General features: G+C 44.6%; 36 protein-coding genes. 16 read left to right on the top strand and 20 right to left on the bottom strand.

What is annotated here, in order from left to right; all coding sequences use genetic code 11:
* A partial coding sequence (locus DN068_RS08080) for a SpvB/TcaC N-terminal domain-containing protein (RefSeq protein WP_207798874.1) occupies positions 1-4095 on the bottom strand: 4095 nt, incomplete at its 3' end.
* 721 nt (positions 4096-4816) lie between these two features.
* Here DN068_RS08080 and DN068_RS08075 point away from each other — a divergent pair.
* Positions 4817-5314, top strand: a complete 498-nt coding sequence (locus DN068_RS08075; protein WP_110998402.1) for a hypothetical protein — start codon at positions 4817-4819, stop codon at positions 5312-5314.
* 491 nt (positions 5315-5805) lie between these two features.
* Here DN068_RS08075 and DN068_RS08065 read toward each other — a convergent pair whose 3' ends face one another.
* The gene (locus DN068_RS08065; protein ID WP_110998400.1) at positions 5806-7992 is read right to left on the bottom strand and encodes a sodium-translocating pyrophosphatase; all 2187 of its coding nucleotides are present in this window, start codon (positions 7990-7992) and stop codon (positions 5806-5808) included.
* Positions 7993-8149: 157 nt separating this feature from the next.
* Here DN068_RS08065 and DN068_RS08060 point away from each other — a divergent pair, with 157 nt between their 5' ends.
* From DN068_RS08060 to DN068_RS08045, 4 genes are all read left to right on the top strand, one after another.
* Entirely contained in the window at positions 8150-8731 is a 582-nt protein-coding gene (locus DN068_RS08060; RefSeq protein WP_110998399.1) for an RNA polymerase sigma factor, read from the top strand.
* Positions 8728-9786, top strand: coding sequence for a tetratricopeptide repeat protein (locus DN068_RS08055; RefSeq protein WP_110998398.1), 1059 nt, complete (start codon positions 8728-8730; stop codon positions 9784-9786). Before DN068_RS08060 ends, DN068_RS08055 begins: the two co-directional genes overlap by 4 nt.
* 15 nt (positions 9787-9801) lie before the next feature.
* A complete protein-coding gene (locus DN068_RS08050; RefSeq protein WP_110998397.1) occupies positions 9802-10491 on the top strand; it encodes a SanA/YdcF family protein in 690 nt (229 codons plus the stop codon).
* Positions 10492-10587: 96 nt separating this feature from the next.
* Positions 10588-11142, top strand: coding sequence for a hypothetical protein (locus tag DN068_RS08045; protein ID WP_110998396.1), 555 nt, complete (start codon positions 10588-10590; stop codon positions 11140-11142).
* Positions 11143-11256: 114 nt separating this feature from the next.
* Here the strand turns inward: DN068_RS08045 and DN068_RS08040 are convergent, their stop codons facing one another.
* From DN068_RS08040 to DN068_RS08030, 3 genes are all read right to left on the bottom strand, one after another.
* On the bottom strand, positions 11257-12009 hold the full coding sequence (locus DN068_RS08040) for a glycosyltransferase family 2 protein (protein ID WP_110998395.1): 753 nt from the start codon (positions 12007-12009) through the stop codon (positions 11257-11259).
* A gap of 116 nt (positions 12010-12125) precedes the next feature.
* Complete coding sequence (locus DN068_RS08035) at positions 12126-12593, bottom strand: PaaI family thioesterase (RefSeq protein WP_110998394.1); 468 nt, start codon at positions 12591-12593, stop codon at positions 12126-12128.
* A gap of 4 nt (positions 12594-12597) precedes the next feature.
* Positions 12598-13245 (bottom strand): YdeI/OmpD-associated family protein, encoded by a 648-nt coding sequence (locus tag DN068_RS08030; RefSeq protein WP_110998393.1) that lies wholly within the window; start codon positions 13243-13245, stop codon positions 12598-12600.
* Positions 13246-13398: 153 nt separating this feature from the next.
* Here DN068_RS08030 and DN068_RS08025 point away from each other — a divergent pair, with 153 nt between their 5' ends.
* Positions 13399-14355, top strand: coding sequence for a hydrogen peroxide-inducible genes activator (locus tag DN068_RS08025; protein WP_110998392.1), 957 nt, complete (start codon positions 13399-13401; stop codon positions 14353-14355).
* A gap of 6 nt (positions 14356-14361) precedes the next feature.
* On the opposite strand, the gene DN068_RS08020 is transcribed toward DN068_RS08025, so the two are convergent.
* The 8 genes from DN068_RS08020 to DN068_RS07985 form a co-directional block, all read right to left on the bottom strand.
* On the bottom strand, positions 14362-15000 hold the full coding sequence (locus DN068_RS08020; RefSeq protein WP_165836320.1) for a spermidine synthase: 639 nt from the start codon (positions 14998-15000) through the stop codon (positions 14362-14364).
* Between the two features lie 24 nt (positions 15001-15024).
* On the bottom strand, positions 15025-15843 hold the full coding sequence (locus tag DN068_RS08015) for a M48 family metallopeptidase (RefSeq protein ID WP_110998390.1): 819 nt from the start codon (positions 15841-15843) through the stop codon (positions 15025-15027).
* A 382-nt stretch (positions 15844-16225) separates the two neighbouring features.
* Complete coding sequence (gene plsY / locus DN068_RS08010; protein WP_110998389.1) at positions 16226-16882, bottom strand: glycerol-3-phosphate 1-O-acyltransferase PlsY; 657 nt, start codon at positions 16880-16882, stop codon at positions 16226-16228.
* A gap of 114 nt (positions 16883-16996) precedes the next feature.
* A complete protein-coding gene (gene prmA, locus DN068_RS08005; protein WP_110998388.1) occupies positions 16997-17815 on the bottom strand; it encodes a 50S ribosomal protein L11 methyltransferase in 819 nt (272 codons plus the stop codon).
* A gap of 233 nt (positions 17816-18048) precedes the next feature.
* The gene (locus DN068_RS08000; RefSeq protein ID WP_110998387.1) at positions 18049-20256 is read right to left on the bottom strand and encodes an OmpA family protein; all 2208 of its coding nucleotides are present in this window, start codon (positions 20254-20256) and stop codon (positions 18049-18051) included.
* A gap of 105 nt (positions 20257-20361) precedes the next feature.
* The gene (locus DN068_RS07995) at positions 20362-21411 is read right to left on the bottom strand and encodes a PorP/SprF family type IX secretion system membrane protein (protein ID WP_110998386.1); all 1050 of its coding nucleotides are present in this window, start codon (positions 21409-21411) and stop codon (positions 20362-20364) included.
* An 18-nt stretch (positions 21412-21429) separates the two neighbouring features.
* Positions 21430-24330, bottom strand: coding sequence for a choice-of-anchor L domain-containing protein (locus DN068_RS07990; RefSeq protein ID WP_165836319.1), 2901 nt, complete (start codon positions 24328-24330; stop codon positions 21430-21432).
* 255 nt (positions 24331-24585) lie between these two features.
* A complete protein-coding gene (locus DN068_RS07985; protein WP_110998384.1) occupies positions 24586-26388 on the bottom strand; it encodes a T9SS type A sorting domain-containing protein in 1803 nt (600 codons plus the stop codon).
* A 138-nt stretch (positions 26389-26526) separates the two neighbouring features.
* Between DN068_RS07985 and DN068_RS07980 the strand changes: the two genes are divergently transcribed.
* Together DN068_RS07980 and DN068_RS07975 are read left to right on the top strand one after the other, a co-directional pair.
* Entirely contained in the window at positions 26527-29166 is a 2640-nt protein-coding gene (locus DN068_RS07980) for an FtsK/SpoIIIE family DNA translocase (RefSeq protein WP_110998383.1), read from the top strand.
* A 101-nt stretch (positions 29167-29267) separates the two neighbouring features.
* A complete protein-coding gene (locus tag DN068_RS07975; RefSeq protein WP_165836318.1) occupies positions 29268-29918 on the top strand; it encodes a LolA family protein in 651 nt (216 codons plus the stop codon).
* Positions 29919-30180: 262 nt separating this feature from the next.
* Here DN068_RS07975 and fabD read toward each other — a convergent pair whose 3' ends face one another.
* Complete coding sequence (gene fabD / locus DN068_RS07970) at positions 30181-31065, bottom strand: ACP S-malonyltransferase (RefSeq protein WP_110998381.1); 885 nt, start codon at positions 31063-31065, stop codon at positions 30181-30183.
* A gap of 367 nt (positions 31066-31432) precedes the next feature.
* Here fabD and ytxJ point away from each other — a divergent pair, with 367 nt between their 5' ends.
* On the top strand, positions 31433-31765 hold the full coding sequence (gene ytxJ / locus DN068_RS07965; protein ID WP_110998380.1) for a bacillithiol system redox-active protein YtxJ: 333 nt from the start codon (positions 31433-31435) through the stop codon (positions 31763-31765).
* Positions 31766-31905: 140 nt separating this feature from the next.
* On the opposite strand, the gene DN068_RS07960 is transcribed toward ytxJ, so the two are convergent.
* Positions 31906-33237 (bottom strand): MATE family efflux transporter, encoded by a 1332-nt coding sequence (locus tag DN068_RS07960; RefSeq protein WP_110998379.1) that lies wholly within the window; start codon positions 33235-33237, stop codon positions 31906-31908.
* Positions 33238-33397: 160 nt separating this feature from the next.
* Here DN068_RS07960 and DN068_RS07955 point away from each other — a divergent pair, with 160 nt between their 5' ends.
* Genes DN068_RS07955 through coaD form a run of 3 tightly spaced genes read left to right on the top strand, consistent with a single transcriptional unit; the run spans position 33398 to position 35243 of the window.
* Positions 33398-34243: a DUF3822 family protein gene (locus DN068_RS07955; protein WP_165836317.1), complete on the top strand. Its 846-nt coding sequence runs from the start codon at positions 33398-33400 to the stop codon at positions 34241-34243.
* Positions 34231-34776, top strand: coding sequence for an RsmD family RNA methyltransferase (locus tag DN068_RS07950; RefSeq protein ID WP_110998377.1), 546 nt, complete (start codon positions 34231-34233; stop codon positions 34774-34776). The genes DN068_RS07955 and DN068_RS07950 overlap by 13 nt, the downstream gene beginning before the upstream one ends.
* 5 nt (positions 34777-34781) lie before the next feature.
* Positions 34782-35243, top strand: a complete 462-nt coding sequence (gene coaD / locus DN068_RS07945) for a pantetheine-phosphate adenylyltransferase (RefSeq protein WP_110998376.1) — start codon at positions 34782-34784, stop codon at positions 35241-35243.
* Between the two features lie 178 nt (positions 35244-35421).
* On the opposite strand, the gene DN068_RS07940 is transcribed toward coaD, so the two are convergent.
* Entirely contained in the window at positions 35422-35751 is a 330-nt protein-coding gene (locus DN068_RS07940) for a YkvA family protein (RefSeq protein WP_110998375.1), read from the bottom strand.
* An 86-nt stretch (positions 35752-35837) separates the two neighbouring features.
* The gene (locus tag DN068_RS07935) at positions 35838-36488 is read right to left on the bottom strand and encodes an NUDIX hydrolase (protein ID WP_110998374.1); all 651 of its coding nucleotides are present in this window, start codon (positions 36486-36488) and stop codon (positions 35838-35840) included.
* 48 nt (positions 36489-36536) lie between these two features.
* Between DN068_RS07935 and pyrE the strand changes: the two genes are divergently transcribed.
* The 3 genes from pyrE (at position 36537) to DN068_RS07920 (ending at position 38906) form a co-directional block, all read left to right on the top strand.
* On the top strand, positions 36537-37166 hold the full coding sequence (pyrE, locus tag DN068_RS07930; protein ID WP_110998373.1) for an orotate phosphoribosyltransferase: 630 nt from the start codon (positions 36537-36539) through the stop codon (positions 37164-37166).
* Between the two features lie 203 nt (positions 37167-37369).
* Positions 37370-38347, top strand: coding sequence for a geranylgeranylglycerol-phosphate geranylgeranyltransferase (locus DN068_RS07925; RefSeq protein ID WP_110998372.1), 978 nt, complete (start codon positions 37370-37372; stop codon positions 38345-38347).
* Positions 38340-38906 carry a Maf family protein gene (locus tag DN068_RS07920; protein ID WP_110998371.1) on the top strand — a complete coding sequence of 189 codons (567 nt, stop codon included), beginning with the start codon at positions 38340-38342 and terminating at the stop codon, positions 38904-38906. The genes DN068_RS07925 and DN068_RS07920 overlap by 8 nt, the downstream gene beginning before the upstream one ends.
* Positions 38907-39014: 108 nt before the next feature.
* Here DN068_RS07920 and DN068_RS07915 read toward each other — a convergent pair whose 3' ends face one another.
* From DN068_RS07915 to DN068_RS07905, 3 genes are all read right to left on the bottom strand, one after another.
* Positions 39015-39692, bottom strand: a complete 678-nt coding sequence (locus DN068_RS07915) for a WG repeat-containing protein (RefSeq protein ID WP_110998370.1) — start codon at positions 39690-39692, stop codon at positions 39015-39017.
* A gap of 87 nt (positions 39693-39779) precedes the next feature.
* Positions 39780-40910, bottom strand: a complete 1131-nt coding sequence (locus DN068_RS07910; protein WP_110998369.1) for an NAD(P)/FAD-dependent oxidoreductase — start codon at positions 40908-40910, stop codon at positions 39780-39782.
* 131 nt (positions 40911-41041) lie between these two features.
* Positions 41042-41800 carry a T9SS type A sorting domain-containing protein gene (locus tag DN068_RS07905; RefSeq protein ID WP_110998368.1) on the bottom strand — a complete coding sequence of 253 codons (759 nt, stop codon included), beginning with the start codon at positions 41798-41800 and terminating at the stop codon, positions 41042-41044.
* 295 nt (positions 41801-42095) lie between these two features.
* Here DN068_RS07905 and leuS point away from each other — a divergent pair, with 295 nt between their 5' ends.
* On the top strand, positions 42096-45557 hold the full coding sequence (gene leuS, locus DN068_RS22240; RefSeq protein WP_110998367.1) for a leucine--tRNA ligase: 3462 nt from the start codon (positions 42096-42098) through the stop codon (positions 45555-45557).
* Positions 45558-46227 lie beyond the last annotated feature (670 nt).

Genomic DNA, 46227 nt, shown 5'->3' with positions numbered 1-46227 from the left:
TAAACACCCTCTCAGGATGACACCGTTTGTAGCTGGCAGATTTTCGCATTGCATCTTGTGCATGATCAGTCTGCCCAAACCATCGGTATAACTAAGCCGAATTAAATGGTCTGATGTTTGTCCGGCCACTATTGACGTCGTATCATGCACATGTTTTTGCCGGGCAATCATACCCACCGAAACCGGTGTAGTACTCAAATCATACACACAACGCCAGGTGGCATTTTGCAGCAAAGCATTCGCATTGGCTGCCGGATCCAGGGCAAAGAAATCGCTCTGTGCCAACTGATCTGCATTGCTGTAAATATCCAGGCCATCAAGACTATCACCCTCGGGAGCACTGCTGTCATCTTTTCCTTTCAACGCCATCGCAATCGGCAAGCCAAGTGCATCGTACAGAATTTCGCTGTAGTTAAGATTCGCATCGCGCATGCGCAGTGGTTGTAAGATGCGCCAATCGTAAGTTGCTACGCCATTGGTATTAACAATGGCATCGGTTACACTTTGTGGCAGCAGCCAATAGTTGTAAGCATTAGTACTATCGCCAAAACTTACAGTCGTGATATTGCCCCACGGATCATTAAATGTGGTGGGTGTATAAAAATGCTGCTGCGGTGTATCAAAATGCATCGTTCCCGAAGGCAGCCAGTATTTACCGTCGCTATCCAGATCCACAAAACCTGCTTCTTGTAGTTTGCCGTTGTCTACATAACCATTGTAACAATAGCTGGCCAACTGTGGTGTGAGCGCCAGCTGATAATGTTCGTGCGGTATGGCCAATGATTCCAGTTCGCCAAATAACAGTGGTGTATCAACAGCTGTATTGGCTTTGTAGCGCGTACGAACAGCGCTCAGTAATCTCTTTTCACTGGCACCAGTTGGCGTAGCGGAAAAATCAATTTCCGTAGCAATGGTACAGGCCGTTAAAAGGTCTGATGTTTGCCAAAGTGCTGTAGTTGGTGGTGTGAAGACACCTAACATTTCCCATGTTTTTACCTGCAAAGGCATACGAAGATGACGTTCATAATCTGTAATGACATCATTGGTAAAACTATTCTCGGTATAAACAATGTGCATTTTTGCTTGCTCATCCTGAACAATTTGCGGCAAACTTGCATCTGTATGCAGGCGCGGATACACGACCGAAGCGCTTTTGGTTACATTCGCCCATTGGTCTGTCTCGAGTGTAAGGCTGTGTTGTATGCGTGGGTCATCGGCATTACGTTCACAGGCAAAAGCAATGCTTTGCTGCTGATAACTTAGGAATGATGCATAACGGTTGTTTGCTTTGGGTTGAAAACGCGTAACGGTATAAGCAGTGGCTGTGATGCTATAAGGCACTGCTTCCTCAGTACTGCCATCGAGCGCATATACTTCCTGTCGCAGTGGTGATCCCTTGAGCGCACGGTGCGCTTCGCGGATTTCATTGCCGGTCATATCAAGCGTTGCAAAGGTTGCAATGGTGGTCAGATCATCCCAGCCTTCAAACTGATAGTATTCTTTTTTGTAGGCATCGAGCAAACTGTCTTCCCGCAACCATGCACCCGTATGATACCATGTTTTGGTAAGTACCGGAGACTGGTCCAGCGCTGCATTGTCGAAAGCCACCGCACTATCAATATCTGTGGTTGCTACATAACCAAAGCCGCGAAACTCACGCTCTTCATGGTCGTAATAACCGTTTCGATATTGATAGGTTTGTGTGTAGGAGGTTTCGCTCACACTGTCTTGGGTGGTAATATTGCTGATACAATGCACCGGGAACGGCAGTCGTGTAGCCCATGGTGTACCGGCGTGTTTATCGGCGAGATAATATTGCGTGGAACTTTTATAATCGACGCTAACCGTTTTACCCATGCCATTGTTGTAGCTACGCATCAGGTAGGGCTTAATGCCGCCCATCAGGTCTACGTATTGGATCGGGGCCATTGCATGCTGTGGCAGCGGACTGCTCCAGACCAGACAACCGGTGCCATTGCCCAGGAAATCAAGCACCGCAATTTTCGAATAGGCTTCAATAGAAGGCAGCGTCGTGATCGGTTGTGGGGTGCTCCAACCATTGCCTGAAAGGTTGATCCATGCCGTACATTTATTGTGTTCCAGGTAAATAAGATCGGCAGCGCCCGTACCGCTGATATCTGCCAGTTGCAGGTAGATCGGGTTAAACAAATCCGGCCTTGCAAAACGCGGCGCATTGGCCATCGTTACTTTTGCACCAAAACCGCCATAGCCCATATTCGGCCAGTAACAGACATCCCCATTCTGAATACGCACAATATCGGTCATCCCATCGCCATTCATATCCGCTAAGAAGATGCGCTGCACATTATCATTGAGCAATAATCGCGGACCTTTATTTTCATCAAACGCCGCAGATGATTGTCCGCCTTTGTCCCAACCTTTGGTACCGTTGTTCTGATACCAGGTCCAGACGCGATCTTCGGTGATCAGTATATCCGGCCGGCCATCGCCATCGAGGTCCAGCATTTTAGTATAAGGACTGCTGCGATCTATATTCACCACACTGGTAAATGCACGGAACGGTTGCCAGTTCTGATCATCGTCCAGTTCAAAATAACCACTCACCGGTGCAACGCTTACTACTTGTCTGCGTCCGTCGGCATCTAGATCGGCCCATTGCAACGAACCGTCTGAAAGGCCGTTAAACGAAGGCTTACGAGCAATAGTACGCGCTGGCGCAAATTGCCCATCGCCCTCATTGCTTTTGTACATCCAGGCGCCGGTTGTTTCGGTGAGGATGCCCGAAATACCTTCGCCTTCAAAATCGATCCACTGATAAGCACCGGTAAGACCTTGCGGTGCGTTCGCGATTTCCTTTGCATTGACGCGCTGCAAGTCCTGGCTCCATTGCAAAGCCTGATAATCGAAACTCATAGCAGGCAAAGCTTTGCTGTGCCATTCGCCACCCTGATAAGTGTAGCCTTTTTGCGTAGCAGATACAATTAAATCTGCTTCCATCAATCCGGAAACGGGCGCAGAAAGATCGCTCTGGTATTGTAATTCCAGCGCGCGTACAAGGTTCTTTCCATTTAATTCAGCAAAATAATGAAACATCATTACCCGCTGACAACGGCGGTAGGTGCGGATTTCAAAGCCTGCATGAAAATCTGAAAATGCATCGGGGCGCGAAGACCAAACTTGATCAGCCACAGGAACAAACTCGCTGCTGTGATCTCCATAGTCCAGTACGCCTTCCATCAGAAAATCGGTGGCAGCGGGCAGTACAGGCTGATACATATCAGCCTCTGCAATAAAATAAGGCGTCTGATTACAGTACAGAACCGATTTGAGATAGGTGTTGGTAAAAGGCGCGAGCCCATTTTGCCTGTTCTTTTCCTGAATGCCGATGGGAATATTTTTGTCATTTTCCGGCACGTAACAAAACCATTGCACGTTGCCTTTGTGATCCACAGTAAGCTCGGGCAGCCATTTAAAAATGCGGCTGACATCGGTAGGATCTGCAATACGGGCGCTTTCCGAAAGGCCATAATAGGTAGTGCTGTTGTCTTTGGTGGTCACACGCCACCACTTATTCGTTGAATGCAGATCACAGATTAATTCAATTCGGGCAAACAATCCTTCAATACGTGGAATATATCGTTTGATCTGATAATTGCCGTCGGTGAAAGAAACAGGCGTGTTATCGCTGTTTAATTCCGGCACCAGGTCTTCGGCGCCCGCCAGCAGAAATACATCGCTTTCTGCGATGTCATTATACTGTGGTAATTTTTTATCGGTCCGGCGCTGAATGGCGGGTAATGAAAGCGCCCAGCCAAGGCCAAATTCACTATTGCCACTACCGGAACTATAAGACAACGACAGTGCAGGTGTAAAGCCACTACGGCCGGGAGACAATGGTAGCGGGATGCTCACATTTGCAGTACCATTCACTGCATTCACCGAAAATTTTTCATCGATGCCTTTGAGTGCACCACCGCCTTTGGGCAATGAAATGGAGGGAGCTGCTGACTGATAAAAAGGGCTGTCGTCTTTTTTCTGCGCGGGTTGGTTAGTGTAGCGGTCCAAAGGGTTGGCATGACCGCCATTGTTTCCATAGGAACTGTTTTGGTTCATATTGAATGAATTTTAGGGTTTAAAAAAATGTTTCATAGTAAAACCACTGCGCCCTCTAAGTCACAGTGGTTCCGTTTTAAACGATAGGGTTTACTATTCAACTCCTTCTAATCTTATCTAAAACAAAGAAAGGACGACCGCATGCAACCTATTTGCAGCGAATGGAAACGCTGTTGGTAAGCGGAAAAAAAGGGAATTGAGATTATGTACTCGTATTTGTCACCCTGACGAAGGAAGGGTCTCACGTTATCTGGACCGCATAATTTGCAGCAGTGGTAGCACGTAGTATGTGCTTATGTTTTCGCGAGATCTCTCCGTTGTCGGGACCTGCGCGTCTGTTGTCCATATAGGGTTTCAGGTCAGACGTATAAAAAATACAGCCGTCACTATGAGGTGTATAGGAACGTTGCAACAATCCGCGGGGTCGTTGCGAGGAGTCACCAAACAGCAAAGCTGTGGCGACGACGTGGCAATCTGATTTCGCACCGGGAAAATTATCTTACCATACGAGGTCACGTATTTTTCGCAAAGAAGCGCAGGAACGCTTTGCCCCCATTAACAAACACCTCAAAAAATTTCCCGGCTTGTTTAATTTATATAATCATTGAAATCAGCCAGCGAGAAATTAGCATTAAAAAAATAGAATCAAACACGCCACCGGGCCGCCCTTCTACTGTTAACCCGGTTCGGTTTTTGATTTCCTAGAGATAAAAGCTTTTTTATGGGACAATCCAATTTAATTTCTGCCGCTATTTCAAACGAAAACAAAACGGCCGTAGACAATGCACTGAATACTGTAGCAGCAGCACTCAAAGACATTTTAGTCTTTAACCTCACGCCCGACCAACGTACTGCCATGCTGAAGATGGGCGATAAAACCCTTGCTTTTGTAGATAAGGCACTGGAGTATGCACGTCAAAACCCAAATCTGGTACCACAGTACGTGGATATCCCAGAGGCTGAAAAAGACCTTGCACTCACCCGCGATCTGTTTCACATTTATCAGAAACTGACTGCGCTCACACGCTCGGTAGAAGATGCCATGATGGTAGCAGGCGGTGAAGCGTACGAAGCTTCTCTTATTTTTTATAATTCAGTAAAAGGTGCCAGTCGTAGCAATGCAGCAGGCAGCCAGGCTATCTATGAAGAAATGCAGAAACGTTTTCCCCGCAGAAGTAAAAAAGGATCGGGAAACACAGATATCAATACCCAAGCCTAGCATAAAGCATGTTGACAAATTAAAATCCCGGTCTTAGTATCGGGATTTTTTTATGCCTGCCGTGTAATTACACCTCTGAGGTACCAAAAGCTACCTCAAAGGTAGAACATCCTGGCTCCAGGGTAGAACATCCTAGCTTCGACGTAGGAATTCCTGGCTTTAAGGTAGGAAATCGTAGCTCAAAGGCAGGAATTCCTGGCTAAAAGGTAGGAAATCGTACCTCAGAGGCAGGAATTCCTGGCTCTGAGGTAGAAATTCATAGCTCTGAGGTAGAAGATGCCCTCGAGTGTTGCCCATGTCACGTTGCAAGGAGACATCCCGCGGAATGCAGGCACACAATACGCGGGATCCCTCCTTCATCGGATAACCTGCGTGTATTATCCATGCCGAATACGCAAACGCCAAACCAATCTCCATTTACAAATTCCCAATGTTCCAATAAAAAAATCCCGCCTTGCGGGCGGGATAAAAACAAAAACAAAACAAATGTTCTATTTGGAAGCGATGGTACGAACCAGCGCTTTGACTTCTTTTTTCACGGGAGCTTTAGACGTTTCCGATTTTGTACCGTGAATACTTGCAATCGTTGGCGCGATAACCAGCGCGACAATACTCATCAGCTTGATCAGAATATTCATCGACGGACCAGAAGTATCTTTAAACGGATCACCCACCGTATCGCCAGTTACAGACGCTTTATGCGGATCTGATTTTTTGTAGTAGATCTCGCCATTGATCTCTACCCCTTTTTCAAAAGATTTCTTCGCATTATCCCAGGCGCCGCCGGCGTTGTTTTGGAACATACCCATCAATACACCGCTCACCGTTGCACCGGCCAGCATGCCACCCAATGCTTCAGGACCCGCAAGGAAACCCATCAGCAATGGCGCCAGCAAAGCAATAGCACCAGGCAGTATCATTTTGCGCAGAGAAGCTTGCGTAGAAATAGCCACACAACGTTCGTACTCAGGTTTGCCGGTTCCTTCCAGAATGCCCGGAATTTCACGGAACTGACGACGCACTTCTTCCACCATGCTCATAGCAGCTTCACCTACCGCACGAATGGCCAATGAAGAGAAAATAAACGGAATCATACCTCCTACAAACAAAGCTGCGAGTACTTCCGCTTTGTAAATATTGATACCGCTGATACCTGCTACACCAACAAACGCGGCAAACAGAGCCAGCGAAGTAAGCGCCGCAGATGCAATGGCAAAACCCTTACCTGTAGCGGCTGTCGTGTTACCCACTGCATCGAGTGTATCGGTTTTTTCACGCACTTCTTTCGGCAGTTCACTCATTTCGGCAATACCACCGGCATTATCCGCAATCGGACCAAAAGCATCAATAGCCAATTGCATTGCGGTAGTAGCCATCATTCCGGCAGCAGCAATCGCCACGCCGTAGAGACCTGCTACTTTGTACGAGCCCCAGATACCACCCGCCAAAACAAGGATCGGGAGGAAAGTACTTTCCATACCCACCGCCAGGCCGCCAATTACGTTGGTAGCGTGACCAGTTGCAGATTGTTTTACAATACTCAGCACCGGACGTTTGCCCATAGCAGTATAGTATTCTGTAATGATGCTCATCAGCGTACCAACCACCAGACCAATAATGATCGCGTAAAACACATCCATATTGGTAAACGAAACTTCACGGAGAATCATATTGTCAGGCAGAATGTACATTACCAGAAAATAAGAAGCAATTGCAGTCAGCACAATTGAGCCCCAGTTGCCCATATTCAGCGCTCGCTGTACCACACTGGTATTGATGCCAGAGGTTTCGGAAATACGTACGAAGAAAGTTCCGATGATGGAAAACACAATACCCATACCTGCAATCAGCATTGGTAAAAGAATTGGTCCGAAGCCATTAAAATTATCCGCAGATTGCGTTTCCTGACCAAGTACCATTGTAGCCAGCACCGTTGCCACATAAGAACCAAACAGATCGGCGCCCATTCCTGCCACGTCGCCCACGTTGTCTCCTACGTTATCAGCAATAGTTGCCGGATTGCGCGGATCATCTTCCGGAATGCCCGCTTCTACTTTACCTACGAGATCAGCGCCTACATCGGCCGCTTTAGTGTAAATACCACCGCCTACACGTGCAAACAACGCAATACTTTCTGCTCCCAGCGAAAACCCGGTGAGTACTTCAATCGCTTTCTGTACCAGATGATCCGTTGCCATTACATCCGGTGCAAATGTTTTCAGAAGAATGATGAATAAACTCCCCAAACCCAGTACGGCCAGACCCGCTACCCCAAGTCCCATTACAGCACCGCCGGAGAAAGAAACGGCCAGTGCTTTTGCCAGACTGGTACGCGCCGCATTGGCTGTGCGCACATTAGCTTTTGTAGCAATGCGCATTCCTATAAAACCTGCACAAGCACTGAATATAGCCCCCATCACAAAAGTCAGGGCAATAACCCATGAAGAATTAACATGTTGCGAACCCATGTAACCGAGCAGCAAAGCAGCCAATACCACATACCAGGCAAGAATTTTGTATTCTGCTTTAAGGAAGGCCATTGCACCTTCAGCAATATACTTGGCAATTTCTTTCATCCGGTCATTCCCGGCGTCCTGTTTGCTTACCCAGGAACTTTTGATGATTGTAAACAGCAAGGCAAGCAGGCCAAAAGCTGGAACCAGGTACAGTAAGTTCATAATGCTTTTTAAGTTAAATTATAGTAAACAAATATAACAGTTAACATTATAAATCCAAATGATATCAACCAGTTATTAAATCGTAAAATATTTTTTATCACATGTGATAAAAAGCATCTCTGTACCGTTTTGAAATTGTAATTTTATAATAGAAGCCATGAAGTCCCAGCTGCCAACATCTGATTATCGAAAGCTATCCGACGAGGAATTAGTCTACCGCTACGCACACCGCCAGGAACAGGTTGCGATCAATTATCTATTTGAAAGATATGGTCACCTTGTGTTCGGTGTATGTTGCAAATACCTGCGTCAAACCGAAGCTGCCAAAGATGCCATGCAGCAGATATTCATCAAGTTGCTCGACGATCTTCCCAAATACAATATAGACAAGTTTAAACCCTGGCTTTTTCAGGTGGCTAAAAATTATTGCCTGATGCAACTGCGCCAATCAAGATCTGTAACGAACAACAGTTTTGATACGGCTGACGATATGGAATTTGAAGAAAACCTGCATCATAAGATTGAAGAGGAAGCTATGCTGAACCGGCTGGAAGAGGCCGTGAATGCACTGAATGAAGAACAAAAAAAGTGCATCAGTCTTTTTTACCTTCAGAAGCTTACTTATGCAGAAGTCGCAGCCCAAACGGGTTTCACAATCATGCAGGTCAAAAGCCACATTCAAAACGGAAAACGTAATCTGAAAATAAAACTGGAACTGACGGGAGGAGTGAAGTTATGAACAATCAGCTAAGCCATATTTTTGATGAGAGCGTTTGTCTTACTAAAAGACAGCTCAAGGATTATGTCTCCGGACTTATGAGCCGTGAAGAATGCCATGCGATAGAGTTACATCTGAATAGCTGCCCTCTGTGCAGTATGGCTGTAGAAGGTCTTTCAGAGCATCCGCAGGAAACAGTTGCCACACTGGCCGGCATCAATACCAATTTTCTGCAGGAACATTTCAGTCAGTCATTACCGCAGGTACATCTTAATTCGATCGCACACGCAGCGGCCCCTGCCGCCAGCTTGCCGTCTGTTAAAAATAAAAAACACAATGTGCAGCCACTATGGCGCAATGCTTCTATTGCCGCTGTAGTGGTAGTTTGTTGCGGACTAGCCTGGTTATGGGAATCTGACAGAAACAAGAAGAATAACATAATTGCACAAAGGGCTGGCATATCTTCTGCTGCCGCGGTGAATGAACCAGAACCCGAGGTTGTGGCCAGTGAAGCGCCACAGCAAAAGGAGCCTAAAAATCATAAAAATGGCAGTTCACAAAAGCCACCACTGCTGATTGCAACTACACGCGCGCACAGCACAGATGAATCTGAAAAAGCAAAAGCTGCTGATAAAAAAGCTGCCGCTGAAGAAGCAAAAGCATCAAAAAATGTAGTCGCAGCAGAAAATGCACGAAATACAAAAGTTGAAAAAGCGGAACCCGCTGTGGCAAAAGGTCTGATGTCTGCCGCAAAAGAACGTAGTACTGCTGATTCAGAACCCGCACCGAAAATGGCAGCGATGGCTGCGGCACCAAAGGAAAGAGTGGCTGTCGATGCGCTGGATGTGGCAGATGCCGCCTATGATAAAAAATACTACAATGCTGCGCTTGATCAATATAAAGAAGCCATGAAAAATCCGGACGCTGGTCGCAAGTATAAAGCGACTCTTGGCGCTGCCCGTTGCTATATTGCGCTGGGGCAAAAAAATGCTGCGAAAGAGTTGCTGGAAAAAATCCTGAGCGATAAACATGCAGATAAAGAGCCAGCGCAGTCCATGCTAAAAGATCTTGAATAAAGTTCACTTCCTTCTATGAGAAAATTCTTCTGGCCCAAAGTAATCTTATGTTTACTGCTGGGCCTTTTTATTGCCGTTTTCGGAATCGATTACTGGGTTACGAAAAGCACTGCCAAACAGATGTATGCCGACATCAATGCTATTCCAGAACGTAAAGCAGGCTTGCTCCTCGGCACTTCAAAATACCTGGATAACGGTGATGTCAACCTCTATTATAAATACCGCATTGATGCTGCAGTGGCACTTTTCAAAGCTGGCAAGATTAAGTATATCATTGTAAGTGGCGACAACCGAAAGGAATCTTATAACGAACCGGAAATGATGATGCAGGATCTGATTGCGGCTGGCATTCCGGCCACTCATATTTTCCTTGATTTTGCAGGCTTCCGCACTTTAGACAGTATCGTCCGGTGTAAAGCAGTTTTTGGAGAAGATAACGTGACCATTATTTCACAGCCTTTTCATAACGAACGGGCTTTGTTTATCGCCAATCATAAAGAAGTAAACGCGATCGCTTTTAATGCTGCGGATGTTTCTACGCTTTACGGGGCAAGAGTGACCATTCGTGAGAAAATGGCGCGGGTAAAGGTTTTGGTCGATTTCATGACTAATAAACAACCTAGATTTTACGGCGATAAAATAAGTCTGGATGATACCCTGCAGTCTGCAGCTTGTTTTCATCCGGCAGCAAACCCCGAGAAATAATCAGGATAAATCATGCTTAATTCCCCGTACGCCGCAAGTAGACGGCTTCGCATGGGAATTTTCTCCTATTATTGCACCCTGAACCATTAAATCTGTATGAAAAGATTTTTCATTGGTCTCCTGACCCTATCAATTACGGCTGCGGCCTACGCGCAACAACCATCGCTTCAAAATAACAACATCGCCGAACGTGTCGTTTGGGATACACAGGAAACGGGTAAAGGCATGCTTATGTATGTGGATGTTCCTTTTTCTGACGCCGGCAAAACGGATTATATTACGCTGGTGGTTTCGAAAGTGAAAGGCAATCTGCGGCCCGAGTTTTTCAGCTTTATGGTGCCTAAAAACGCTAATAAAGACAAAGGCATTACTATCTGCTTCGCAAAATCAGTTACCAAATATGGCCGTAAAGAATTGCAGCCTGATCGTATTACAAACTCACATCTGGTTTTTGAATCCTGCGAACAAGGCGCCTGTAAAGGCAGAGTAACAAACGGCTACACGTTCAACGACCAAAGTCAGCGGACGGATGTCTACCAAAACTTCCTGAGCTACGATTATCTGAGTGTGTATTTCACCAAACCAGACGGCAGCCAGATGACGGTTTCATTACCGCTTTCTTCTTTCAGAGAACAATACGGGAGGTTGTGAGTGGAAAGTTGGTGAAACGTGAAACGCCAAAATTCCCGCAATAGAAATATTACCAAAACGCCGCCCCAACAACACTGTCAGGGCGGCGCTTTTATTATTTATGTATACGGCAAATTACGCAGTCGGCTTGCTGTATAGTTTGCTTTTCATGATGCCCCATTTATGAAAACGGTGTGTGAGCGAAACTCTGAGTACGCCCATACCATATTTCATACTGCGGCTGAAATTAATGCTCGACGCTTCTTCAAAATATTTAGTCGGGCAAGTTACTTCTCCGATTTCGTAGCCATTCATAAATACCTGCGAAACCATTTCATTATCGAAAACGAAATCATCACTGTTGTGTGTAAAATCGATAGAACGGATCACCTCAGCAGAAAATGCGCGATAACCGGTGTGGTATTCGCTGAGCTTCTGACCGATCAGCACATTTTCGAATAAAGTAAGGCAACGGTTGAAGAAATATTTGTACTTCGGCATGCCACCCTTCAGCGCGCCTTTACCCAGAATACGGGAAGCAAATACTACCGGATATACATCGTTGGCAATGATTGAAGACATAGCCAGCAACAGCATTGGTGTATACTGATAATCAGGATGCAGCATGATTACGATATCAGCGCCGAGTTCCAGTGCTTTTTTGTAACAGCTTTTCTGATTACCACCGTAGCCTTTGTTTACTTCATGGCGTACTATATGTTTAATGCCCAGTCTCTTAGCCTCCTCGACTGTATTATCCGGGCTTTTATCGTCAACCAGCACTACATCATCAACAACGTCAAATGGAATTTCCTTGTAGGTACGCTCCAGGGTTAATGCTGCTCTGTATGCAGGCAGTACAACTACTATTTTCTTTCCGTTTAGCATGTGGGGGCAAAAGTATAAAAATGTTTTTTTGTTTGACTGTAAAGTTCTTCAATTGACAGTTTAAGAGGGGCAATTGGCGATTTCCAGCGACTTGGCAACATATTAACCGTACAGACTTACTCCCCGCTTTTCAGTTTCATTCCGGTAACTACCAGATTACTCGCACCACGGCCGGCCAGATTGCCTTTACTATCGTACACCGAACATTCTGCATAGATAATCTTCTTACCGTGACGTACAATTTTCGCTGTAGAGGTAAGACGGTCACCCTCTTTGATTGCATATAGAAAATCCACATTCAGATTAAGGGAGGTATAATGATGATCCGCGTCGAGGCTTACAATGGCCCAACCAATGGTTTCGTCCATCACCAGACTCATCATGCCACCGTGAATCATACCATAGGGATTAGTCATCTCCTTGCGCAATATCAGCGAAATGGTGGCCGTTCCTTTTTCAATGTGTTCTAATGTAAGCTGTAGCCAGTTGCCCGCATCAGAACGGGAATCGGTAACCATTTTACCTAAGTATTTTTCTTTGATCCAATCCAGCTGTGTACCTTCTGCTGCTTCGTTCCTGTTCATTATTTCAGTTTTTCTTTTTTAATTCTTTTTGCCGGCGCATGTCCAATAGCTTTACAATCATTGTATCGATGCGCTTTTGACGAGTTTCAGGCTTTTTTGCATCCTCGATTGCTTCCACATATTCTTTCTTGTGGGTAAAAGCCAGCGTATCGAAAAATGCGGCCAACCCGCTATGTGATTTCATCGCATTGAGCGCATCGTCGGGCAATGTAGCCGTTCGGTTCACATAATCGATACCTTTTGTTTGCCTTCCTTCCATTGGCACTGCGCGTACCGGATTTTTGATCATACCTTCTTTCCGGAATCGCATTGCCGACCATTGGTCGTCCACAGCGACCAGAGAAACGGGCTCAAATCCAGGCACCATTTCCATAAACTTATCTCGCTCCAGATCAGACTTTATTTTGCTGCTCTTTTTCGGATATGCCAGCCAAAGCAACACATCGTCGGCAAGATGGCCTGTAAGACGGTTCATATATTCAGCGAGATCAATACTGTTGTATACAAATACGACTATCTGTGTTATCTGATCTTTGGCACCAATCTTTGTCTTGAAGTTGAAGTCTTCAAAAATGAAAGTGGTACCTTCTGGTGCATTCAGCAACCAGAAAGGCTTTTCAGCATTCAGTTTTAACTTGGCAGTTGTGCTCATCAGATTAAGTGCAGGTACGCAAAGGTACGCTTACCCGGCCAAATGAGTTTTAAGCCAATCTCACAGCCACAAATAGAACAAAATAAACATCTGTAAGGGATAGTCTATTTCAGTAGAATGCAGTAGGTTTGTATTAAACACGCACCATTACTGATGACGATTACACAATTAGAATATGTAGTTGCTGTAGCCACTTACAAAAGCTTCGTGGCCGCAGCAGAAAAGTGTTTTGTTACGCAACCGACGCTCAGTATGCAAATCCAGAAACTGGAAGATGAACTGGGCATCAAACTGTTTGACAGAAACAAGCATCCGATAGCAATCACGGCGATGGGCGAAGCAATCGTAGAACAGGCACGTATTGTGCTTTCTGAATGCGAAAAGATCCACGAACTGATCCAGAATCAACAGAATAAACTGGCCGGTACATTTAAGTTTGCCATTATTCCAACAATTGCGCCTTATATTTTACCTGGACTGATGGAACATTATGTTCCCAACTATCCTGATGTAAAACTCCAGATTACCGAAATGGAGACGCATCAGATTATTGCCGCACTCCGCAAAAATGAAATTGATGCCGCGCTCGTAAGCACACCTTTAGAAGAAAGTGGCATCAAGGAATATCCATTGTTTTACGAACCGTTCGTAGCATATTTTGCCGATGATGAAAAAGCGCTGAAAAAACGTCTGATTACACCGCAGGATATTGCACTGGACCGTATCTGGTTACTGAACGAAGGACACTGCATGCGCAATCAGATCATTAATCTCTGCAGCGAGCAAATCCAGAAATTACAGGCCGAGCGTCCGTTCCGTTATGAATCCAGCAATGTAGAAACGTTGCGCAAAATGGTGGATAAAAATAAAGGCATGACTATTTTGCCTGAACTGGCTACAATCGAATTTACGGACGACCAGATAGAACACGTTCGCTATTTCGAAACACCGGAACCGGTACGTGAAATTGCCCTGGTAACAAACGATCATTTTGTGAAGCTGACGCTGCTGCAAAGCCTGATGGACGAGATCTTAAAGCTTGTTCCGGAAAAAATGCGCGTGCAGAAAAACAATCGTAAAGTGCTGAGAATACAATCGGCAAAACTGTAAGTAAACTCAGAAATGAGCAACGACAATGCGGTTGATGCCATTAAGGATTACTTCCGGATCAGGAAAAATATTCATTAGTCTTCCCTGCAAAGTATCCCATTCACGCTCATCATTGACAATATAATTCATGATAAAATGGCCGCCTGTGTTGATTCGCTGGCGGCATTTTTTTAAGAATATTTCTGTTATAACAAAATCAGGCACCACTCTGCTGATAAAAATATCTACGATCAGCAGATCGTACACTTCCTTATTTTCCTCAAGAAATGAAACTGCGTCACTGCAAACGGGTCTTGAATGGCAGGCAATTTCCTCAGGCATCAATTCCAGCGCCCATTGCAAAACTTCTTCATCAATATCTACCAATGTAGTCAGCGCGCGGTTACCGACTTTGTGTAAAATGCGCGCAGCACTGCCTAACCCAGTTCCTAATACCAATACTGTTTTCACCTCCGGTAAATGACGTTTCATTTTTTTGAAAGCAACTACTAACGGACGGTAACGATCGCCATCAGAATACAACGCATCTGAAGTGGCCAGCTGCCACTGACCACGGTACATAAATAAATCCAACACAGGATTTATCTCACTCGAACGCGATTCTACACGTACCGGGTAGACATAGCTGAGCAGCTTCTGAAACATGGTGGGTTTTGATGTGGCGTCCATTTACTTTTGCGGCTTATAATACTTCATTGCTTCGGGCAGCCATTGTTGAATCTGCTGAATACGCTGCTGATCGCTGGGATGGGTGCTTAGAAATGCCGGTGGTTTCTGTGAACTACTCGCCGCGGTTGCCATTCTCTGCCAGAATCCAACAGCTTCTGAAGGATTATATCCGGCAATAGCCATGAAAATAAGCCCCATATGATCAGCCTCACTTTCATGCTTGCGCGAGTATGCCAACGTTCCTAATTGCCCGCCGACACCATACACCTGATTAAATATACTTTGTGTAGTACCCGGCTGGCTCGCCATCGCTACCGACAACGCAGTGCCACCTGCTTCTACCATCAGTTCCTGGCTCATGCGTTCATCGCCATGCCTTGCAATTGCATGCGCAATTTCATGTCCCATTACTACAGCCAGTGATGTTTCATTTTGAACAATCGGCATAATACCGGTATACACCACCACCTTTCCACCGGGCATACACCAGGCGTTTGCTTCTTTATTATTGACCAGATTGAATTCCCACTTATAGTTTTTAATCAGATTTTCCTGCCCTTTACTACGCAGATATTCTGTAATGGCCGCAGCCATCCGGTTTCCCACTCTGGTCACCATTTCGGCATCTTTATTTCCGGAAGTCGCAGAGACGGTGGGATTACTTGAAAGGAAGGTGGCATATTGCTGCGCAGACAACGAATTCATCGTGCTTTCATCCACCAGATTAATAGATTTACGACCCGTTACCGGATTTTTATAACAGGCTGTAAGCATTATAATTACAAGAGAAATCGAAAGTAGTGTATATATTTTTTTCATCTTATTCGATAAAGAAACAAAAACCATTCCATATAAAAAAAACAAGTTTGTGTTCCTTTTGAGATCAAAAAGGGAATGAAAAATGGGATGTATATCTTCCGTCGTGAGATCAGATTGGCATTGCACCAACACGTACTGAAGAGTGCTCCAATTCCTAAGCACGAATTCAAAAAAAGTACGGACGAGTTAAGTAAATAGTACGGACAAGTCGGGTAAATAGTACGGACGAATTGGGAAAATAGTACGTACTATTTTGGCCGGTCTTAAGATTGGCCCTGGTAGCAGATTACAGATATGGTAGTCCACGATTTAAAAAACAGACTTTAAACAAAAAAGGTTGCATCAAATGATACAACCTTTTCAAACACTTTATCTGTAGCGACTAGTCTTCTCCGTTTCGACGCATGCGACGTTTACGGAACAATGGCACCTTACTTTCATTGCCATGCAACAGTCGACCAATATTTTTGTGATGTGTCAATACTACCAGACAAGCAGTAGCAATTGCAAATAATTTATAACTCAGTTCCGGTGCACGAAAGATGAAAACGATCAGTACCGGAAACGCAACACTGGCACTGATAGAGCTCAGCGACACATAACGTGTCAAAAACAGCATAATCAGGAATACACCAATCAGACTTACAGCTACCAAAGGTTGAATAGAGAGAATCATTCCAAATAAGGTGGCAATCCCTTTACCACCGCGGAAATCAGCCCAGATTGGAAAAATATGACCAACTACGGACACAAGTCCAAGTGCAATCTGCAGGTTTACAAATGGCTCACTGAAGACCTGCATGTGAGAAAACACACAGGCAAGCAACGCGAGTTTTACAGCAAAAAAGCCTTTCAGCATATCGCCGATCATTACGACAGAACCGGCTTTAGAGCCTAAAATTCTGAATGTATTGGTAGCACCGGCATTTCCACTTCCATGTTCACGAATATCAATACCGTACACGCTTTTGCTGACCCACACCGCAGTCGGTATAGAACCGATCAGATAAGCAAGTACAATAAGAATGGCTACTATCATGCTATAACTTTTCTTTATTTGGTAAACTACAAATTTAACGTTTATATCCAGAAATCATAACCCCGGCCCACCCTTTAACAGTTCTAAAAAATTGACTAATTATAATTTAAAGGACTATTTCTGATATAATAAAACAATCCAATTATTTAACTCATGCTTGCCCAATAACTTAAAACCAACCTGGATAGCGGATTCATTTATAATATCGAAATCGTCTGTCAACAGGCCACTCATCAATATTTTTCCATTTTCAACTAAACCAGCAAACATATCAGACATGTATTGCAACAAGATATGCCTGTTAATATTTGCCAATATTACATCGAACTGCGTTCCCCCTACCAGATCGATCGTCCCCAACATAATTTTAACATTTTTACATTTATTCTGCTCCGCATTTTCAATTGCGTTCTCGTAAGACCACTCATCATTGTCGATTCCAATGACTTCGGAAGCCCCCATTTGTTCCGCCAGAATAGCAAGAATTCCGGTACCTGAACCAAAATCAAACACAGATTTTCCTTTAAAATCGATCTCTGCCATCTCTTGCATCATCAACTGTGTAGTGGAATGATGACCGGTACCAAAGGACATTTTGGGTGTGATGACAATCTCATGCGGGGTATCTACCTTAATATCGTGGAAAGTGGCTCTCACGGTACAGATACCCGGAACAATAACCGGCTGAAAGCTTTCTTCCCACTGTGCATTCCAATTCTGCTGTTTTATCACCGTTTCTGTAAAAGCAGGTTGATTACTATCTGCTAAAAGCTGTTCAAACGCGGCGCGATCCAGCTGTTCTTCCTGAATATAGGCCAGCAGTTCGTTATCAGTTTCTTCAAATGCCTCAAAATTTTGTTCAGCAAGTTGTGCGATCAATAATTCGCGCAGCTGCGCGTCGCTTACGGAAATGGAAAATTGTATGTATTGCATGAGGCGGTAAAAGTACGTTGTTCTAATGGCTGATGGCTGATTTTTGTGCGTTGTGATTAGTGAATAATCAAACGTAAAATATAAATGCTCAGACTTGTCATGTGAAGTCTGATGAAATGAATATCAGCCAGAGCAAAATCGAAGGGATACGGCAATACTTCCATTACATAAAAAAACAAAAGGTCGTCTCTCGCGAGACGACCTTTTCAATATTTACCGAGGTAGTGTATTACCTATGGATTTTTTTCTTTGTTTACGCGGCTACCAGGTTTGCCCATATCAGACTCGCTATCTGGTTGCTCTGTTTCGTCTTCGTTAGCATCTTGGTTGATGGAGAGATTTTTCTCTTGTTCACCCAGTGTACCAGGTTTGCTACTGTTGAAGATTACACGACGGTTAGGATCTTCCTGAACAATGCGCAGTACCGTACGGCGGTTTGCCTGACGTCCTGATGGATTGTCTTTACCGTTTACAGTATTTGGAGCAGCTGGCATTTTCTCACCGAAACCTTTTGCGATCATACGGTTTGAAGCGATACCATTTTTTTCCAGATATTCCAGTACAGACTGAGAACGACGCTGAGACAGTTCTTTGTTGTATGCATCAGTACCCTTAGAATCCGCGAATGCGTAGATTTCAACACTCAGAGACGAGTTGTCTTTCATGAAAGAAACCAGTGAATCGAGAGATGCTACAGATTCAGCACGCAATGAAGCTTTGTTGAAATCGTAGTAGATGTTGCTCACACGGAAGTTAGGATCGATACCGATTGTATCCATGTAGATCGTCAACATTACTGTATCATCCGGATCAGTGCGTTTTACATCCATTGTATTTACAGTAGCACGCGTTGTAGTGTAGTGAGCTTTGTCACCAGTCAGTACATAAGAGTGGCCACGTGTAGCGTTGAATGCAAAGTTACCGTCAGTAGAATTGTAGGTTTTCTGATTGCCTTGTTCGTCTACCATTTTCACCACTACTTCATTTACTGGTTTGTTGGTAGCGCGGTTGATCACTTTACCCATAGCGAGCAGACGTGGCTCGTACTGGATGCGCCAGATATCATCACAACAAGTTGGATTTTTCAGCGCGATAGAACCGATACGGTTAGAAACTACGTACGCATCTGGTTTACCTACCGGATCTTTAATATAGTACAGTTCATCTGCAGATGTGTTGATCGGATAACCTAAGTTAGACAGGTTTGTATAACGTGAAGGACCGCCATCAGCAGAGAAGATATCAAAACCACCCATTGTTACCCAGCCGTTAGACGCGAAGTACAGTTTGTTTACGCGGCTATCGTAGTATGGAGTGATTTCATCACCGTCAGTATTGATTTGTTTACCGGCATTTTGCGGACGACGGTAAGCACCATTGCGCGGATCGATAACTGAATACCAGATATCATAACCACCGCGGCTTTGCAGCTTACGGTTAGAAGAGAAGAACAGTACTTCTTTCTTACCCACTTTAGCTACATATGGTTGTGTATTGGAACCTTCTTCATTGATACCTTCGCCCAGCATTTCCGGATCGCTCCATTTTGCTTTCTCAAATTTAGAGACGTAGATCTTACAGGTTACAGACATTGAATCGCCTTCTGCGCAACGCGTAAAATAGAAGCGGTCGCCGCCGGGGCTATACGCACCATTACCTACGTGTACTTTAGGATTGTTGAACTGTCCGTCCTGGAATTTGATTGGCCATTGGAAAGAGTCAACCTGAGCAACGCGGTATTGTTTGTGCGATACCATGAAACGAGACATGTATTCGTCACGTTTTTTCTTGTCGTATTCTACCACTGCGTTTTGGTTCATGGTAGAGAACAAGAGTGCTGTATCACCCAATGGGTAAGGAGCAGATTCTGTATATGCACTATTCACGTTAGGACCAGCGTTCACTACGTTTGCAGGAACCGGATCTTTAACAGAGTTCATTGCCATGTTACAACCTTCAATCTCACGCAGAGCGCGTTTTTTGAGTTTTTTGAAAGTTTTTGGATTGTCTGCAATGAATTTGTTGAACGTAGCAATAGATGCGTCATACTGACCTTGCATTTTCAGCATCATTGCTTCCTTAAATTCAGCCTCAGGATAAATTTTCGGAGCAAGTGCATACGCATCATGATAATATTTCGCAGAAGGAACATAGTCACGAGTGAACCAGTAACATTCAGCCAGTTGGTAGGTCAGGTACGGGTTGCGTTCTTGTTCCTGTAACAGTTGTTGATAATATTCCGCAGCATTGAAGTAACTACCAGCGCGGAAAAGCCCATCGGCCCAGCGCAGTTTCTTATAGTATGGAAGTTTTGCTACCGGATCGTTAGCCTTGTTTCTATACTTCTCTTTATTTTGCTGCTGAGCATTAGCATCAAAGTGTACTACTGTGGAAACGAGGCACGTCGTTGCCAGTGTAAGGAGCAGCCATTTTTTTGTCATGTGCGTGAGCGTTGTTAATCGGTATAAAAGTATAAATTGGTTTAAAAAAAAGAAAGGGCTATAAAATTTTTTTTTGCCCTTTCAAAATAAATTTTTCCTAAAAGATTAGAAACGAGCGCACGGATAAATCAGTTTTCTTGCGAAGTCAAGCGGACTTGGCGCAATATAACGCAGAGAGATCTCGAAACCACCGTTGCCGTTTGAAGCTGTTTTAAGTGCAGAAGTATTGTAATCGTAGCTTACGCCGATACGGAGCTGTTTAAATTCAACACCGGCAGTAACCATTACAGCATCACCTGTACGGTACCAGCCGCCTACAAATACGTTTGTAGCGAAGTTGCGGAATTCAGGGTTACCCACGATCATGTTGAATTCGTTACCAGCGATGAATTCGTTGGCTGTAGCCTGAGTTTGATACAATAATGCCGGACGGAGACTGAATTTTTCATTCAGATACCAGATAGCACCTGCCTGGCCCGTATAACGGATTCCCAGACCTACTTCACTGTTTTGTTTCTTTTCGAAAGATTCCTGTGGTTGGTTCAGGTTGTTTGCACCTACACCAACGGTATAGCTAAACACATCGCTTGTAGCATGTGACCAGCTGATACCTGCATTCACAGTAAAGTAGTTAACTTTTGTATTGAGCATTTCGTTGCCGATACCCGGGTTGAATTGTCCGTTCTGGAATTCATCACCGAAGTACAGTTTGCTTACGTCAATGCTTTTGTTAGTATAACCACCCTGAAAACCCACGGAGAGCGCTTTGTTCGGATTATCACGACCGCCACCGAGGAATTTGTGATAAGCTACGGAAACGAGACCTGTAAAGTTAGACAGGTTACCATCGCCGGCTTTATCATTAAATAATTGTGCACCTACTGCCAGATAATCGTCAACAGTAAGATCATGAATAACCGGCATATCAAATGATGCACCGTACGTAACAAACGGAGTGGTAACACTTGCCCACTGGTTGCGATAGATAGCTGCAGCACGCCACTGGCCATCGAAATTACCTGTAAAAGCAGGATTGACCGTCAGCGGAGCTGCATTAAACTGCGTAAAGTGTATGTCCTGCGCTTGTACAGTCTGTACAGTCAATGCCAATGCGGCGATCAAACTAGCACGGGTGAAGGTATTTTTCCTGATCATGATATATTACCTTAAGGATTATCTAATTAGTGTTACGTTTCCTTGTTTATAAAAGCGGCGACCTGAATCTGTGTACGCTTCAATCATGTAAACATACACGCCCATTGGCTGCGGAGTTCCGTTCAGTGCACCATCCCATCCCTGTTCGATGTCACTGGTTTCAAACACTTTGGTTCCCCAACGGTTGAAAATACGGAAATATTTCAAAGATACAATGCCTCGCTTATTTATTTTTAGTATGTCATTCGGCGCAGAGCCCGGACTGAAGGCATTTGGAATGCCCAACACTGTTTCTGCCATGTACACCGAAATAGAGTCTGTCACAGCACAACCAAATTCTGTTTTCGCTTTTACGATGTATTTAGTATTTACTGAAGGCATCGCAATCGGATTAGAAATATTTGTTGCTGTAAGGCCAAGTGGCGGGAACCATTCGAAATAAGTACAGTTACCACGCGGATTCATCTGATAAGATTCGCCAGGATAAATAGCTACAGAATCTTCCATTTCTACTACCCCATTTGGATGCACCACAATATTCAGGTTTACCGTGTCTTTACAACCATACTGATCTGTAACAATACCTGTATAATCGATATCTGCGGTAGGATAAGCAACAGGATCTGCACTTGCAGCGTCGTTCAATCCGAGTGCAGGCGTCCAGCTATAAGCCACACCACCGGTTGCATGCATCGCTACAGTGTCACGCGGACAAATAGCAGTATCTGCCGGTGTCATCGCCGCAAAATTACCCGGATGCACTACAATGTTCATATCGTCGCTTCCTTTACAGCCTGCAGGAGTCGTTACGGTCAGCGTCAGTGTTGTGTCTTGTTCGCCACTAAATATGATATCTTTTTGCGTAGGTTCATCGATATGTGTACCTGGAGTCCAGTTATAAATATAATGTGTATACCAGCCCGGAGTTACTGATGGATTCAGCTGCAGTGTATCCCATTGACAAATGGTGCGGTCAGGACCAACATATACTATAGGATTCGGCTGCACATCAATCGTGATTGATTTAGTAATGTTCGGACAAGAAGGATAGCTTGCTGTTACAGAATAAGTATGTGTTGAATCCGGCGTAATAGAAGGCATCAGCACTGTAGTATCGGAAACACCGTTGGCAGGTGTCCACAGATAACTGAATGCAGGATCGCCGTCAGCCTGAATATTCACAGTCATACCCTGACAAATAGCAGTGTCTGGTGTGTATAAAGTAAAGTCGTTTGGCAGTACACGTACACTCACCGTATCATAACCGTTACAACCGGCTGCACCTGGATTTGCTACTATATAATAGGTAAGACCGGTACCCACCTGGCTCGCTACCGGCGTAAATACCGGATCCGGAACCGAAGTGCTGTTCAGACTTGTACCCGGCGTCCAGGAATAAGTATAAGTCTGGTTGGCCGGCGTAGTCGTCACGTTAAACTGAACCGGAGTGCCGAGACAAGTAACTCTATCAGGACCTGCATCAACTATTGGCGGTTGTTTGATAGTAACTGTAACTGATCTGTGAACTACAGCACAACCTGAACCAGCCAGCGATGCGTTCAATGTATAAGTAGTTGTTGACGGCGGAGATGCCAGCGGATTACGGATATTCGGATCGCTCAAACCTGTAGATGGCGTCCAGTTGTAGCTCAGCAAAGTATCGCCGATCGCTTGCAGATGTACGGTGTCGTACAAACAAATTGCAGTGTCCGGTGTTACGATATGTGCCTGCAGTGAATCATAAATAGTAAGGTAAGCACTGTCAATGATCGGTGCAGTACCTGTAGTACCACAAGTATATGGTGAAAGGATAAGCAGTTTCACGATTACTGGCCCTGTTGGCGGATTTGCCGGCAGACCAAAGATCTGGCGCGTTGCAACTGTTCCGTTAGCGGGAATCACCACACTATCCGGGATTGTCGTATAATCTACACCATTTACCGCACTACCTGCAATCTGATAGTGAATAACGAGCGGCGTTGGTTTAGCTACCGGGCGTGTAAATAAGAACTGACCGGGAGAACAGCCGCGCACACAATAAGGCGTAGGAGCCGCAAGACCGCCACCACCGATTGGTTTTACATTCACAGCGTTTGAAGTAAGACTCCCTGCTTTCAGAAATACACCTGAGTCATAGAAAGCATCGCCTACGTCTGCGATAGCGAGCTTCAGGTGATAAGTAGTACAAGGCGTTACTGCAGAAATAGCTTGAAGCACGGTAGTAAAACCACCATAGGTAATGGTCGTACCAGCAGCGTTATTCACATAGTATTGAGTAAACGGCGAACCCGCCCCCATACTGGTACAATAAGAATTTGGATTCGTTACGTTGTTGATACTATTGATAGAAACCGGAATTGTTGTTCCAGGCACCAATGCAAGATTTTTACGGCCGACAATACCCGGGCCGGAAATAAAGAAGCCAAATACATCATTAAAGCTCGAACAGGCAAACCCAGGATATTCATCCGATCCGAATACATAATCAAATTTAACGGTATCGCCCGCCGGATTAAAATCGAATTCAAGCGAACATCCGTCATTGGTTGACTGGCCCGAAGGAAGAATACTGTCCAGCGTAGCATCACCAGGTGCATACGGGATAGTTCCTGAGAAGGATGTAGAAGCAAACAAGGTAGAAGCACCGTTGACACCGATTACCGTACCATTTGTCTGAGCGGTTCCGTTTGTCAGTATAATACCGCTATCCAGACCAAGGTTGCTGCTTACAATGCCAAATCGGCCTTCAGCAGTTAAAGGACAGGTTAATACGGCATTAGAGATCGTAACACCTTGTCCAGTGAGCGTTTGCGCAAGATTAAGAGCAGTTTGACTGGGATATACGTTTACCTGACCATGCGCCAGGCTGGTGATAAATAAGGCTACAGCACTAAAAATCAGTTTTGCACTCTGCCTCATTGATTTGGTTTGAGAGCTTCTATAATTCATACCTGAATGGTCTGTATTTATTGTAAAAGACAGTTGGTAAAAAGGAAAAGTTTGTTCCAAATTAACATTTTTAGAACATATCGTACAATTTCTCCCTTAATTTAAGACAGAAACAACCTAATTGCTAAAAACAAAACTCGGAAATAGGCAACTGCACGACGTTTGTAAAAAAAGCAGGAGTGCCCTCCTGCTTTCAATTGGATTTTTTGATGCTAATGCCGCTGATTAATATTTACAGAACTTAGCAACTGCTTTTCCTGATCTCACATAATAAATTCCCGATGCCCAGTCGCTTATGTTTATATTAAAACTAGTGCTTTCTTTCGCATTGCCCGTATATAACACCTGTCCGAGTGCATTGTAGATATACACGGTTTCGGTAAATGCTTTATCGCTGCGAACGCTTATTTCAGCGCCGGTCTGGCTAACGATAATATTATTAGCCCCTGCAGGAATAATGTTCTCTGTAGTCGATTCGCTATTAACAGTGCGCAATGCCCCGCTATTATCACATCCATAAACAAACTTGCGTATAGGTTTACGAATCAGACTGAGCGGAGATACCGTAGCATTAGCCGGTGAATAACCCAATGGCCCATGCTGCAGTTCAATAACCTCTAATGTACCTGGATCATTGGCCCAGTCTGCCGGATCAATAGGATAATACTGACAATTCATCGCGCCATCGAAAGCTGTCGGAACAATAGAATTGGCGATTGGATGATAAGTGCTGAGATGTTGCACTGGAAAAGAGTAAGCAGCATACGCAGCATACGCAACGGAATCCTGCGGATTTTTCAGGCCGGAAATATAGTTTGCCTGACCAAATTTTGTGGCGATGTGCGGCATACCAATTGGCTCATAGCCAATTGCCAGAGACAAATCGACATTCGAATTTTGCGTAGGGTAAGCATACGCCCAATTCTCAACATTGTTTATATAATCAAAGCTCATGCTAAACAATTGCGGAAGGCCTGTCCCACCAAGTGTATTATATAAACGACCATAGCCACTCAGCAATACCGAATTTGGAATAGCGTCATCTGTTTGCAGAGAATAACCGTAAATATTTGATCCGTAAGGCCGAAAAATATTGGGATGTGTAGAAAGCGCCCCGCTGGTGTAATCCATTACAGCCAGATACGTATTATGCGTATAGCCTGATGCAGACGCAATAATCACTTTGTCATTTGGCCTGTCATAAGTAATATCCTGAGCAAATTCGTTAGGCTGCCCTGTTTTGATATTGTATGCATTATAATACATCATATGTCCCGCCGGGTCTACTTTCAACACTAAAGACATACCATTGCTCGTTCCATAGTTAATCCCCCCCACTTGCACAATTTGATTACCGGAACCGCATACGATGAAATTGCCGTCCGGCATTTCCTTAACGGCATGAAACCAGTCAAAATCACCCGTCGATCCATTTGGTGTATCCATGGTGCGCATCCAGGTTATATTATAAGCAGCATCCAGTTTCATAATAAAGCCCATAGGTGCACTCATTCCCGTTTTACCAACAATAATGAGACCGCCGTCGCTCGTGGCTTTTACATCACTTGGAATCAAGCCACTCGGGTAGCTGAATTTATTACTTGCTACCACCGTTTGCGTAAGGTATGTCTGATAATCCAATTCTATCACAAACATGTCTCCGTTTGTAACACCAACACCAACAATGTGCCTGTTAAATTCGCATAACGCCATCAGGTCATCATTTACACCAGTCGAATACATCCAGTGTGGTATATCCTGGTCATCCATTGGGAAAAAAGTGAAATCCTGCAAGTCATAGGGATTCGGCACGTAGCCTGACACTGGCGAATAATCTTCATCCGTGTAAATTGTTCCACCGATGACAACGGTACCTCTGGAATCCATAGGTGCAATACTGAACAGACCGGCTGAGTTCCCTCTATCACTGGCGTAGGCGCGGTTGAAATGGACGGGATCTGGTAATTGGGCGTGAGAAAACAGTGACAGGCATAGGGCTGTCAGCGTAATTGATAAAGTCTTTTGCATAAGGTTTTTTGTGAAAGTTTATAATCAATAATCAAATTAATAACTTTCGTAAACATCTCCTATTTCATTTTTAAAACATCTTAAAATCCCTACAAGGGAAATTTATAATTGTCACTTTAACACCTATTTTTGGCACTTATGGCCAACAAGAAGAAAACTACCTCGAAGAAGACTGCTGCAGTGGCGCCGCAACCAATTAATGACCAACGTCCCAGAAAGCTAAAACTCGCATTGGGCATTTTGGGATTACTGGTCGGCATTTTTATTTGCCTGGCCATTGTCAGCTATTGCGTATCATGGCGTGCCGATCAGGATAAGGTACTTACCTCGGGCCTGAGCAATTTCATTTTACATGACCATACCCCTGTGGCCAACTGGGGCGGCCGTCTGGGTGCTGCGCTGGCACATGTGTTCGTATTCAAAGGTGTCGGTATTGCGGCATTGGCCATTGGATTGTGGATTGCCGCATTCGGGCTTAATATACTTTACGGCAAAAAAGTGGTTCCCGTACTTCGCTATATGCGCTGGTTGTCCATCGTATTGCTGGTACTCGCACCGGTAATGACTTATTTATTCCCACATACAAGCTTTGCCTGGGGCGGCGCTTGGGGAAATGTATCTATCGATTATCTCAACGGTCTGGTTGGTAAAGCCGGAACCGGCATGTTGCTACTTTCTGTTGCGGCATTTTTTGCATTTGTTGTTTTTGCGCTGGATATCCGTCCGTTGCTGCAACGCGCCAAACGTACCGCCAATAAAGTAACATCGGCGATAGCGCCAACTCCGGTTAATGAAGAAATGCCTAACGAAATTGTTCCGCCCGTAAAAGGTGAACGGATCAGATCTACGGTAATGCCGGAAGTAGACGTTCCCCAGCCAGTAACTGAAAAAGACTGGGATATGGGCCTGGTGGAAAAACCAGCCACAGGGGCGGCAAAAGGCGGTACTGCCATGGCTTTGGCCAATGTACACGAAGATGAAGACGCACCAGAAATAGCACAGCACGAAATTCCTTTTGATATCGAAGAACCGCACGAAGAGGATGAAGAAACTGATATTTCAGAAGCAGACATGCTAACTGAAGAAGAAAAAGAATACCAGGCCTACCTCGCTACTAAGAACGGCTCGACTGTTATTCTCAATCATGATATACCGGCAAAGAAAACACAACCGAAACAAGAATTTTCTTTCGAAGTAATCACTCAGCCAGACGAAGCGCCGGCAGCACCAGCCATTGAACATGGCGGGCATATCAGTATTGAAGACGGTGAACCTTACGCACCGGAACTTGATCTGCCGAATTACAAATTCCCAACGCTTGATCTTCTGGAAGACCGCACCAATGAGGTCATTCAGCTGGACAAAGAAGAACTGGAGAAAAACAAAAATCAAATCATAAACACGCTGCGCAGTTTCGGAATCGAAATTCAACGCATCAGTGCAACTGTTGGGCCAACGGTAACCCTGTACGAAATTGTACCTGCAGAAGGCGTGCGTATTTCAAAGATCAGAAATCTGGAAGATGATATCGCGCTGAACCTTGCGGCGCTAGGCATTCGTATCATCGCGCCTATTCCGGGCCGCGGCACAATTGGTATTGAAGTGCCGAACGCCAATAAACAGATCGTTTCCATGCGGGCATTGCTCTCCAGTGAAAAATTTGTGAACACGAAAATGAGCTTGCCAATTGCGCTTGGTAAAAAGATCGATAATGAAAACTACATCGTTGACCTCGCTACCATGCCGCACTTGCTGATGGCGGGTGCTACAGGTCAGGGTAAATCGGTTGGGATTAATGCGATCCTTGTTTCGTTGCTGTACAAGAAACATCCGTCGCAATTAAAATTCGTGATGGTGGATCCTAAGAAAGTAGAACTTTCTATCTACCGCCTGATCGAAAAACACTTCCTGGCAAAGCTTCCGAACGAAGAAGAAGCCATTATTACAGATACCAAAAAAGTAATTTATACGCTCAATGCGCTTTGTATTGAGATGGATAATCGCTACGAATTACTCAAAGAAGCGGGCACCCGTAACATCAAAGAATACAACGAGAAATTTATCAGCCGCCGCCTCAATCCGGAACGCGGACATAAATATCTTCCGTTCATTGTGCTGGTAGTAGATGAGTTTGCCGACCTGATCATGACTGCCGGTAAAGAAGTGGAAGTGCCGATCGCCCGTCTGGCCCAGCTGGCACGTGCGGTGGGCATTCACTTAATTATCGCTACGCAGCGTCCTTCTGTAAACGTTATTACCGGCACCATCAAAGCCAACTTCCCTGCCCGCATGGCCTTTAAGGTTTCTGCAAAAGTCGATTCACGGACCATTCTTGATACGGGCGGTGCTGAACAGCTGGTTGGTCGCGGTGATATGCTGGTAAGCCATGGCAGCGAACTGCTGCGTTTACAGTGTGCGTTTGTAGACACCCCGGAGGTAGAACATATTGTAGAATTTATCGGTAAACAACGTGGATATCCTTCCGCATTTGAATTGCCGGAATATGAGGGTGACGACGATGACAGCAAGGACAAAGTTGTAGATCTCGTAAACCGTGATAAACTGTTTGAAGACTGTGCACGCCTCGTGGTACAATCGCAAAACGGCTCAACGTCAAACCTGCAGCGCCGTTTCAACCTTGGTTACAACCGCGCAGGCCGTATTATGGATCAGTTGGAAGCCGCAGGCATTGTTGGTCCGGCTATGGGCAGCAAGCCGCGTGACGTATTATTTCATACAGACGGCGAATTGGAACAATTTTTGGAAACACTTGGGTAAAGGGCAAGTTGTCATTAATTTTGCAGGCCAAAAGCAACCGCAACAATGTACAATTGCTTTTAACATTTGACATTCAATTAATTAATCAATAAATGATTCGTATGAAAAAGTTTCTCAGTTTAGGTATTTTAATTTTGCTTTGCGCAGTGCAAACGAGTTTTGCACAAACGGATGCAAAAGCAAAAGCAGTTCTGGACGCAGTTAGTAAAAAAATTAACGGTCTTAAATCGCTGAAAGCAAATTTTGCACTGCACCTTGCCAGCGCTAATGGTAAAGTAAGTGAGTCTAAAAAAGGTACTTTTTCTATGAAAGGCCAGAAATACCACGTTGTTCTGGGTGGTCAGGAAATTATCTGCGATAACAAAACTGTCTGGACCTATACGAAAGACGCAAACGAAGTTCAGGTGAGTACGTTCAATCCAAATGAACAAACTATTTCCCCAGCTAAACTGTTTACCAATTTCTACGACAAAGAATACAAGTACAAATATGTTGGCGAACGTAAAGTAAACGGTAAAAACTGCGATGTCGTAGAAATGACGCCGGTAAACACCGCGAAACAATTCAAAAAAATTGAACTGGCTGTAGATAAAGCCAGCTCTACTATTGTAGGCGGCAATATCTGGGAGAAAAACGGTAACCAATATCAATACGAAATCAGCGGTTTCACGCCAAACGCACCAATCGCTGACACTTATTTCACCTTCAACCCAAAACAATATCCTGGTGTTGAGGTCGTAGATCTCCGATAATTAAATTTTGAAACATATAAATGAAAGCCTTCGCAAATGCGGAGGCTTTTTTATTACTGGCGCAAGTGTTCTGAAAGATCACTCGTGTCTGCATAGTTCCACCCGATTGTATCGGACTCCATGACACAGACTGCAAGTACCGATACAATCGGATTAAATTTCCGGGACACGCATGATCCTGACGGAACATGCGCGCCAGTTTTAAACATACAAAAAAAGGCCAGGCACTCGCCTGACCTTCTAAAAACTTAAAAACTATATTTTAGTTGATACCGTCTGTAGTGACTTCTTTTGCGATTTTCTTCACCAGACCTTGCAGCACATTACCCGGACCAACTTCAGTAAAATGGTTGGCACTGCCGTGGTTTACCATGTTCTGAACAGTTTGCGTCCAACGCACCGGAGCAGTCAATTGGTTGATCAGATTCTGACGGATCATCATCGGATCGATATATGGGCTTGCATCTACGTTTTGATAAACCGGGCAAGTCGGGTTACCGAAATGAGTCGATTCAATTGCCGCTTGCAGTTCTTCTTTTGCAGGCGCCATCAGCGGTGAGTGAAATGCACCACCAACTTGCAGCACCAACGCGCGTTTGGCACCAGCAGCTTTCATTTTTTCACAAGCAAGCGCAATACCGTTAATGCTTCCGCTAATGACCAACTGACCCGGACAGTTATAGTTTGCAGGAACTACTACATCGTCCGTAAATTCCGCACAGATCTCTTCTACTTTCGCATCTTCCAGACCGAGAATAGCGGCCATGGTAGACGGATTGATTTCACAAGCGCGTTGCATTGCCGCGGCTCGCTTAGCCACCAGACGCAGGCCGTCTTCGAACGACAAAACTTTATTGGCTACCAGTGCAGAAAATTCACCCAAAGAGTGACCAGCAACCATTTCAGGAAGCAGATCAGGCGTAGTAAGGAACTGAATCACAGAATGCAGAAACACGGCAGGCTGCGTTACTTTAGTTTGTTTCAGTTCTTCGTCAGAACCAGAAAACATAATATCAGTAATACGGAAACCTAAGATTTCGTTGGCTTGTTCAAAATATTCTTTCGCCAGTGTATTTTCTTCGTACAGCTTTTTACCCATACCGGAAAACTGTGCTCCCTGACCAGGAAATATGTAAGCGTGCTTCATATATTCAAATCAATATTTGGGGCGAAAATAGGCAGGAATGGTGAATGGTCAAAGGTGAATGGTGAATAGCCTGTCAAACGTCAAAGGTCAAACGTCAATAACGCAAGTTGTTTTCCTGCAAAGGACGCAAAGTATTCTTGTCACACTGAGCGGAGTCGAAGTGTCTCACGGCGAAACGAAGGCGCAAAGCCCTTATTATACGGAAAACTCGCAACTGACAATTCACCGGTCACCACATTGACGTTTGACTTTTCACGTTTGCCTACTCACAACTGACAATTCACCACTCACAAAATTGACCATTGACCATTGACCTACCTTATACGGCTATTGCCCTCAACTCCCAAACATGTACTAAATTTGCACCATGAATTGGATTAACCTGACTGAGGATCAACAATTAGAAGCGATCCGTGAAGAAAGTAACAATCGCCCTGTCGTTATATTTAAACACAGCACCCGCTGCTCTATTTCCACAATGGCGAAAAGCCGTCTGGAACGTTCTAATCAACCGGAACACATTGATTTTTATTATCTTGACCTTATAAAATATCGCCCGTTATCCAATAAAATCGCAGAAGACTTTCAAGTTCACCATGAATCGCCACAGGTGCTGCTGATCAAAAATGGAGAATGCATCTACGAAGAAAGCCATAATGGCATCACAATGGACGAAATCGCGCAAATGGCGGCTAACTAATTCGGCAATTTGGTCTCACCCCGGCCCTCTCCGAAAGAGAGGGTGCTGCTATCTTGAGCCTGTGTTGCACCATAAGCTCACCGCGGAAAATGTTATCAGAATTAAGGCTGCGTCAACACCACCTCCTCCTTTGGAGAAGGCTAAACCCGTTGTCCTCTCCATCTTCCGCTCCTCAGATAGAAGAATGAAATAATGAGCAGCATGGTCCAATAGACAAATTCTGAAGCCCAGGCCCATTGCAGGGAAAGTTTCAACCTGTGAATGATGATGTAACAATACAGCAGGTAACTGAATACACAGGTGACTTCGATTGTAAGATTGATCAGCGTCTTACCTGTTCCCACAACAGCATTAAATGTAACCGTCGAAACCGACATAATCAGCATGGCAGTTACGATCACTCGGAGACTTGGTACCGCCAGATCAACCAGTGTTTGATCGGCACGATACATAGAGAGAAACGGATGAGCGAAAATCAACAGCAGACCCGCAATAACGGCCGTCAACCCAAGACTCAAACCTGCAATCTTACGCACAAGTCGCGGCACCTGATTTTGTTTGCCCTGACCGATGATATTACTCACCATGGTATTACAAGTGGCAGCAAAAGCCATGGTGATTACCCCAACCAGACCGAAAATGCTGCGTAATATCTGCGATGCAGCCAGTTCCCGCTGACCGAGATGTTCTACAAAAAAGAAAAAGATCATCCAGCCACCAATCCCAAACATATACTGCACAATAAGCGGTGCCGAAATCTTCAGACTTCGTCGTGAAAGCTTAAAATCAAAGCTGGGATAAAACGAAATCGGATAAGTATGCTGCTGGCCTTTCAGATAGAAAACCCCGTACATGGTCAGGCAACTGCAGGCTTCGGCAATAACGGAGGCTAAAGCTGCACCGCTAAGACCCATTTCCGGGAATCCGAATTTTCCGAATATCAGTGTATAGTCCAGAAAGATATTCGCCGCCGTATGCACCAACGCACCAAAAATGAGATATTTCGACTGGCTGGTAGAAATGAAAAATGCATTTGCCAATTGCGTCAGCAAAAGAAACGGCAAACCCCACACACGAATGTACAGGTAATTCACGCTCAGCAAAATATGGTCGCTATCATGCAAGCTGAAACCAAAAATAAGCGGTGTTATCCACAGAGAAAGCAACATCATTCCCACCGAAAAAGCGGCGCCGAGCATAATACCATTCGTAAAAATTCGCCCTAAGCCAGCATGATCACCCTCGCCGGCTCTTCTGGCCATTTGTATCTGCTGGCCGTTATTCAATCCCATACCCACCATTGTGAGAATGAGATAAAAAATGCCCGCAATACCATTTACACCCAGTTCTCTTTCGCCCACTCTTCCTAAAAAGACATTGTTCGTCAGAAAGCTAATCTGCGGAATCAACAGCGCCAGAGAAATGGGAGCCGCCAGTCTTAGTATGTCTTTATTGGATACAGATATTTTCACCCGGTATTCTGATTATCATTTAAAATTTCCGTCCTTTGCAGCAATAATTAGTTGCGAAAAAATATAAATCGATCGCTGAAAAGAAGGAATCGTGCTATATAAAATGGCGGTGGGCCGAAAGGTTTATCTCGCAAAATTATTCTATAATTGTGTGCTTTCTATGCATTCTACCATTATTAGTTCAATAAAGCATCATATTTATAAAGCCCGTGAAAGCGAAACGCTCATGAGTGAGGTTTCCCGTATCATTTGTGTGCTGATGCCACACGCCTTTCTAGTGGCAGGTTTAAACAGCTCAGGCAAAATAAAACTGGCACAGTATTACGGCTACGACAAACAGCTGGAACCATGGCACAATGATTTTTTTGAACAAGTATTGAAAAATGAACCATTGCTCGGTGATTTGAGCATTTTGCCTAAAGTTTTTATCGCCTCCGGCAAACAAATTATTGTTCCGGACGAGCTTTATAATAAAGAAGACGCGGAAGCATGGCTGCGCTCTATGCATTTTGTAGAAGCAGACGAAGCGGTATACGAATATCATCTGGACGATGACAAAGCACAGCTTGTTTTTGCTGCACCACATACCGGTGAAGCGTTGGCGAAAAGGTACTTCAATCACGCTACGATCCGTCCGCTGAATGCTTATCAGTATAAATGTGAAGAAACCGACATTCCATATTTCGCACATGGCACCTTTATGGAAGAAAGCGGTTGGATAAGCCTTCGCAAAAAAGGCAAACTGCTCTGGAATCACTACTTCACTTACGGAAACGCAGAAGAAATAGCCTATTATCTGGCATCGGCCTGTAAAGAACATGATATCCCACATTCAGAACTAACGATACAGTTTGGCGTCGTATGCCCGGAATTGCAACATCTGGCTGCCGAACTCAAAGCGTTTTTTCCTTCACTCAGAGATGACAATGTATCTCCCGATGCAAGCTACCAAAGCTGGGCACCGGTATTGTACATGATACAACAAATCAATAAATGCGTATCATAAGCGGAACATTCGGCGGTCGCCGCTTCTCCCCTCCATCCGGTATTCCTGCCAGACCAACAACCGATCTGGCCAAAGGGGCACTTTTCAATGTGCTGGATAATATGATGGACCTGGAAGATATTAGTGCACTCGATATTTTCGGCGGAACCGGCAGTATCAGCTATGAACTTGCCTCACGCGGCGCTGCAGATATCACAGTGGTGGAAAAAGATGGTACTTCTGTCGAGTTTATAAAGAAAACAGCAAAGGATCTGGATATTGCCGACAGCCTGCATATTATCCGCAGTGATGTTTTTAAATTTCTAAAGCAATGCAGCAAACAGTTTGATCTGATTTTTGCAGATCCGCCGTATGCATTGCCAAATATGGGCGATCTGCCAATCATAATTTTCGAAAAAAATCTACTGAAGCCGGAAGGTGTTTTTGTTTTGGAACACACTACACACAACGACTTTCAGCAGCATCCTCATTTTCTCCGAATGAAAAATTACGGAGCCACCATCTTCAGCTTTTTTACTCAAACAAGTAAATAATCTATATGCAACAACGCATTTGCTTATTTCCCGGCACATTCGACCCGATCACAATGGGCCACGTGGATGTGATCAACCGGGCAGTTTCACTGTTCGACAAAATCGTGGTAGGCATTGGTATCAACTCTTCCAAACAACCGATGTTTACGGTAGAACAGCGCGTGAACTGGATTCATGATATTTTCAAAGGCGACCCACGCGTGGAAGCGGCGAGTTATACCGGCCTTACGATTGATTTTTGCAAACAGATCAACGCACATTATATCTTGCGCGGAATCCGCTATGTAAGCGATTTTGAATATGAAAAAGCGATTGCTGATATGAACCGCATGCTGGCACCAGATATTGAAACTATTTTCCTGACAACGGCTCCTGCTTATTCTACGATTTCATCAACGCTGGTTCGTGACGTAATCAGAAACAATGGCAATGTGCGCATGTTTGTTCCGGAAGAAGTAAAATGGTAGTTAGATCGCTGATGGCTGATATCGGATTTCTGATTTCCCTCAAATCTACCAAACGCATGTCACGTCGACGGTAGGAAGGATGACATCAAAAAATAAACAACTCAAGACTTGATATAAATGAATAAGGCTTCCCGCGGGAAGCCTTATTCATTTATTAAAAAACGGTCAAAATCAGCCATCAGCCATCAGCGATCTTTCGGCGTTCTGCCGCTTTGTGACGGATATAACGCTGCGTTTCTTTATTCAATACTTTCAACAACAGGAAAAAGATAAATCCATCATCAATCCAACCAAGTACTGGAATATAATCCGGTATAAAATCAAAAGGGAAAAGAATGTAAATGATCGCCATCACAACTATGATCGTTGTAATTACAGACATTCTATAACGCCCACTGAGCGTTTCCCGTATCATTTGCCACATTGTTTTCCGGTTTTGAAACAGGCCAAAAGCATGGCGCATGTTTCTTGAAGACCGGTCAGAAGAAGTAGTAGTTCTAGACATCATTTTCACCTTAAAATCCTCATCACAAATATCCTCAACCTAATGTTGAAGTAATGTTAATCCTTCCCTGCTAAAATGCAAAATAACGATTAAACATCACTGCCATCATCATCCATAATGCCGGATTTCCCCAGCACTTCAATGATCGCTTCGTATGTTTTTTCCAGGATTGGCGGCAGTTCATCGGCGCTTACCCAACGTGCTTCCTCAATATTCTCCTCCTGTTGCGGCACCAGCTTTTCGTCTGAAGTCGTGTGCATTTCATACCAGGCAGTGCGCTTGAGCAGATGCTGTCCATGCTGTGCATACACATGATAAGTATCGCTTATTTTTTTACCCAACGTCAGCTTTTTCAGCCCCGTTTCCTCTTCTACTTCGCGCAGTGCACAGGCTTCCATGTCTTCACCTTCGTCACGCTTTCCTTTTGGCAAATCCCATTTACCGCGGCGATAAATCATCAACACTTCATTGCGCTCATTAAAAACAACACCGCCTGCCGCATCAATTGGGCTGTACAACTGATGAATGCCATCCAGCAGCGCCTGCTCCGAATTGTCTGCGATGATTACGCCAGGCGTATTCTGGCTCTCCAAATATTCCATCGCCACCAGGTAATTCTCTTTAATTGCACCGGTAAGCAGCAGGTAATCAGCAGCATCATGCATATTGATATAATGGCGACTGTCTGTAGTGAGAATCAGTGGCTTATTGTTGTAATATATTTTCTGAAAGAAATTCATTGGTTCTGGTTTGTGAAACTTACTGAATGGGCGTAGTTTTGGCGCGTTATGAGCACACAAAAACAATTCGCTGAAAAACTCCTGCAAATTAAGGCTTTGCAGATCAACATGCAAAAGCCGTATGTATGGGCGTCTGGCTGGAATTCTCCTGTATACTGCGACAACCGTAAGGTATTGTCTTACCCTTATGTACGTGATTTCGTAAAAAGTGAGCTGGCCAACATGGTGCTGGAGAAATTTCCGGATGCTGATGTGATTGCCGGTGTGGCGACTGCTGGTATTCCACACGGAATTATGGCAGCTGATCTGCTGAAACTGCCATTTATTTATGTGCGTGCGAAACCGAAAGAACACGGTATGGGCAATCAGATTGAAGGTGTGCTGGAAAAAGGACAGAAAGTAGTTGTGATTGAAGACCTCGTTTCAACCGGAAAAAGCAGTCTGCAGGTTGTAGAAGTGCTTCGTGAGCAAGGTGCTGACGTAATCGGCATGTGCGCTCTGTTTACTTACGGATTCCCGATTGCAGATGAAGCATTTGCTGCAGCAAATGTTCCACTTTACACAATCAGCAATTACAACGCACTGCTTGAAGTAGCAGAAGAAAAACAACTGGTAGGCGCAGATCAGAAAGAACTGCTGCAGGCATGGCGCGTAAGCCCATCTACCTGGAATAAATAATATTCAATTGACAATTTCTCAATTGACAGTTGACAATTCCTCATGTTGTATGATTTTCTGTTGTCAACTGTCAATTTTTTTATTTTACGTTCCCATTGTCAATTGTCCATTGTCAATTGTAAATGTTTTTCACCATGAGTTTATAGTTACCAATTGAAAATTGAAAATTGTCAACTGTCAACTGTACACTGTCAACTGAAAAAATGGCCTGGCTCAGACTCATTCGCTGGAAAAATCTGCTGATCGTTTTTCTTACTCAGTTATTGGCCTGGTGGTGTGTCATACTACCGGTGCAATACCATTTTTCCTCCGTACAGCATATCCGGCAACCAGCCTTACTTACACCGATCCATTTTGCATATATCTGCCTTTCTACCGTACTTATTGCGGCCGCGGGTTATATTATCAATGATTATTTCGACATTAAGATAGACGCCATCAACCGGCCGGAAAAAGTAGTACTGGAAAAACAGATACCACGACGCCTGGCTATTTTATCGCATAGTTTTCTCAATATTATTGCACTCATACTAGCTGGAATTGTAGCACGCAGGGGCGGTCACTACGAATGGTTATTACTGCAACTGAGCTGTACTGTTTTACTGTGGTTTTACTCTACCCATTTCAAACGCCAGTTTATGACAGGCAATGTTTTGGTGGCATTACTCACCGCATTGACCATCATTACGCTTATCGTTTACGAACCGGCCATCCGTGTCTATTATTACCACGCAGCCTTTCTGGATATTCCGGAATTGCAGCATCGCTATTTGCTACCAAATCCGCTATGGGTTTTGGTTGTCTATGCATTTTTCGCTTTCGTGCTTACCTGGATGCGGGAAATTGTAAAGGACATGGAAGACTTTAAAGGTGACGCCGAACAAGGTTGTGTTACGATGCCGATTAAATGGGGATTGCAACGCTCCGGCCGATTTGCACAAGGCTTAGGCTGGACCGCTGTAGCTATTCTTGCAATGGTGGCTGTCAATTTAATCATTAGCGGCTGTTACATGCTCGGCGTTTATACAGTCGTTGGCATTATAGCACCACTGATCTGGTGGATTCTTCAACTCAATAAAAAAGCAACAACGGCACATTATCATAATGCCAGCCGCTGGCTAAAAATCATCATGGTGCTGGGCATCGTTTCACTCATTATTTACAACATTCAATATGCATAATATTATCCTTGCTTCGCAATCACCGCGCCGCAAACAGCTACTGGAACAAGCTGGCTATTCGTTTACGATAGTTATTGCGGATGTAGATGAAACCAACCCTCCGGGAATGCACGGAATGGACGTTCCCGAGTTTCTGGCGAAGAAAAAAGCTGCTGCTATTGAAGCAAATCAACCTGCAGATGCGGTAATCATTGCGGCAGACACAGTGGTTTTACTCGATGACGAAATCCTCGGAAAGCCGGTAGATACGGCGCACGCAAAGGAAACGCTGAAAAAGCTTTCAGGCAGAATGCACCAGGTAGTTACGGGTGTTTGTATTCAGAAAGGCGATGACCAACGCAGCTTTTCTGTGATCACAGAAGTTTATTTCCGTCCGCTAACTGAAGATCAAATTGATTTTTATGTGGAAAAATATAGCCCGATGGATAAAGCCGGCGCTTATGCCATTCAGGAATGGATCGGTCTGCTGGGCATTGAACGCATCAACGGCGATTACTACAATGTAATGGGATTGCCTATTGGCGAAGTGGCTTTGGTACTTGATTCCTTAAATAGTTAATTCGTTAAATAGTTAAAAAAATCAATTAGGCTAAAGGGTTAATTTGGTCCGACCCAATCCCCGGCTGATTTAACCCTTTAACGGATTGACCAATTAACCCGCCAGAAATCAGAGCGGCGGAATAGGCTCCCAATATCCGGCATGTGCTTTTACTTTCCCGTTTCTGTTTATGATCAGGTACTCATTACCGAGCAATACTCTGGCGCGGTTGTGCTTGAAAGACGCAGCCTCTTTGTATTGAAGCGGAATGACAACTTTACCACGGCGATTTATGTAGCCTCTTAAATTTCCCTTATAGACGACTGATCGTCCGTTGTTGAATGCGCCACACGCATCATATATAGCGTCAAATTTCCTATGCCCCTTGTGATCGATAAAATACTGCGCGCCGGTACTGTCCGTTACCCAGGCAAGTCTATCGCCAAAATCGCCAGTGTTCTTATAATAAAAAGGAATTATCACCCTGCCATTCACATCAATGTAGCCGTATTTATTATTACTGTCGCAAGCGGTCAGTACTCCCTCATGCAATAATCCCAATCCATGATATCGTATAGGCACCACAATCCGGTCATTAGCATCGAGAATGCCGCAAGCACTATAATCTGTGGTGCAAACCCAAAAACGGTCAGGCGTTAGCTGCCGCTTATATACCGTAAATGTTTTGGACTGCGTGCTATCAAAAATGATGTATTGTTTTTGTTCCTGTGCGAAGACTTGTACGCAGATGCCCATCAGTAGCATCAGTCCCATAAAACCAAATTTCAGAAACGAAGGAACACTCATGGTTTAAGCTAAATAGATAATTCGTTAAAAAGTTAAAGGGGTAAATCAGTGCGATTTCAGGTTTTGACAAATTGACGATTTATCCCTTTAACCAATTAACTGCGCAGCTTTTTCAGCTGCGCGCGAGCCAAGTGCAACGCCCATTCCACCCATACGGAAAGCGCCAAACACACGATTTGAAAATGCTTTTACAATTGGACCTTTGTTATTGCCGAAAGCCATAATGCCAGACCAGCGCATGTCAATTTCAAATGGCGTATCTGGCAGAATAATATCGCGGAGTTTTTGTTCCAGATTGTTTTGAATGATTTTGCTGAGCTCAAATTGCTCCGTTGTTTCGCCTGCAAAATCCAGGTTCCGGCCACCACCAAACAATACACGACCATCTATTTCCCGGAAATAATAATATCCTTTATCAAAATGGTAAATGCCTTTAAACTTCAAACCAGTTACGGGTTTGGTAATTAAAACCTGACCGCGGCCAGGCACTACGTCCTCACCTGGTAGTAATTTTTTGGTAAACGCGTTGGTACAAATAAGAAGTTTATCGCAACTTAAAGTCCATTGTTCTGCCCGGAAAGGATCTCCCACAATTACATTTACGCTCCGCTCCGTTTCTTCAAAACGAATCACGTCGGCACCTGTTTTTATTTCTACACCTAAGCTCAACGCAAAATTTATCAGCGCACGCATCATCATGCCAGTATTGATTTCACCCTCGCAGTTATTTTCAACCAAAGCCCTGGTGTAATCTTTCGCGAAACCAAATGATTCAATCTTTTCATTTACCAACCGGAATGATGCTATTCCTGTAACCGGCATCAGCAATTCATTCATCCGGCTCATCGCTTCCAGCATTGGCAATTCGTCTTCATTGATCAGTTCATAACTGCCATTGGCTTTGTAGCCGATCCGTTCGTCACCCAATCTGCCGCGCAGTTTTTCCAATCCTTTTTTTCGTTCTTCAAACAATGCGATAACTGAAGCTTCATTGCTGCCATTCAGGTCATCGAGCAATTCTGTAAGACTTCCCATACAAGCAAATCCGGCATTACGCGTACTCGCTCCTGTTGGCAGCAGGCCCCGTTCCAGTATCAGCACAGAAGCATTCGCATGTTTTTCTTTTAACTCTATCGCTGCCGATAACCCAACGATCCCCGAACCGATAACGATGTAATCATAACCTGTAAAACTCTGCCTTTCCCAATAGCTGACCATGAAATGAATGTACACAAAAAAGCCGGGCAGAGAACTGTCCGGCTTAGCTTTAGGGCTATGTTTTTTTGTTATGAAAATTCTTCTATCAAGGTAATTATTTTAAATCAAAATTCATATTCTATTCACAAAAACTATTTATTAATGAGCAGTTTCCCTGCACTAACCTGACCATCCATTACCACCTGGTAAATATACAAGCCGTTTTGCACGTTCATGGTGTTTAAAGAGATCGTCTGCTTGCCTTTGCCATAGGTTTTTTCATTCGTTTGAATCACCATACGACCGGTAATGTCAAATATACGAACACTCACAGCAGTATTTACAGATAAATCCATATCGATGTTCGCATAGCTTTGAGCCGGGTTAGGATAAACTTTTGTCACCGCGTTTTCAACAAGCGTAGCTTCCAGCTCGCCTACTGCCAGCGGATTGCTGTCGAACAGAACCGAATCGCAAGAAGCATTGTTTGCGATATTATTGTCGATCATAGAATCGATGCCTCTGTTAAGTGGTCTTATTGCTATACAGAATTGTCTTTTACCGGCGAGCGTTGCAGGAATAGTCAGGGAAAAACTCTTATTGATCTGAATGGTATCGTTTGGCGCCAGTGTTCTATTGACGATTCCAAATGTGGTAACAGATTGACCGCCGATATTGAAGGTAATTTGGGTGCCATCAATCAGGTATCCGTAGTATAAAGTATCATTTGTCTGGAAAGTTGTAGTACCAACATTCTTGATAACTGCATTAAATGCTACCGTTTGCCCGCTATTAAAAGTAGTGTTGTTAACCGGCGCTGTCAGGGTAGCCTGGAGGTCAACAGTACGTTGTGCTTTCGCGCCAACACTTAAACAAAGAACTGCAGAAAGGATTGTGTAGATTTTTTTCATTGCTAGATTAATTTCTTTCGAATTTATATAGTTGAATCGAAAACACACTACTTAATTCATTCTTTTTCAACAAAATGAGTAGTTATACTCATTCCCTTATAGGTAGTTAATCTGACAAATAGAAAATTGATTAATCAATCAAAAAGGGGCAAATAGCCAAAAGGGTAAAATGGTTAATTAGGTCGTGAATAAACACAACATCGGAAACATATCAACATTTCAACGTATCAACCGTTTACCTCCTTTAACTATTTAACCATTTAACGGTACTTTTGCGGACTTACAGGAAAAACACATGGAATACGCCTTTCAGGAAATAGAAAAAAAATGGAAAGAATACTGGGAAAAAGAACAGGTTTATAAAGTCAGCAATCAGAGCGACAAACCGAAGTTCTACATCCTCGACATGTTTCCGTACCCAAGTGGCGCTGGTCTGCACGTTGGTCACCCGCTGGGTTATATTGCGTCAGATATCTACGCACGTTATAAACGCATGAAAGGTTTTAATGTGCTACACCCGATGGGCTTTGATGCATTCGGTCTTCCTGCAGAACAATACGCTATGGAAACCGGTCAGCATCCGGCCATTACCACAGAAAAAAACATTGCCCGCTATCGTGAGCAGCTCGATAATATTGGATTTTGCTACGACTGGAGCCGCGAGTTCCGCACCAGCGATCCTAAATACTACAAATGGACGCAATGGATCTTCCTGCAACTCTTCCATAGCTGGTACAACCACAAAACCGGCAAGGCAGAAAGCATCGATACACTGATTGCTATTTTCGAAAAAGAAGGCAATACAAACACCGCTTGTCCGGGCGACGAAGATTTGCATTTCACTGCCGAAGAATGGAAAAACTTTAGCACCGAAGCAAAGCGCAATGCTTTGATGCAATATCGCCTCGCTTACCTCGACTATGCGGAAGTATGGTGGTGTGAAGCTTTGGGCACTGTACTTGCGAATGACGAAGTAGTCAACGGTGTATCAGAACGTGGTGGGCATCCGGTTATCAAAAAACAAATGCGCCAATGGTTCCTGCGCATCACAGAATATGCAGACCGCCTGCTTTCCAGCCTCGACACTTTGGAGTGGACAGAAGCCATGAAAGAAATGCAGCGCAACTGGATCGGTAAAAGTCAGGGAGCGGAAATTAAATTCGACCTCCTCCCGTCCTCCTCCCAAGGAGGAGGTGGTGTTGACGCAGCACTTAATTCCGATAACACCCCCGCAACAGGGGTTGATAATAAAACCTCCCTCTCCTTCGGAGAGGGCCGGGGTGAGGCTGGACATAGTGAGGCCCATTGGCAAACTGCCGAACCATCATTGTATGCGAGCATCAAGGACTTTAGAAATAATCTGAAGAAAAACCCAACCGAAGCCGAAAACATACTTTGGCAAGCAGTCCGAGACAAGCAATTAGGTGCCAAGTTCAGAAGACAACACATTATCGGTCGTTTTATTGCCGATTTCGTTAGCATTACCCATAAACTGATTATTGAAGTTGACGGCGGCATCCATTTACAGCAAATTGAGGCTGATAAAGACCGCACGACGTACCTCAACGAGAAAGGTTACACTGTTATCCGTTTTACAAACGAAGAAGTAATTGGAAACCTGGCGGGAGTACTTAATAAAATAAAAAGCCTCCTCCCATCCTCCTCCCAAGGAGGAGGTGATATTGTGGAAGAACCGGGCGAGGATTACCTCACATTCGGCCTCCTCCCGTCCTCCTCCCAAGGAGGAGGTGATGTTGACGCAGCACTTAATTCCGACAATACCTCCGCGACAGGAGTTGATAATAACACCTCCCTCTCCTTCGGAGAGGGCCGGGGTGAGGCCTCCATTGACGTCTTCACCACCCGCCCCGACACCATTTTCGGTGTGGACTTTATGGTGGTAGCGCCAGAACACAAACTGGTAGACGAAATCACAACAGCCGAACAAAAAGAAGCCATCGCGAAATACAAAGAATACGTGCAAAGCCGCTCTGAGCGCGAGCGTATGAGCGAAGTGAAACAAGTGACCGGTTGCTTTACCGGCGCATATGCCGTTCATCCATTTACCGGAAACCCAATTCCAGTCTGGACTTCAGAATACGTACTGGCAGGTTACGGTACAGGCGCTATCATGGCCGTACCTTCCGGCGATGATCGTGACCACGCATTTGCAAAGCATTTCAACATTCCGATCACTAACATTTTCGGCGAAAAATATACCGGCGAAGCTGCCTATTCCGAAAAAACCGGCACACTCACCAATAGCGATTTCCTGAACGGACTGGACGTAAAAGCAGCTACAGAAGCAGCTTTAAAAGCCATTGAAGAAAAAGGCATCGGTAAAAGAAAAGTAAACTACAGACTGCGCGATGCGGGCTTTAGCCGTCAACGTTACTGGGGCGAGCCGTTCCCGATCGTGTATGTAAATGATATTCCTTACGGTGTTGATGAAAACGAACTCAACATCGCAGACGCAGAACGCGCGCTGCCGGTTGCATTGCCGGACATTGAAAAAGGCTACAAACCTGGCCCCGAAGGACAAGGCCCGCTGGCAAATCTGATGGATTGGGTTACGCCAGCATCGCTCAACGGCGGCCACCGTGAGGTAAACACCATGCCGGGTTATGCAGGCAGCAGCTGGTACTTCCTGCGTTACATGGATCCGCACAATGAACACACATTTGCAGACCGCGCAGCAACCGATTATTGGAAACAAGTAGATATTTATATCGGTGGTACCGAACATGCCGTTGGTCACTTGCTCTACAGTCGCATGTGGACAAAAGCCCTGCACGATCTGGGTTATATCAGTTTTGATGAGCCCTTCCGCAAGTTGGTGAATCAGGGTATGATTCAGGGCAGTTCACGTTTTGTATATCGCGAGCGTGGCACCAATACATTTATCAGCGCAGGTTTGAAAGGTCTGTACGAAACAGACAAACTGCACGTGGATGTAAACATCGTAGATGGTCTGGAACTCAATATTGAGGCATTCAAAAATTGGCGCGAAGAATACGCAGATGCATCATTTATCCTCGAAGACGGTAAATACATCTGCGGCGCAGAGGTAGAAAAAATGTCAAAACGTTGGTTCAATGTCGTAAATCCAGATGACGTCGTAGCACAATACGGCGCTGATACTTTCCGCATGTACGAAATGTTCCTCGGTCCAATTGAGCAAAGCAAACCTTGGGAAACCAAAGGCATTGAGGGCGTTCACCGCTTCCTGAAGAAATTCTGGCGCTTGTATTTCGATGAGCAACAAGGCTGGATCGTAAACGACAATCCTGCCGAAGAAGCTGCACTGCGAGCATTGCACAAAACCATCAAAAAGATCGCCGACGATACCGAGCGTTTTGCATTCAACACTTGCGTGAGCCAGCTGATGATCTGTGTAAATGAACTCACTTCGCTGAATTGCCACAGCCGTCAGGTTTTAGAGCCGCTCGTTGCAGTGATCTGCCCGTTTGCACCACACCTTGCCGAAGAGCTCTGGCACAAATTCGGACATACCGATACAGTAGTTGCTGCGTCTTTCCCTGCTTTCGAAGAAAAATATGTAGTAGAAAGCAGCAAAAAATATCCGGTTGCAGTAAATGGTAAAACACGTACCGAACTGGAATTCGCCATCGATGCAGATCAGGCCACCATTGAAAAAACGGTGCTGGCTGATGAAACAGTCATCAAATGGCTGGAAGGCAAAACACCGAAGAAGATCATCTTCGTACAAGGAAGGATGATTAATATCGTTATTTAGTTACGTTGTACGTTATAAGTTGTACGTTATAAGTTGTACGTTATAAGTTGTACGTTATAAGTTGTACGTTATAAGTGAAAAACCGGTTCCAACAGTAGTGTTGAAACCGGTTTTAATTTTACCACTGGCGCGAGTATTATCCCGCGCAAGTGTTTCCCATAGCGAGCTGCACATAATAAATGATATAAAAACACGGTCATTGCGAGGAGTCCCCTCACAATGAAATTGTGGGGACGACGTGGCAACCTGATTTCGCGATTGTTGCTCACGAGGAATACCAAAAACGCCGTCCCGAGGACGAAGCAGGAGAACCTCGAGAACAGGTTTCGCGTGCTCCGCGCCGAGGGCAGAGCGATGAAATTTTACTCTGCGCGAAATCAGATCCCCACGTCGTTCCTCCTCGGGATGACTCGAGCGAGTGTTATCCCGCGCGAGTGTTTCCCATAGCGAGTTTCACATAATAAATGATATAAAAACACGGTCATTGCGAGGAGTCCCCTCACAATGAAATTGTGGGGACGACGTGGCAACCTGATTTCGCGCAGAGCAAAAAACAAAACACCTACTCACGTCATTGCGAGGAACGAAGCAGCCTGCACATAATAAATGATATAAAAACACGGTCCTTTAGATTTGCCTTGGCAATTCCCTAAAGACATTACTATTATTT

The sequence above is a fragment of the Taibaiella soli genome (assembly GCF_003236175.1).
In the GTDB taxonomy this organism is placed as follows: domain Bacteria; phylum Bacteroidota; class Bacteroidia; order Chitinophagales; family Chitinophagaceae; genus QKTW01.
The sequence above is the reverse complement of the archived record's forward strand: the minus strand, read 5'-3'. Positions and strand labels throughout refer to the sequence as shown.

Excerpts from the sequence above, each read along its gene's own strand:
- DN068_RS08075 (WP_110998402.1), top strand. The coding sequence starts at position 4,817 with ATGGGACAATCCAATTTAATTTCTGCCGCTATTTCAAACGAAAACAAA.
- DN068_RS08065 (WP_110998400.1), bottom strand. The coding sequence starts at position 7,992 with ATGAACTTACTGTACCTGGTTCCAGCTTTTGGCCTGCTTGCCTTGCTG.
- DN068_RS08060 (WP_110998399.1), top strand. The coding sequence starts at position 8,150 with ATGAAGTCCCAGCTGCCAACATCTGATTATCGAAAGCTATCCGACGAG.
- DN068_RS08055 (WP_110998398.1), top strand. The coding sequence starts at position 8,728 with ATGAACAATCAGCTAAGCCATATTTTTGATGAGAGCGTTTGTCTTACT.
- DN068_RS08050 (WP_110998397.1), top strand. The coding sequence starts at position 9,802 with ATGAGAAAATTCTTCTGGCCCAAAGTAATCTTATGTTTACTGCTGGGC.
- DN068_RS08045 (WP_110998396.1), top strand. The coding sequence starts at position 10,588 with ATGAAAAGATTTTTCATTGGTCTCCTGACCCTATCAATTACGGCTGCG.
- DN068_RS08040 (WP_110998395.1), bottom strand. The coding sequence starts at position 12,009 with ATGCTAAACGGAAAGAAAATAGTAGTTGTACTGCCTGCATACAGAGCA.
- DN068_RS08035 (WP_110998394.1), bottom strand. The coding sequence starts at position 12,593 with ATGAACAGGAACGAAGCAGCAGAAGGTACACAGCTGGATTGGATCAAA.
- DN068_RS08030 (WP_110998393.1), bottom strand. The coding sequence starts at position 13,245 with ATGAGCACAACTGCCAAGTTAAAACTGAATGCTGAAAAGCCTTTCTGG.
- DN068_RS08025 (WP_110998392.1), top strand. The coding sequence starts at position 13,399 with ATGACGATTACACAATTAGAATATGTAGTTGCTGTAGCCACTTACAAA.
- DN068_RS08020 (WP_165836320.1), bottom strand. The coding sequence starts at position 15,000 with ATGTTTCAGAAGCTGCTCAGCTATGTCTACCCGGTACGTGTAGAATCG.
- DN068_RS08015 (WP_110998390.1), bottom strand. The coding sequence starts at position 15,843 with ATGAAAAAAATATATACACTACTTTCGATTTCTCTTGTAATTATAATG.
- plsY (WP_110998389.1), bottom strand. The coding sequence starts at position 16,882 with ATGATAGTAGCCATTCTTATTGTACTTGCTTATCTGATCGGTTCTATA.
- prmA (WP_110998388.1), bottom strand. The coding sequence starts at position 17,815 with ATGCAATACATACAATTTTCCATTTCCGTAAGCGACGCGCAGCTGCGC.
- DN068_RS08000 (WP_110998387.1), bottom strand. The coding sequence starts at position 20,256 with ATGACAAAAAAATGGCTGCTCCTTACACTGGCAACGACGTGCCTCGTT.
- DN068_RS07995 (WP_110998386.1), bottom strand. The coding sequence starts at position 21,411 with ATGATCAGGAAAAATACCTTCACCCGTGCTAGTTTGATCGCCGCATTG.
- DN068_RS07990 (WP_165836319.1), bottom strand. The coding sequence starts at position 24,330 with ATGAGGCAGAGTGCAAAACTGATTTTTAGTGCTGTAGCCTTATTTATC.
- DN068_RS07985 (WP_110998384.1), bottom strand. The coding sequence starts at position 26,388 with ATGCAAAAGACTTTATCAATTACGCTGACAGCCCTATGCCTGTCACTG.
- DN068_RS07980 (WP_110998383.1), top strand. The coding sequence starts at position 26,527 with ATGGCCAACAAGAAGAAAACTACCTCGAAGAAGACTGCTGCAGTGGCG.
- DN068_RS07975 (WP_165836318.1), top strand. The coding sequence starts at position 29,268 with ATGAAAAAGTTTCTCAGTTTAGGTATTTTAATTTTGCTTTGCGCAGTG.
- fabD (WP_110998381.1), bottom strand. The coding sequence starts at position 31,065 with ATGAAGCACGCTTACATATTTCCTGGTCAGGGAGCACAGTTTTCCGGT.
- ytxJ (WP_110998380.1), top strand. The coding sequence starts at position 31,433 with ATGAATTGGATTAACCTGACTGAGGATCAACAATTAGAAGCGATCCGT.
- DN068_RS07955 (WP_165836317.1), top strand. The coding sequence starts at position 33,398 with ATGCATTCTACCATTATTAGTTCAATAAAGCATCATATTTATAAAGCC.
- DN068_RS07950 (WP_110998377.1), top strand. The coding sequence starts at position 34,231 with ATGCGTATCATAAGCGGAACATTCGGCGGTCGCCGCTTCTCCCCTCCA.
- coaD (WP_110998376.1), top strand. The coding sequence starts at position 34,782 with ATGCAACAACGCATTTGCTTATTTCCCGGCACATTCGACCCGATCACA.
- DN068_RS07940 (WP_110998375.1), bottom strand. The coding sequence starts at position 35,751 with ATGATGTCTAGAACTACTACTTCTTCTGACCGGTCTTCAAGAAACATG.
- DN068_RS07935 (WP_110998374.1), bottom strand. The coding sequence starts at position 36,488 with ATGAATTTCTTTCAGAAAATATATTACAACAATAAGCCACTGATTCTC.
- pyrE (WP_110998373.1), top strand. The coding sequence starts at position 36,537 with ATGAGCACACAAAAACAATTCGCTGAAAAACTCCTGCAAATTAAGGCT.
- DN068_RS07925 (WP_110998372.1), top strand. The coding sequence starts at position 37,370 with ATGGCCTGGCTCAGACTCATTCGCTGGAAAAATCTGCTGATCGTTTTT.
- DN068_RS07920 (WP_110998371.1), top strand. The coding sequence starts at position 38,340 with ATGCATAATATTATCCTTGCTTCGCAATCACCGCGCCGCAAACAGCTA.
- DN068_RS07915 (WP_110998370.1), bottom strand. The coding sequence starts at position 39,692 with ATGAGTGTTCCTTCGTTTCTGAAATTTGGTTTTATGGGACTGATGCTA.
- DN068_RS07910 (WP_110998369.1), bottom strand. The coding sequence starts at position 40,910 with ATGGTCAGCTATTGGGAAAGGCAGAGTTTTACAGGTTATGATTACATC.
- DN068_RS07905 (WP_110998368.1), bottom strand. The coding sequence starts at position 41,800 with ATGAAAAAAATCTACACAATCCTTTCTGCAGTTCTTTGTTTAAGTGTT.
- leuS (WP_110998367.1), top strand. The coding sequence starts at position 42,096 with ATGGAATACGCCTTTCAGGAAATAGAAAAAAAATGGAAAGAATACTGG.